Source organism: Alistipes intestinihominis (genome assembly GCF_040095975.1).
Lineage (GTDB): Bacteria > Bacteroidota > Bacteroidia > Bacteroidales > Rikenellaceae > Alistipes > Alistipes senegalensis.
Window position 1 is genome coordinate 57,672 of record NZ_JBBMFL010000010.1, and the last position, 57,671, is coordinate 115,342.

The following is a 57,671-nucleotide window of genomic DNA, read 5'->3' on the forward strand; positions in this document are numbered from 1 at the left end:
AAATCAACTGCATACTCCTTTGCCTCGCGGCCTGCGCCGGGCTGTCCGGCTGCGGCGACCTGATGGAGACCGCTCCGTCGAACGAGGTGGACAAAAGTTTGATCCTCAAGGATGTCAACGCCGTCAAGGTGGCCATGAACGGGGTCTATTCGACGATGTATAACCGCATCGACTTCGTGACGGCCAACGCCCATCAGTGCTTCGGCAACATGGCCGTGACGCTGTGCGCCGAGGTGATGGGCGACGATATGATCCAGACGGCCCAGGGCCCCGGATGGTTCTGGAAGGACTACAACTACGAGGCCCGTGTGCGCTACACCAGCAAGATCTGGCGCAGCTATTTCACGTGGAAATATTTTTACGAGATCATCAGCAACGTCAACTATATTCTATCGGTCGAGCACACCGCCGCGGGCGACGAGAACGAACTGAAGTGCGTCATGGCGCAGGCTTATGCCGCCCGGGCGTTCGCCTACTTCATGCTGATCCAGTCGTTCCAGCAGACCTACAAGAAACATGAGACGTGGCCCGGGGTGCCGGTGTACACCGAACCCACGACCAGCGCTTCGAAAGGCAAGGGGCGCGGAACGGTGGAGCAGGTCTACACGCAGATCAACGACGACCTGACGGCGGCCCTGACGCGCTTCGAGGAGTGCGGCATCGCGCAGGAGCACATTTCCAACCTCGACTACTACGCCACGAGCCTGCTCAAGGCCCGCGTCGCGCTGGTGCAGAACGACTGGGCGACGGCTGCCGAAGCCGCTGCCGAGGCGATGAAGAAACCGGGGCGTTCGCTGCTCAGCATGACCGACGCCACGGTCGTGAAGGGTACGTTCGACGATGCGACGAAGAACTGGACCACGGGCAAGACGCCGTTCAACTCCGTGGCGTCGAGTTCGGTGCTGTGGGGCGCGGAGATGCTCTCGGAGCAGTCCACCGTCTATGCGTCGTTCTTCTCCAACATGGACGCCTGTACCGATGTCTACTATGCGGCCGAGACGCCCAAGTGCATCAGCAACTGGCTCTATGCCCAGATTCCCGACACCGATGTTCGCAAAGGGTGGTGGAACGGCAATATCGGCATTCCGGCCGAGGATTGGAGCTACGGCGCCAACATCAACTACAACCAGCACAAGTTCCAGTGGGCCGACCAGAAGGCGCACAAGGGCGACTATATCTTCATGCGGCTGGAAGAGGCTTACCTCATCCGCGCCGAGGCGCTGTGCCGCATGGGCGCCGAATACGAGGACGAGGCCCGCAGCACGCTGCTCGAACTGGGCTCGCGCCGCGATACGGAGTACGCCAAGCGCATCGAATCGCTGACGGGCAGCACCCAGACCTTCGCCACGACGGGCGTCGTGAAGACCCTGCTCGACGAGATCATCCTCCAGCGCCGCATCGAGCTTTGGGGCGAGGCCGGGCGCATCTTCGACATCCTGCGTCTGGCGAAAGGGTGGACGCGCTACTGGGAGGTGAACGGCGAGAAGAGCAACCACACCAACTACCTGAGCAAGTACTCCGAGTACCTCAATTTCCCGGCCGACTACCTCGAATGTATCATGATGATCCCGCAGGCCGAGATCGACAACAATCCCAACATCACGGCCGCCGACCAGAATCCCTATGTTCAATCCTAAATGCGTACAAGCGATGAAATCATTCCATATAGTCGCACTGGCCGCCGTCGCGGCGCTTGCCGCGGCGTCCGGATGCAGTGACGACGTGCAGAAAACCACCTATTCGGGCAGCTCGGGCTTCGGGTTCGCGGCTTCGGTGCTCAACGTGGAGGTCGGGTCGGCGAATGCCAACCAGATTCTCGTGCCGATCTACCGCGGCAGCGAGGACGCCCAGATCGCCGAATTGAAATTCGAGTACGACATCTCCAAGGCGGGGGCCTCCGAACCCTATTGGTCCGACGCCGATCCCGCGGGCATCTTCTCGCTGACCACTCAGCGGGTGATCTTCGCCGACGGGGCGAAGGTGGCCTATGCGCAGGTGCGTTTCACGAACCTCGACCTGCTGGGCATCACCACCAAATATAAGATGCGCCTGACGATCAAGGACTCTCTGAGCCCTTCGAAACGCAGTCAGGTGACGATGTCCGTGAGCCGCCAGCTGACGTTCGACTACCTGGGCAAGTGCGATTACCGCGACGCCTGCGTCTTCGACGGCACCTACAAGGCCGACATCTACCGGGCGCAGGAGGCGGAGATCTACCGGGTGATGGACCCCTATACCGAGGGGCTTATCAAGGAGGAGTACGCTGAGAACGGCTGGATGGGAACTCCGGCGCCCTACGTGCAGTTCGCCGTCGATGCCAACGGGCAGATCACCTACGAACCGTTCTGTACGGGTATGATGGTCAATGCGAAATATACGGCCTATGCCTATTATCCGGGCGAGTATATCTGGGGAAAGGATTTCTCGGAGTATAACAAGGAGAATAAGAAGCTGTCCGATAAGGTGTTGCAGCTTTATCCCGTTTACTGTCTGCCCGAATACCAGTACGGATTTCTCAACGACGGAGCTTATCCGCTGACCGTCACATTGCCATAAAAGAGCGCTAAATAAGAGATTTAGGCTATTATTTAAGAAATTTTATTTATATTTGCGAAAACAGGTTTTCGCTTGGATAGGCGGCGCCCGACAGAGCCGGTGAGATCGGCTTTGTCTGTGGCCCGCACTGTCTTTGTCTGAGTTCACAGGTTAAAAACAGGTTAGTTATGAGTGAGAGATTGTACATTTTCGACACCACGCTCCGCGATGGTGAGCAGGTCCCCGGCTGTCAGCTGAACACCACCGAAAAGATCGAGGTCGCCAAACTGCTCGAAAATCTCGGCGTGGACGTGATCGAAGCGGGCTTCCCGATCTCCAGCCCCGGAGATTTCAATTCCGTGCTGGAGATTTCCAAGGCCGTTTCCGAGCCGACGATCTGTGCGCTGACGCGCGCCGTAGAGAAGGACATCGACGTTGCGGCCGACGCCCTGCGCCTTGCCAGGCACAAGCGTATCCATACGGGTATCGGCGTGTCGCCGCAGCACATCTACGACAAACTGCGCTCCACGCCCGAGAAGATTCTCGAACGGGCCGTCGCGGCGGTGAAATATGCTAAACGCTATGTCGAGGACGTGGAGTTCTACGCCGAGGACGCCGGTCGCGCCGATGTCGAGTACCTGGCGCGCGTCGTCGAGGCGGCCATCGCCGCCGGTGCCACCGTGGTCAACATCCCCGACACGACGGGCTACTGCCTTCCGAACGAATACGGCGCGAAGATCAAATACCTCGTCGATCACGTCTCGAACATCGACCGGGCGATCATCTCCACCCATTGCCACAACGACCTCGGCATGGCTACGGCCAATACGCTGAGCGGCGTCCTGAACGGCGCCCGGCAGGCCGAGGTGACGATCAACGGCATCGGCGAGCGCGCCGGCAACACCTCGCTCGAAGAGGTGGTGATGACCCTGCGCTGCCACAAGGATGTCCATATCGACACGAATATCAACTCGCAGCTGATCACCAAGGCTTCGCATCTGGTGTCGAGCCTGATGAACATGCCCGTGCAGCCCAACAAGGCCATCGTGGGCCGCAATGCCTTCGCACACTCGTCGGGCATCCATCAGGACGGGGTGCTGAAACAGCGTCAGACCTACGAGATCATCGACCCGCAGGACATCGGTCTGAACGAGTCGGTCATCGCCCTCACGGCCCGCAGCGGCCGTGCAGCCCTTGTGCACCGGCTCGAACTGCTGGGCTACGATCTCACGCAGGAAGAGCTGGACGCCACCTACGAGAAGTTCCTCGTGCTGGCCGACAAGAAGAAGGAGATTCACGATTACGACCTGATCTATCTCGTGGGCGACATCGACCGCATGAAACAGCAGTCCGTGGCGCTGAAATTCCTGCAAGTGACCACCGGAACGCTGGTTCCGACGGCTACCGTGGTGCTGAAATTCGGCGACCACGAGCGTATGGCCATCGCCACGGGCAACGGTCCGGTCGATGCCGCGGTCTCGGCCATCAAGAAGCTCATCAACGAGAAGGTCGTGTTGTCGGAGTTCCTGATGCAGGCCATCACGCGGGGATCGAACGACGTGGGCCGCGTACACGTGCAGGTCGAGTGCGGCAGCCGCACGGTTCACGGATTCGCTGCACACACCGACACTACGCGGGCTTCGATCGAGGCGTTCCTCGACGCCCTGCGGGCACTCAACGTAACTGAAAAGATCGAGGAGGAAAATTGATATGGGACGAACGCTTTTGGACAAGATTTGGGACGCACACACCGTGCGCGTCGAGGACGGCGGCCGCTGTGTGCTCTACATCGACCGGCAGTATATTCACGAGGTGACTTCGCCCGTGGCCTTCGGGGGCATCGAGCGCCGGGGTTTCGGCGTGGCGCGGCCGTCGCAGATCACTGCCACGGCCGACCATAACATCCCGACCGTCGACCAGCACCTCCCGATCGAGGAGCCCGAGTCGCGGCGGCAGGTCGAGGCCCTGGCCGAGAACTGCGCCCGGCACGGCATCGAGCATTTCGGGGTGGGGCACCCCAAGCAGGGCATCGTGCATATCATCGGCCCCGAGCTGGGCTTCACGCAGCCGGGCATGACAATCGTCTGCGGAGACAGCCACACCTCGACGCACGGAGCGCTGGGCGCCGTGGCGTTCGGCGTGGGCACCTCGGAGGTCGAGATGGTCTTCGCCAGCCAGTGCATTCTCCAGACCAAACCCCGGACCATGCGCATCACCGTCGACGGCGACCTGCGCCCGGGCGTGGAGGCCAAGGATGTCATTCTCTATATCATTTCGCAGATCACCGCTTCGGGCGGCACGGGTTATTTCATCGAATTCGCAGGCAGCACCATCCGGTCGCTTTCGATGGAGGGCCGCATGACGGTCTGCAACATGAGCATCGAGTGCGGTGCCCGCGGCGGCATGATCGCCCCCGACGAAAAGACTTTCGAGTACCTCCGGGGCCGTGAACGGGCTCCGCAGGGGGCCGATTTCGACCGGGCCGTGGCCCGCTGGCGGGAGCTTTACAGCGATGCGGACGCGGTTTTCGACAAGGAGTACCGCTTCGATGCCGCCGACATCGCCCCGATGATTACTTACGGCACCAATCCCGGGATGGGCATGGCCGTCGATGCGTCGATTCCCGCCGATGCCGATCCCAAGGCGTTGGAGTACATGGGTTTCAAAGCCGGCGAGAAACTGCTGGGCAAGCCGGTCGACTACGTTTTCGTCGGCAGCTGCACCAACGGACGTATCGAGGACCTGCGGCGCTTCGCCCGTCTGGTCGAAGGACGCCGCAAGGCCGACAATATCACGGCGTGGATCGTCCCCGGTTCGAAGGGCGTCGAGGCTGCCGCCAAGGCCGAGGGGCTGGATAAGATACTCGCCGCCGCGGGTTTCGAACTCCGGCAGCCGGGCTGTTCGGCATGCCTTGCGATGAACGCCGACAAAATCCCTGCGGGCAAATACAGCGTTTCGACTTCGAACCGCAATTTCGAGGGGCGTCAGGGGCCCGGCGCCCGCACGATGCTCTCGGGCGTGGCCGTAGCGGCCGCCGCTGCGGTGACAGGACGAATCACGGACCCGCGCGAAGTGTTTGATTTGTAAAAACGGAATACGATGTCAATACCCAAATTCGTAACCTTCACCTCGGGGGCGGTGCCCGTCGAGGTGGAAAACATAGATACCGACCAGATTATCCCGGCGCGCTTCCTGAAAGCCACCGAGCGCAAGGGATTCGGCGACAACCTTTTCCGCGACTGGCGTTACGACGCTTCGGGCGCGAAGATCGCGTCGTTCCCGCTGAACGACGCCCGTTACGGGGGGCAGATTCTCGTCGCCGGGCGCAACTTCGGGTGCGGCAGTTCGCGCGAGCACGCCGCCTGGGCCATTGCCGACTACGGTTTCCGGGTCGTGGTGTCGAGCTTCTTCGCCGACATTTTCCGCAACAACGCCCTGAACAACGGGCTGCTGCCGATCCGCGTCAGCGAAGAGTTTCTGAAAGCCGTGTTCGACGAGCTCCGCCGCGACCCCGCGGCGCAGTTCACGGTCGATTTGGACAACCAGACCCTGACCGTCGTGTCGAGCGGCCGCAGCGAGGGTTTCGAGATCGACGCCTACAAGAAACGCTGCCTTCAGAACGGCTACGACGACGTGGACTACCTGCACAGTATCGCCGACCGGATCGCGGCCTTTGAAGCCGCCCGCAAATAGGACCGGGCCGATGGTGCGTTCGGTCGAAATAATGGACACCACGCTGCGCGACGGCGAGCAGACGTCGGGCGTTTCGTTCAACGCCCGCGAAAAGCTCACCATCGCCCGGCTCCTGCTGGAGGAACTGCGCGTGAGCCGCATCGAGATCGCCTCGGCGCGGGTTTCGCAGGGCGAGCAGCAGGCCGTGCGCGCCGTCGCCGAGTGGGCCGCCGCCAAAGGGTATGCCGACCGTGTCGAGGCCCTCGGGTTCATCGACGGCGGGCTGTCGCTCGACTGGCTGGGCGCGGCCGGATGCCGCGTGGTGAACCTGCTGGCCAAAGGCTCCCGCAGGCATTGCGAGGGACAGTTGCGCCGCACGCCCGAACAGCACTTGGCGGATGTCCGCGCCGAGATTCTCGCCGCCGTCGATCGGGACATGCGCGTGAACCTCTACCTCGAAGACTGGTCCAACGGCATGCGCCATTCGCCCGACTACGTGTATGCCATGCTCGACGGACTGGCCGACGCCCCCGTGCAGCGTTTCCTGTGCCCCGACACGCTGGGCGTGCTCGATCCCTACGACACGGAGCGTTTCTGCCGCGATCTGGTGGCGCGCTACCCGCATCTGCGCTTCGATTTCCACGCCCATAACGACTACGACCTGGCCGTGGCCAATACCGCCGCCGCTGTGCGGGCGGGTTTCCACGGGGTTCATGTCACCGTCAACGGGCTGGGCGAACGCGCCGGCAATGCGCCGCTGTCGAGCACCGTGGCGGTGCTCCACGACCGGCTGGGCTGTAAGACCGGCATCGACGAGACGAAGATCAACCGCGTCAGCCGCACGGTCGAGTCGCACACGGGCATCCGCATTCCCGCCAACCGTCCGATCGTGGGCGAAAGCGTCTTTACGCAGTGCGCGGGCATCCATGCCGACGGCGACAACAAGAACAACCTCTATTTCAACGAACTGCTGCCCGAACGCTTCGGCCGCGTCCGCGAATACGCGCTGGGCAAGACCTCGGGCAAGGCCAATATCCTCAAAAACCTCGAAGTGCTGGGCATCGACCTCGACGAGGCCGCGATGCGCAAGGTGACCGAGCGGGTGGTGGAGCTGAGCGACAAGAAGGAGCTGGTGACGGTCGAGGACCTGCCCTATATCGTCGCCGACGTGCTGCGCTACGACCTTGCGGACAATCCGGTGAGGATACTCAATTACAGCCTTTCGCTGGCGCAGGGGCTTCGTCCCGTGGCGACGCTCAAGATCGAGATTCACGACCGTCCCTACGAGCAGACTTCGGCCGGCGACGGTCAGTACGACGCCTTCATGCGGGCCCTGCGGCAGATCTACCGCGAACAGCTCGGCCGCGAGTTCCCGATGCTGCGCGACTACGCCGTGTCGATCCCGCCCGGCGGCCGCACCGACGCTTTCGTGCAGACGATCATCACGTGGGAGATGGACGGCCGCGTGTTCAAGACCCGCGGGCTGGATGCCGACCAGACCGAAGCCGCCATCAAGGCGACGATCAAAATGCTGAATATCATCGAAATAAATTATAACGACAATGGATGTTAACATCGCTCTTTTAGCCGGCGACGGCATCGGTCCCGAGATCGTCGCCGAAGCCGCGAAGGCTCTGGACCGCGTGGCGGAGAAGTTCGGACACAAGATCACCTATACCCCCGCGCTGGTGGGCGCCGCGGCCATCGACGCCACGGGCGACCCCTATCCCGACGAGACGCACGCCGTCTGCCTCGCCGCCGACGCCGTGCTGTTCGGAGCCATCGGCGACCCGAAGTACGACAACGACCCCACGGCCAAGGTGCGCCCCGAGCAGGGGCTCCTGCGGATGCGCAAGTCGCTGGGGCTGTTCGCCAACCTGCGTCCCGTGGCGCTGTTCGACGCGCTGGCCGACCGTTCGCCGCTCCGGGCCGAGGTTGTGCGCGGAACGGATTTCATCTGCGTGCGCGAACTCACGGGCGGCATCTATTTCGGCCGTCCGCAGGGCCGCGACGACGACGGAAAACGCGCCTTCGACACCTGCACCTATACCGTCGGGGAGATCGAACGGGTTCTGCACGTGGCGTTCCGGCTGGCCGCTTCGCGCCGCCGCAAGCTCACGGTCGTGGACAAGGCCAACGTGCTCGAAACCTCGCGTCTGTGGCGTGAGACGGCCCAGCGCATTGCCAAGGAGTACCCCGAGGTGGCGGTGGACTATATGTTCGTGGACAACGCCGCCATGCAGATCATCCGCCAGCCGGCCTGGTTCGATGTCATCGTGACGGAGAACATGTTCGGCGACATCCTCACTGACGAGGCCAGCGTCATCAGCGGTTCGCTGGGCATGCTCTCTTCGGCGAGCGTCGGTGCCGAGGTGGCTCTTTTCGAGCCCATCCACGGCTCCTATCCGCAGGCTGCGGGCAAGAACATCGCCAACCCGATGGCCACGATCCTCTCGGCCGCCATGCTCCTGGAGCACCTGGGGCTCGACGCCGAGGGCAAAGCCGTGCGCCGTGCCGTGGACAAGGCCCTTGCCGACGGCATCGTCACCGAGGATCTTGCGGTCGCCGGCGGACGGGCGTATTCGACCTCCGAGGTGGGGGATTACGTTGCGAAGAACGTATGAACGGTCCTCTGAAATAACGGGTTGTTTGCAGACTGCGTTTCGCAGTCTGCTTTTTTTGTAGTATCTTTGCAATCCTAATCAGAGTGCTGCATTCCGGTCGCATGCGATAAGCCCCTCCCGAGGGCCGTTTAAGAAACGGCTCTTAAAATGTGGAGCGGAGTGTTGGATCCGATGTTTAACATCCGGGGATCGCCCCTAAAGCCCGGCTTTTAGCCGGGGTGGGGCAGACTTGTAAACGAATGTCGGAGGCGGCGACAAGGACGATTGACAGCACAAAAACGATGAACAAATATGGCAGGATCGAACTTCGTAGATTACGTAAAGATATTCGCCCGTTCGGGACACGGCGGCGGCGGCTCGACGCATTTCCGGCGCGAGAAATTCGTGGCTTTCGGCGGCCCTGACGGCGGCGACGGCGGCAAGGGCGGGAGCATCATCCTGCAAGGCGACAAGCAGTACTGGACGCTCATCCACCTCAAATATCAGCGTCACCAGTTCGCCGAAGACGGCGAGCACGGCTCCGGAGCCCGTTCGTCGGGCAAGGATGCCAAGGACATCATCATCCCCGTGCCGCTGGGCACGGTCGCCAACCGCATCTATGAGAACGAGGACGGTACGACCACGACCGAGACGGTGGGGGAGGTGACGGCCGACGGCGAACGCCTCGTGCTGCTCAAAGGCGGCCGGGGAGGTCTGGGCAACTGGCATTTCAAGAGCGCCACGAACCAGACGCCGCGTTACGCCCAGCCGGGCGAAGAGGGCGAGGAGGGCACGTTCATCCTCGAACTGAAGGTGCTGGCCGACGTGGGGCTGGTGGGCTTCCCCAATGCGGGCAAATCGACACTGCTGTCGGTGGTTTCGGCCGCGAAGCCCAAGATCGCCAACTACGCTTTCACGACGCTGGAACCCAACCTGGGCATCGTCGAGGTCCGCGACCACAAATCGTTCGTCATGGCCGACATCCCGGGCATCATCGAGGGCGCCCACGAGGGCCGCGGTCTCGGAACCCGCTTCCTGCGCCATATCGAGCGCAATTCGGTGCTGCTGTTTATGATCCCCGCCGACAGCGACGACATCCGCCGCGACTACGAGGTCCTGCTGGGTGAACTGACGCAGTACAATCCCGAATTGCTGGACAAAGAGCGCCTGCTGGCCGTCACCAAATGCGACATGCTCGACGACGACCTGATCGCCGAGATGCGCGGCCATCTGCCCGAAGGCATTCCGTCGGTCTTCATCTCGTCGGTTTCGGGGCTGAATATCCAGCAGCTGAAAGACATGCTTTGGGAGGCGTTGCAGCGGTAGCGTGCGGTTCCCGGACGCCGGGATCGGGCGTTTGCTACTCAGGATGTGCCGCGTACGGCGTTGCGGTCCTGGAAAAGACGATCTCGCGGTTGGTGACGCGGAGCGTGTATTTTCCCGCGAAATAGTCGATGATTCCGTACAGGGAGCCCGTGCCGGAAGGCAGGGGCTCCTTTGCGTATGCGCACGTCGCGGCGCTCCGCACGGTGAATTCGTTGCCTTCGGCGTCGAGGATCGTCCGCTCGGTGGCGACGGTGCGCCCCGTTTCGGGGTCGGTGTCGCACCAGGGCTTTCCCGCATCGGCGAACCGCACGCCGTTGAACCGGACCCGGGTGTCGATATGCCGGGGCCCGACCTCCCCGAAGGTGAGCGGGGCGGCCCGGTGGCTTTCGCCCTCTTCCGGCAGCGAGATGCGGATATGGCGGGAGAGCTCCTCGCGCGGAATGGCTCCGGCGCCGTAATCCCCGGGTTCGGCGCCCAATTCGATCTTTCCGCCGTAGTTGCAGAGCGTCAGTCCGTTGCACCGCACGGTGGCGATAGCCCCGAACGGATAGTCGTCGGCCAGCGAGGGATGATCGGCGGCGATGGAGATGCCGCCGCTGGCATCCTCGACGACGATCGTCCTGTCGAATTCCCCGAAAAGGTCGTTGGCGGTGATGAATTCCCGGATGGTGACATCCTGCGTGACGGCGACGCTGGCGCGGCCGTCGCAGAGCGATTTCAGGTAGGCGACGGTGTGCTGCGACGCTTCGGGCGTCTCAGCGAATCCGGGTTCCGTGGCTTTGTCGCACCCGGCCAGCAGCAGTAAACTAAGGCCGGCAATCGCTTTCATCGCGCGGTTTGAGGATGTAGCGCCCGTCGCCCGCGGCGTCGTATTGGAGAATCCCCGTGAGCGATACCGTCCCGGCGGGAACGTCGGCATCGGCGAACCGGGCGTAGGGGCGGACGTAGGTGTAGACGGTGTTGTCGTCGCTGTCGGCGAAGCGTTTGTATCCGGACCACGTTGACGCCGAGAGGTCTTCAGGCGTGTAGCGAAGGCCTTCGATGCGGATCAGCGTGCCGCAGAGGGCCGGGGTGAGTTCGGGAATCCGGCGCAGGGCGGGTGCGGGGGTATTCAGGCTCTCGCCGCTGCGGACGAGCACCGCGGCCAGCGCCGGCTGGGAGCCGATGTAATCGGTCGCATAGCCGCTTCCTGCGGCGGGAGGGCGTCCGACCTGCAATACGCCGCGGCTTTCGGCCACGGTCAGCCCCTTCAGCCGCAATGTCACGCGGCATCCGGTCGGAAAGTCGTTGTGCAGATGGTCGATACCCGCCATTACTTCAAGTCCCGCTTCATTGTCCTCGATGCAGAGCGTGCGGTAGAAGTTCTCCGCCCGGTCGCTGGTCGTGACCCTCCCTGCGACCACGATGTCTCCCGTGACTGTGAACGGCGTCCCGGCGTAGAGCGCCCGCAGGGCGGCGATGGTCTCCGTCGCAGGTTCCCCCGATGCGCCGCCGTCCGGCTCTCCGAACCGGGAGTCGTAGCACCCGGCCGTCAGAAGTGCGGCAAAGGCGACGGCGATGCAGCGGAAAGGGAGCATACCGGGTCAGGCTTCGATGCGGGAATCTTTCAGGCCGAGGAAATAGAGGATGCCGTCCAGTCCGATCGTCGAGATCGACTGCCGGGCCGTGGCCTTCACCTTGGGTTTGGCGTGGAAGGCGATGCCCAGACCCGCGAGGTTGAGCATCGGCAGGTCGTTGGCGCCGTCGCCGACAGCCACCGACTGCGCGATGTTGATCTCCTCGAACTGGCACAGCAACCGCAGCAGTTCGGCTTTGCGGCGTCCGTCAACCACCTCGCCGACATAGCGGCCCGTGAGGTGTCCGTTTTCGATCTCCAGCTCGTTGGCATAAACGTAATCGAAGCCGTATTTCTGGCGCAGGTAGTTGCCGAAATAGGTGAATCCGCCGGAGAGGATCGCCGTCTTGTAGCCCACCCGTTTGAGAATGGTCATCATGCGCTCCAACCCCTCGGTGATGGGCAGGTTGCGGGCTATTTCGTCCATGACCGAAACGTCGAGCCCCTTGAGCAGGGCCACGCGCCGCGAGAAACTTTCGCGGAAGTCGATCTCGCCGCGCATGGCGCTGGCCGTGATCGCGCGCACCTCGTCGCCCACGCCGGCCCGTTCGGCCAGTTCGTCGATCACTTCGGTCTCGATCAGCGTCGAATCCATGTCGAAGCAGATCAGACGGCGGCTGCGGCGGTAGATGTCGTCCTTCTGGAACGAAACGTCCAGTCCGATGTCCGAGAGGTTCATGAACCCCGCCTGCATGGTGCTGCGCTCCTCGTCGGAGAGCGACCCGCGCACCGAGAGTTCGATGCACGATTTGGCCGCGCGGTCGTCCTCGCAGAGCGGCATGCGTCCCGTGAGGCGCTTGATGGCGTCGATGTTGAGTCCGTGTTCGGCCACTACTTTCGTCACCTCGGCGATGTGGCGCGCCGTGACGGTGCGGCCCAGCAGCGTGATGATGTAGCGGTTTTTGCCCTGACGGCCCACCCAGTCTTCGTAACGCTCCTCGGTGATGGGCGTGAAGCGGATCATGACGCCCAGCTCCGAGGCTTTGAAGAGCAGCTCCTTCATAATGCTTCCCGACTTGTCGGAAGTGGTCTTTATCAGGATGCCCAGCGTCAGCGACTGGTGGATGTTGGCCTGGCCGATGTCGAGGATGAAGGCGTCGTAGCGCGAGAGAATCTCGGTGAGCGACGAGGTCATGCCCGGCTTGTCCTCGCCCGAAATGTTTATCTGGATGATTTCAACGTTGTTCTGCATCGTGTCGTGTATGGTGTTTTCCGTTGCTTTCTGCAAAAAGCGTAGACAAAGTTAATAAAGTTCTCCTTTTTTTGGCTATTTTTGCGTGACAAACCTAAAATAATGGAATTATGTGGACATTTTTAGCGGCTGAAGACCCTGCGTCGCTGATCGTGCCGGACAGCGTGCAGAAGGCTAATTTTGCGAAAGCGGTCGAGAAGATCGCCAACATCGATTATCACGCCCTGCTGCAATCGCTGCTGTCGGAATCGGTCTGGATACTGATAAAGATCCTCATCGCGCTGGCCATCTATTTCGTCGGGCGGTGGATCGTGCGGCGCATTCTGAAACTCGTGGACGTTGCCATGCAGCACCGCAACGTCGATATTTCGCTGCGGTCGTTCACGCGCAATACGATCAGCACCGTGTTCACGCTCCTGCTGGTGCTGATCGTCGTTTCGACGCTGGGCGTCAACGTCACGTCGCTTATCGCCGTCGCTTCGGCCGCTACGCTGGCCATCGGTATGGCCCTGAGCGGTACGGCGCAGAACTTCGCCGGCGGAGTGATGATCCTGCTGATGAAGCCCTACCGCGTCGGCGACTACATTTCGGCCCAGGGACAGTCGGGTACCGTGCGCGACATCAAACTTTTTTCGACGGTGATCACCACGGCCGACAACCAGACGATCTACATCCCCAACAACTCGATCGCCACGGCCATCATCGACAACTATTCGACGGCCGACCTGCGCCGTGTGGACTGGAGCGTCGGCATCTCCTACGGCGACGACGTGGACGTGGCCCGCAAGGCCGTGCTGGCGATGCTGGCCGCCGATTCCCGCATTCTGAAAGACCCCGAACCGGTGGTGTGGGTCGCCGCGCTGGCCGACAGTTCGGTGAACCTCACGATCCGCGCATGGGTGAAGAACAGCGATTACTGGAACGTCTTTTTCGAGCATAACGAGGAGTTCTACAAGGAGCTGCCCAAGCACGGGCTCAGCTTTCCGTTCCCGCAAATGGACGTTCACGTGAAAAAGGAGTAGACCGATGAAACGGACGTTGTTCGCCGCTGTTGCCGCGCTGTGTCTCGCGGCCTGCAATTCCGATTCCGGGCCGGAGAGGACGACCCCTGCGGAGTTCGGCGAAGTGACGTTTTCTCCGGCCGAGGTCGCGTCCGATACGGAGGTCGCGGTGGAGGCGTTCATTACGAGCGAATACGGATTCCGCCGCGTGGACATCGTCTATTTCTTCGACGACGACGAATCCTACGTGCTGTTCGCGTCGCCGATGCGTTCGTTCGATGCCGAAACCAGGGCGCTGACCTACAAAGGGATCATTCCCGGGCAGAAGGCGGGCCGGAAGGTGACTTTCCGGGTGCGCGCCATCACGGCTTACGACGTGGTCACCTACTCCGATCCCCGGTCGTACACGATTCCCGACGGAGAGGGGGATGAAAAAAACGAACAACCCAATTAACAACAAGAAATAACGCAATCACTATGGAACTGAAAGAGATTCTGGCCATCTCGGGCCAGCCCGGACTTTATAAATACGTGGCGCAGTCGAAGAACGGCGTGATCGTCGAGTCGCTGCTCGACGGCCGGCGCATGAACGCCGCGGCGAATGCCAAGGTGAGCGCCCTGACCGAGATTTCGATGTTCACCGAGGGCGACGACATCGCGCTGGCCGATGTCTTCACCCGGATTTACGCCCACACCGGGGGCAAGGAGGCGATCAGTCACAAGGAGGCTCCCGAGAAGCTGAAAGCTGCATTCGCCGAGGTGCTTCCCGAGTACGACCGCGACCGGGTGCACGTTTCGGACATGAAGAAGTGCTTCGCGTGGTACAACACGCTCGTGCAGGCCGGATTCACGGAGTTCAAGCTCCCCGTTGAAGAGGAGGCGAAATAACCCTGACGCATCGGAATCATGGACAAGAAGACGAAGGTGCTGGCCCTGGTGGCCCACGACAACATGAAGCGCGACCTGGCGGAGTGGGTCGATTGGAACAGCCGCAAACTGAGCCGTCATCACCTGGTGTGCACAGGAACGACTGGCAAGATGGTCGAAAAGACGCTGCGCGATCACAAGGAGGAGCACGAGGACGACGAGCCGAAGCCCGAATTGCGGATCACGCTGCTGAAATCGGGCCCGCTGGGCGGCGACCAGCAGTTGGGATCGCTGATCGCCGACGGCAAGATCAACGCGCTGATCTTCTTCTGGGACCCGATGTCGGCCCAGCCGCACGATGTCGATGTGAAGGCGCTGCTGCGTCTGGCGACGCTCTACAACGTGCCGACGGCCGTCAACCGTTCTTCGGCGGATTTCCTGATCTCTTCGCCGCTGTTCGAGGACGACGAGTACGAACCCGTCGTGAAAGACTACAAAGCCTACGTCGAGCGGGTGCTGAAATAGACGGAGAGGTATCGGTAGAATGAAAACGGGCGTGAATTTCACGCCCGTTTTCGTCGTTTGTCATTTGGGTTGCCCCGGGAAGCTCACGTCCATTGCGGCGCCTTTGTCTCCCTGCTGTTCCATCCATTTTTCCAGTTCCTTCTTCATCTTTTTGATCCGGTTCCGGTATTCGGGTTTGTCGGCCAGGTTGTTCATCTCCCACGGGTCGTTCTCTACGTCGTAGAATTCGAATTCGGGACGGTGCACGAATCTGTCGATCAGCCGTTTGGCCTCGGGGTCCGTATTCTCCGACGATTTCCACGCCTCCCAGACGCCCGTGTTGCTGGGGGGATCTTTCATCAGATGCTTTTCGTGGTACTCCTTTTCGGGCGTCAGGTTCCAGATCAGGGCGTATTTCTCGTCGCGGATGCTGCGGATCGGGTAGGGACGGCCTTCCGGAATGTTGTTGTGGATGCCGTAGGCATACTTGCGGGCTTTCTGCGATTCGCCGAACAGCGCTTTCTTGAAACTGATGCCGTCGAGTTCCTTCCGCGGTTTGCCGCCCGCGATGTCGAGGAACGTGGGCAGCAGGTCTTCGTATTGCACGATGGCGTGGGACAGGCTTCCCGGTTCGATTTTCGAGGGGTAACGGGCCACGAGCGCGCTGTTCACGCCCGGATACCAGCAGGTCCATTTGCCGCCGGGGAACTGCGGCCCCTGCTCGCCGAGGAACATGACGATCGTATTGTCGAGCTTGCCTGTCTCTTCCAGCACTTCGAGCACCGAGCCGACCTCGTTGTCGAGCGCGCGGACTTCGGCCAGATAGTGGGTGAAGATCTCGCGCATTTTGGGATTGTCCACGCAGTTTTCGGGCATCACGAGTTTGTCCTTGTCGAACTCCGTCGGATCGCCCCATGTCCACGGCGCGTGCGGGTGGATGCTGCACACGTAGAGCAGGAACGGATTGTCGTCGCGGGTCACGAATTCGCGGATGCCGTCCACGTTGTAGGGGGCCCTCTTCGCCGTGCAGCCTACGGTGAATCCGGGGACCTTTTCGAATTTGTAGACCGACGGAGTGATCGGGTGGTTCTTGCCGGCGCGGCCTACGCGGTAACCCTCTTCGGGCATGTATTCGTTGACGGTCTTGGTTCCCCCGAAGGTCGCCTTGTGGTTCTGGTAGGAGCCGTGGCGGACGGGGTAGAGACCCGTGTACATCGAGGCGCGGATGGGTACGCTCATGGCGATCGAGGCGTAGTTGTGGGTGAACCGCACCCCTTCGTTGGCCAGTCTGTCGATGTTGGGGGTTACGATGTTCTTTCCTCCGTAGCAGCTCAGTTCGGACGACAGCAGGTCGTCGGCCACGATCACCACGATGTTGGGCCGGTCGCTCTGGGGTTTGCTTTTTTCGGCTGCCATGCCCGTTGCGGGCAGTGCCGCCGCGGAGAGTGCGGAGGCTTTGAGCAGCGTGGAATTCAGATTCAGTTTGTTCATGGCGGTAAAATTAGTGAATTTGTCGTTAACGCGGATCTTTCATCACGTTCATGGCTTCGAGCAGCGTTGCGCCGCTGACCTGCCATCCCAGTTTCGGCTTCTGATAGTCGCCGCCCTTGCGGGCCGCCTGTTCCTGCGTGAGCTTCCAGTCCGGTGAGAACAGACCTTTGGGGTTTCCGGCCTCGTCGCGTCCCAGACCTTCGGTCCAGAGGGTTTCGGCCTGATGGCGGATGAAGTCGTAGAGCAGGATGCGGGCCTTGCGCTTGATGCGGCGGTCGTTCACCAGCTCGACGGCGTAACGGATGAAGATTCCCTTGAAGAAGGAGTTGTCGCCTCCGGCCCCTTCGTCGCGGAGAATGCCGCCTTTGGTGATGCCCGGATGGGTGATGGTGTAGAGGGCGGCTTTCAGGGCGTCGTTGCGGTAGAGCTTCTTGCCGGTGTAGCGGTAGAGCAGGTGGGCGGCCCCGAGGAACGTTCCCTGATCGTAAGTGAGCGAGTAGGCCGTCATTTTGCCCTTCTTCTGCGAGAACGAGCCGTAGACCTGTCCCGTTTCACGGTTGAAAAGTTCGCGGGCTATCCATTCGTAGACCGTTTCGGCATTTTTCAGATAGTCGAAATCGGCGTAGTCGGGATGCGAGTCGGCGCGGTAGCGCGCGGCCGGAGTCCGTCGCTTCACTTCGTGCAGGCGGATGGCCGCAAGACAGCCGGGGGCATTCGAACAGGCGTTCTTCGCCAATCCCTGAGCGGTGTTCTCTTTCCCGTAGCACCAGATGAATCCGCCGTTGCCGCCTACGTCGCGGGCTGCGGGCAGGTCCCAGGCTTTCCATATCTGGGCGTAGAGTTTCTGCGCCTCGCGCAGATAAACGGCTTCGCCGGTGGCCTCGTAGAGCCGGATCAGCGTCAGCGCGTGCCACTCCATGTCATCGACGAACTGGTTTCCGAAGCATGCCGAGATGTCCGCGTATTTCTTCATGCCGTAGCTGGTCCAGAGGATGCCGGTCTGTTTTTTGACTTCGCCCGTGCCGATCGGGTCGCGGTAACCCTTGTCGAAGCACTCTTTGTAGAAAGCTTCGGCTTTGCTGTCGCCTTCGCGCTGCGCCCGGAGGTAGGCGTCGATGAAAACGTCCATGCCGTGAGCCTGCGGCCAGTAGTTGTTCGGGAAGTCCTCGGCGCCTTTCACGCCGTTGGTGAAGTGGTACGGCGGCTGTTTGCCGACGAACCCGTTGTCGGGTACGCGCCAGAAGTTGTCGGCCAGTGTCCCGGTGGCGTAGTCCGCCGCCGCGCTCCACGATACGGAGGCTTTCCGGTCGTCGTTTTTCCGGCTGCTGCGGGCCTGCGCGGAAATTCCGGGGCCGAGCAGCAGCGCCAGGGCGAGGGCTGCGAGTGTATGGTTCATCGTAGGTCGTTATTTGTTGTTCGTATATTTGCCTTCGAGCATTTTGATCCAGTAGCCGCCGACCACCGCGCGGGCCTTGAAAATCACATGGGCCGGCACGTCGGTCTTGTACCAGTCGGACATCGGCACGCGCAGTACGGTTTCGTCCATGAAGTTCCAGAGCGGTTCGATGAACGCTTCGAAGATCTCCCGGTCGTCGGCCAGCGTGGCGCTCCAAACGATCCAGTCGGCCTTGGTCCACTGCCGGCGGCTGTCGAGCGGGAGTCCGTAGCGGTTCTGCTTGCCGAGGTAGTAGGCGATCTCCTTCTGCGTCACCTCCTTGGGGAAGATGTCGAAGCCCAGCAGTTTGTCCCATACGAGGTTGTATTTCTGGCTCCACGTTCCGCTCTTGTCGAAGGTCAGACGGTAGTGGTCGCCGTCGTCGGCCATCTTCACCCATTCCGAGGCCATCTCCCTGGCTTTGGCGGCGTATTTGGCGGCGGTCTCCTCCATGCCGAGCAGCCGCGCGCAGTAGCCGTAGGAGGCTATGCCCATGATGGCCTTGATCGAGAGATTGGCGTTGTGGGCGAAGTGTCCCGCGAAGTCGTCGGTGCAGAGCTGGTTGTCGGGGTCGAGTCCGTTTTCGACGAGGTAGTCGGCCCATCGGGTCAGCTCGGTCCAGTGTTTGCGGGCATATTCGGCATTGCCTTCCGATGCCGCGACGGCGGCGGTCAGCACGAGCATGTTGCCCGATTCCTCGACCGGCATGTCGTGTTTGTAGGTCTGTCCGTTGGCCTGGGGATAGGTGCCCACGTCGTGCGCAGGGAAGGGTTTCTTCCATTTGCCGCTTTCGCTGTAATAGAAGATGTGGTTGAGCAGCGCCTTGCACAGTTCGGGGTTGTAGTAGAGCAGCAGCGGGGCCGAGGGGTAGGTTATGTCCACGGTTCCTATCGAGCCATTGCTGGCATTTTCCTTCGAGAGCAGCATCAGGTCGCCGTTGGGGGCCTCCACGAGCTTGTGGGCGGCGATGGCCTGCCGATAGGCCAGCGCGCAGAGTTCGGCGTATTTCCGGCCTCCCTTGCGGGTCGCCGATTCCATCAGTTCCCGGTCGAATTCCCCACATTTCCGCTTCAGGGCCGTGTAGTCCCGGGCCGCCAGCGCGAACTGGCGTTCGATCGAGCTGTCGCCTTTGCGGTTCCAGTAGGGACGCAGGTCGGTCTTGAAATACTGGATCGAGTAGATGTCGTCGAATCCGGCCATGACCATGCCTTCGGCTTCGACCGAGTGTCCCAGGTTGCGGGCGACCGCGATGTTGGCATTGTCCGCGGAGGCGGTTTTGCCGTCGAGTTTTCCGTTCGCTGCGAAAGCCTTCCGCAGCGTCATGGCGCCGCCCACCGATTGCGTCGTGCCGTTGTCGGCGGCCGAGAGGTAGAAATAGCCCCAGTCGATCTTGATCTGGTCGCCTTTGCGGTGGAGTATTTTTTGCTCCTTGCTTCCCGTGCTGACGAACGTCAGGCCCTCTTTGCGATAGCTTTTGCTTACGCTTTCCTGCTCGGCGTTGTTGACGGCGCAGGCGGGCGACGCCTCGAAATAGATCTGTGCGTCGTGTGCGGCTCCGTCGAGCGAACGGGTCTTATACGAGATGTAGTTCACCGGGCGGGAGATCAGGTCGAGGTCGTCGAGGAACAGAGGCGCCGTGAAGGTCAGCGTCAGCGCCACCGGGCCGCAGACGAATTCGTAGACGGTCTGCATGGCCTGCACGTCGGCCGATCGCTGCACGGCCGGGACCGAGAAATGGCGTTCGCCTCCGAAGTTGGCATCGAAGGCTCCCGTCGGGGCGTCGATGCCCATGAAACGGTAGACCTTGCCATCGACGCGCAGCGCGCCCACCAGCGGGAACGGCTGGCCGGTCCAGTGGGTCGTGTGGCTGTCGTAGAGGTAATCGCCCGCGGACCAGCAGCTGGTGTAGGGGTCGATGGTGATCAGGGGATAGGCCGGAGCGCGCAGTGCGTTCCGTTGCGCGGGCTCCGCGGCCCGTGCGGTCGCAAGAAGCGATGCGGCCGCCAGAATCGTTATGAACAGGTTTTTCTTCATTCGTACAGAAATCAAAGATAGTTTATCGTTTTGTATTTTGGGTTTTCTTGCGGTTGCTCAGCAGGTGCTGCGTCGCGTCCAGTTCGGTCTGCGCACCCAGGTCGCCCTGGCTTTTCATCCACGCATCGAGCTTCGGGCGCATCCGGGCCATCACTTTTGCGCAGGCGGGGTCTGCGGCGAGGTCGTGCATCTGGCAGGGGTCTTTCACGATGTCGTACAGCTCCTCGGCAGGCCGTTTCTGGTACAGCCCGGCGCGTTCCCGGGCGAATGCGTCCCCCGAGGCGCCCCGTCGCTGCCACTCCTTGAAGTACTCCTGCTTCGTTATGACGCATTGGAACGTCGCTTCGGGTGTCAGGTTGCGGATGTAGAGGTAGCGTTCGTCGCGGACCGAGCGGATGCCGTAGTGGTCGGGGCCGTTGAGAATGCCCCGGGAGGTCTGGATGCCGAAGACATACTGCTTGTGTCTCGATTTTCTGCCTTCGATCACCTTCTTGAAGCTCTTGCCGTCGAGGCCCTTCGGCACCGCGCCCGAAGCGATCTCCACGAGCGTGGGGGTCACATCGACATATTCGCACAGTGCGTCGGTGGTCGTGCCGGGCCGCGTGACGCCTTTCCAGCGCACGATGAAGGCTGTTTGGAGGCCGGCGTCGTAGCAGGTCCACTTGGCGAACGGGAACTGGTGCCCCTGCTCGCTGGTGAAGATGAAGATCGTGTCGTCGTCCAGTCCGTATTTTTTCAGCAGGGCGTCGATGCGGCCGACATCGGTGTCGAGCTGGTTGATTTCGGCCAGGTACTGCACGTACAGGTCGCGGACCTCGGGCGTATCGACCAGCGTCGGGGGCAGGGTCAGCGTGGCCAGATCGAAGAGCGAGCGATCGCCGCGCGTCCACGGAACATGGGCGTCGTGCGAGGCCACGTAGAGGAAGAACGGCTCGCCGCTTTCGGCGACTTCGCGCAGGAACGGTTCGATCCGTGCGGGATTCACGTCGGCGTTCGGCTTGGCCAGCTCCTCGAAAGGAAATGCGCTCATCGGCGCGATGTGCCGTTTGCCCTGCATGGCCACCCGGTAGCCGCACTCTTTCAGATATTGGGGCAGGGTCGCTACGCCGTCGTCGATGTAGGTGTGGTTGGGATAGGCGCCCGACCGCACGGGGTAGAGGCCCGTGAGCAGGCAGTGGCGCGTGGGCGAGCTCATCGCCGTCGCCTGGAAGAACCGCGTGAAGCGCAGACCCTCCGCTGCCAGCCGGTCGATGTTGGGCGTCACGGCGTCGGGACTGCCGTAACAGCCGAAGTCGAGCATGCGCGTGTCGTCCGAGATGACGAGCACGATGTTGGGCCGTTTGGCGGCCGCGACCGCCGGGAGTGCCGCGAGGGCGGCGGCCGTCACGACGATGCGGGTTGCTTTCATCTCCATCTTATTCGGCGCAGAACAGGTAGTTGTGGGGATTGCGCTTGAAGCGGTAGCGCTGACGGGGCAGCGGCAGCGGATCGTCGGTGGCGATCTCCCATTTGAGCAGTTCGGCCAGCAGCTCCTGCTGTCTGGCGGCGTATTTTCTGTTGCCGTAGAGGTTTTTCATCTCCGAGGGGTCCTTTCTGACGTTGTACATCCGGCCGTTGCCCAGCATGTCGAATTCCAGTTTCCAGTCTCCCATGCGCACGCAGCGGCTCGAACCGCTCTGCGTCCAGGTGTTCAGTTCGTCGAAGAATCCGGGCTTCTTCCGGGTGGCTCCCTCCCGGGCATAGTCGGTTCCGTCCTCCTTGGTGTAGTACTGGCCGCCGTAGCCGTCTTCGCTCATCACGCTGCGGAACTCCTCCTCGGGGTAGTCGCCGCCGCCGATGACGTTTGCGAGACTGCGGCCCTGCACGCCTTCGGGAATCTCGCCCCCGGCCATCTCGCAGAAGGTGGGGAACACGTCCACCAGCGAGACGTGTGCATGGCTCAATCCCTGCGCCGGGACCGGGCCGCCGAACCAGACGAACGGCACGCGCGCGACGATGTCCGAGAGCCCTACGCCCTTCTTCATCAGCCCGTATTCTCCGGCGAAGTCGCCGTGGTCGGACATCACGACGAAGACCGTGTTTTCGTACAGGCCCTCTTTGCGGAGCTGTTCCACGAAACGGGCTATCTGGTCGTCGATCAGGCGGATCATCCCGTGGTAGTTGCTGCGCAGGCGTCCGAGGTGTTCGTAGTAACCCGCATGCCCCAGCGACATCATCTCGTGGAGAAGTTCGTATTCCGGGCCTTTCACCGCAAGGTCCCGGATGTCGGTCCGCATCGGCGGCAGTTTCTCGGGCGGGAACATCGAGTAGTAGGGTTCGCTGACCTGATAGGGATTGTGCGGTTCGGGGAACGAGAGCCACATCATGAAGGGTTTGTCATCACCGTTGCCGATCCATGCCAGCGCGTCGTCCACCATGCGCCAGGGGTGCTGCATCTCGGGACCGAACGGCGCCGGATTGTAGTCGGCGTACATATCGGTCGTGCCGAGGTAGCGGTTGAAGGCTTTGGCCTTTTCATCCACCCGGCCCTGCTGGGCGAAATGGTTGTAGGGCCGCCAGCAGTCGGCGTCCTGCGGTTTGAGGTGGGCGTGGTTCTTGCCGACGAGGGCCGTGCGGTATCCGTTGCGGCGGGCGAAGGAGAACAGGTCGTCCTCGTAGACCGCATCCTCGATATTGTGGTTCGACTTCACGCGCGTGGCTTTCGGAAAACGCCCGGTCAGGAACGCCACGCGGGCGGGGCCGCTGATCGGTGCCGGGGTGTAGGCCCGGTCGAACCAGACGCCCTCGCCGGCCATACGGTCCACGAAGGGGGTGACATCCAGCGGATAGCCCTCCCGGCCGCAGAGGTCGGCGCGCTGCTGGTCCGTCATGATGAAGACGAAATTGGGTTTGGAGGAAGCTCCCGTCTCCTGGCCCGTTGCGGTCGATACTGCCAGTGGCAGCAGCGCGGTCGCACCCAGCGGGATTTTAACAGGATTCATCGGATATTTGATTTTAGATTGAAATTTTAGTCGGTCGCCGGAGCGGATGACACAAAATTAGGCGGATCGGGACAGACCGGGGGCTCTATTTTGTCCAAATATGGCCAAAAAATGACCAAACCCCCGTTCGGGTGCGGCGGGGCGTTGACCGGGCCGATTTTTTCCTTTACCTTTCCTGAAATTACGAACCTAATTCCGACGTATATGATGAAATTCGACAAGCGTGCAGCGTTCGTTTCGGCTGCCGCCCTGACCTCTTCGCTGGCCTGTGCCGCGCAGCCCAACGTCGTCTTTATCCTGGCCGACGACATGGGCTACGGCGACGTGTCGGCCCTGAATGAAAAATCGCGGATTCGAACTCCTGCCATCGACGCGCTCTGCCGGGAAGGGGTGACCTTCACCGACGCCCATTCGGGCTCTTCGGTCAGCACGCCTTCGCGCTACGGCATTCTGACGGGGCGCTACGCTTTCCGCACGACGCTCAAGAGCGGCGTTACCAACAGCTACTCCCCGCCGCTGATCGCCCCCGACCGCCGCACCATCGCCACTTTCCTCTCGGAGCAGGGCTATTCGACGGCCTGCATCGGCAAGTGGCATCTGGGGTGGAACTGGGCGATGCGCGACGGCGAGGTGGATTTCTCCGGTCCGATCGACGGCGGTCCCGTGACCCGGGGGTTCGACTATTTCTTCGGCATCCCGGCGTCGCTGGACATGCCACCTTATGTATATATAGAGAACGACCGGGTGACGGCGCTGCCGGACCGGACCGCCGCTGACAGCAAAGGGCTCCTGTTGCAGCGCAGCGGTCCGCAGGGCGCCGACTTCGAACATGGGGAGTGTCTGCAACGGATTACGCGCAAATCGCTCGAATACATCGCCCGGCAGCGCAAGGACAGGCCCTTTTTCCTCTATATGCCGCTGACGGCCCCGCATACGCCGATCCTGCCTTCCGAGGAGTTCCGCGGCAAGTCGGGACTTTCGCCCTACGGCGATTTCGTGATGATGGTCGATGACGTGGTGGCGCAGGTGGTCGCCCGGCTCAAAGAGCAGGGGCTTTACGAGAACACCGTCATCGTCTTCGCCGCCGACAACGGCTGTTTCCACGGGGCGGGGGTGAGACAGATGGAGGCCGACGGACATTATCCCAGCTATATTTACCGGGGGTATAAGTCCGACCTTTTCGACGGCGGACACCGCGTGCCGCTCATCGTGTCGCGGGGCGGAAAGAACGGCGGGCGCGTCGAGCAGGGGCTCGTTTCGCTCACGGACTTCTACGCCACGTTCGCCGAGATGACGGGTTACCGGCTCACGCCCGGCGAAGGCGAGGACAGTTACAGCCTCTGGGGCGTGCTGACGGGCGAGGGCCGGAACGTGCGTCCCGATGCCGTGCACCATTCGAACACCGGTTGCTTCTCGTTGCGCGAGGGCCGCTGGAAGATTCTCTTTACGGCCGGTTCCGGCGGTTGGAGTTTCCCGACCCTGCCCAAGGACAGGGAGTATATGGCCACGCTTCCCGCCATGCAGCTCTACGATTTGGAGAGCGATCCCGGAGAGACGCGGAACGTGATCGGCGAACATCCCGATGTCGTGCGGCGCCTGACCGCCCGGATGAGGGAGCATATCGAGCGCGGACGTTCGACTCCGGGCCCCGCTCAGACGAACGAAACGCGCGGCGAGTGGAAGCAGACGGCCTTGTTTATGAATGATGCGAAATAGCCCAGAACGGGCTGCAAGGCCGCTTTCGCCTGATTTGACCAAAAAATGACGTTTTTTGGATAAGAGTTCAAGGCTGTTTTCTCGGAAACAGCCTTTCTTTGTTATCGAGTAAAACTTACTAAACCTAAAACCAATTTGTATGAAGGTATTTCGACTATGGTCGCTGATGCTTTCGGCGGCAGTGCTCTTCCTCGCCGCCTGTGAATCGACGGATGAGAAGGACGGCGGGAGATATTCGCTCGGAACGACTTGCCGGATTCTCGAAAGCAGAGGCAATTTCACCAGCTTCATTAAGGCGCTCGACCGCAGCGGTTACCGCAGGCTTGTGGACGGCGGCGGACTCGTGACGGTTTTTGCACCCGACGACGATGCTTTCGACAGTTATCTCGAAGGCAGGTACGGAACGTCGGACGTAGATCAGGTTCCCGTTGAGGAGCTCACGCTGCTCGTAGGCTGCCACATGATCCAGTTCGCCTACACGACGGAGGATTTCCTCTCTTTCTCGATGACCTCTTCGGAGGACGGGACGGATGCGGGCGACGGCTCCTGTTACAAGTACAAGACGTACGGGCGTGCCGCCATCGAGGATTATACCGACCCGGTGACCCGGCGGAAGGTGAAGCTCTTCTCCCGGGAGAAGTACATGCCCGTCTTCTCGACCCGGATGTTCGCCAAGCGGGGGATTTCCGATGCGGAGGGCGACTACCGCAAATTCTTTCCCGACGTGAACTGGCAGGGGTCGGACGACCGCCTTTATGCGGGCAACGCCGCCGTGATCGAAAGCGGCATCCCTACCGACAACGGTTATCTCTACATCGTCGATAAGGTGATGGAGCCTTCGCGCACCATATATAAGGAGCTGTCGGACAATTCGGGGACCGGAGCCGATTATTCGCTCTGCAAGAGTCTTTTCGACCGGATCAGCCTTTACAAGTACGACGCGTCCGTGTCGAAGAACTACGCTGCGTCGTCGGGCGACTCGCTTTTCTATTTCTACCACTGGAAAGAGCCCAGCCGTACGGCCGAGATTCCGGAAATCGCCAGCGAATGGACCTATCACGACGAGAGCGGCGTGGTCTTCGACCGTCCGCTGCGTTATTCGGTCAACTGTTTCCTGCCGGACGACGAGGTGCTGGAAGAGTATATGAAGGAGTATTTCAGCGAGTACGGCACGCAGACCTCGGACGATTTCCTGAGCCTGATTCCCAAAAACGCCATATACCATTTCCTGCGGGCCCATGTCTACGGGAGCCAGGACCTGATCCTGCCTTCGGAGCTCGACCGGCGTCCGGTGGCCGGCGTGAACGGCGAGCAGTTCCGCGTTTCGTCGTCGGAGCTGCGCAGCGTGACCTACTGCTCGAACGGCGTCATTTACGGGATGAACAAAGTGTTCGAACCGGCTGTCTTCACCTATCTGACGGCCCCGCTGTTCCGTTATCCTCAGTTTTCGTTCTACGCGCGGGCTTTCAACACGAAGAACATGTACAATCAGACGGTCGATCCCAACAACCGCTTCACGCTCTTCATCCAGAACGATCAGGACCTGGCCACGGCCGGTTATTCGTCGAGCGAGGGAACCGGGACGAACGGCGACTATGCGTTCCGCAGCAGGTCCGGTGCGATGAACGCCAACCAGGTGTCGAATCTGGTGATGTCCCAGTTCGTCTACGGAACTCTTCCCGAGCTGGCGGAAACCGACGACCTGCGTTATTTCATCGCCAAGGACGAGAAGACCTATTTTTATATAAAGGATAAGGCGCTTTACGACTATTCGGGCCGGGAGCTGGTCGTCAAGGCGACGTTCGATACCGAAAACGGAACGGTCTACCAGATCGACCGGGTGATTCCCGCCCGCGTCGGAGCCTACTCCGAGACCGGTATGCTGCCGGAATACGAGCAGTTCAAGGCCCTGATGATCACGGCGGGCCTGGGCAACAACAGCGGCGGTCTGGTCACCCCGATCGCCGACGGACTGGTCTTCTTCCCGACCAACGAGGCGGTTATCGCCGCCAAAGCGGCGGGAATGATCCCCGAGGTGGTTGATGGCGACGTGACGGAGCTGCGGAAATATCTCCAGTACTATTTCGTGCCGCTGAAGAAGAACAAGCTCAACTATTACCTGCTGCCGGGTCTCGGTCCCGAGGGAGCGACGGAGGAGCCCTATTCGGGAACCTACGTCACGCTGTCGGAGTACCAGAACGAGGTCGATGCCAAGACGATGGCTATCGCGTGGAATCCCGAGAATCCCGAGTCGCTGACGATTACCGACATGGCCGGCAACTCCATCACGACGGAACCCGGGGTGATCAATCTGCGCACCAACTGTGCGACCTATTCCATCACCACCTGCTTCGATTATCGCACGATGTACGGAAACTAAGTCAGAACCAAAATCAAAACTACATACCAGCGGATGATGAAAAACTTTTCACTTCTACTAATAATGGCCGCCATGTGCCTGCTGCCGTATTTCTCTCCGGCACAGGCGCAGCAATCCTCCAAAAGCGCCAAAAGCCAGAAGAAGGAGAGCTATACGATGCGCGGTGTCGTGTCGGACAGCCAGGGCGTGCTGCCGGGCGCCACGGTCTACTTGCAGAACAAGGATCAGCGAATTATCGTCGGAGCCGTAACGGGTATTCAGGGCGAATACATTCTGAGCGTGCCCGCCGACGCGAAGGAGCTGACCATCGTTACGGGTTTCGTGGGCTATATCACCCAGAAGGTCCCCTATACCGGGCAGCGGGTCTACGACGTGCGTCTGAAAGAGGATGCCAAGTCGATCCAGTCCATCGTCGTCGAGGGCAAGATCGTGCGTAAGAACGACCAGGGCGTCAAGCGCGAGAACCTCGGTACGGCTACCGAATTTCTCGACGTGACGCAGTTCGAGGATATGAGCGTAACCTCCATCGACCAGATGATTCAGGGCCGAATGGCCAATCTCGACATCGTGGCGGCATCGGGCGATCCCGGTACGGTCTCCACGATCCGCATCCGCGGTTCGGCGTCGCTGAACTCCAGCAACGAACCTCTGATCGTGATCGACGGCATTCCGCAGGACAACGACATCGACGAGGATTTCAACTTCGGCGATGCCAACGTGGAGGATTTCGGCTCCCTGCTCAATATCTCGCCGAACGACATCCAGTCGATCGAGATCCTCAAAGATGCGGCGGCCACCGCGCTCTGGGGCCCCCGTGCGGCCAACGGCGTGCTGCTGATCACCACCAAGCAGGGCGGCGTGCATAAGCCCGTCTTCTCCTTCAATCAGAAATTCGACTTTGCGTTCGATCCCAAGCCGATTCCGCTGCTCAACGGTCCGGAGTACGTGACGCTGATGCAGGACGCCATGTGGAACTGGATCAAGGACGGCGACTACGACCAGCAGCGCGTGAGGACGCTGACCAACCAGAAGGACATCCTCTACGACCGTTCCTACGAATATTTCAACGAGTTCAACTGCAATACCGACTGGCTGGATCTCATTTCCCGGAATGCGTTTACCTCCACGACCGACTTTGCGATGGACGGCGGCGGCGAGGTGGCCAATTACCGCTTTTCGCTGAACTACCTCGATCAGGACGGTACGACCAAGGCGACCGACTTCGCGCGCATCACCTCGCGCTTGAACCTGACGATCAAGTTCTCGCGGAAGTTCCGCGTCTCCTCCAAATTCGACTACACCGAATCGACGCGCAACCAGCCTTATGGCTCCACGTCCAAGGACCTGGCCATCGGCGCGACGGAGAATGCGACGAACGAGGCCAATTCGGTCTATGCCATCAACGATCAGCTGAAAAAGCCGGTGCGCAACACGGCCATGATCAAGATGCCCAACGTGAGCCCCTGGGTGCTGGACCAGTATGGAAATCCGACCAGCGAGTATTTCAGCACGCCCGAAGGCTCCATCCAGAAGACGTTCCCCAATCCGCTCGCCCACGTGCTCGAATCGACCCAGCGGACCAAGGCGCGCACCGTGGGTGCCAATTTCGGCATCGACTATGCGCCGGTTCAGGGTCTGAACATCAAGGCCAATATCTCTTACCGTCTCACGGCCGTCCGTACCAACGGTTTCCTGCCCTCGTCGGTGATGAACGTGAAGTGGTCCAATCAGAATTACAACCAGGGTCTCGAAGCGCAGTCCAACAAGGCCGTAACCTATGCCGATGTCAATATCAACTACGGAGTGAACATCAACCGGCACAGCATTCAGGCGACGCTTCAGGAGCAGATCGAAGCCACCAACAACAACAGTTACAGCATCACGACCACCGGCAGCGGCGCCGAAGCGGTCAGCTCGCCTTCGTCCGAAGGTAAGATCATCAAGATGAATTCAGCCTGGGCCAAGCGGCGTACGCTCGGATTCGCGGGCAGTCTGAACTACGTGTACGACGAACGCTATGCCCTGAACATCGCCGGCCGTCTGAACGCCAATTCCAACACCGGCCGCAACAACCGCTGGTCGGCCATCCGTCCTTCGCTCTCCGCCGTTTGGCGAATCAACAACGAAAAATTCATGAAGGAGGCGAAATGGATCGACGAACTGCGCCTGAAAGCCAGCTGGGGACAGAGCGAGCGCGTTCCGGCCGCAAGTTTCGTTACGGGTACGTTCGCATACGAGGACGCCTATATGGACCGTCCTTCGATCAAGCCCAACCAGATGCAGCTCGACAACCTCAGGCCCGAGATCGTCTCCTCGTACAACCTGGGTTTGGAGGGTGCCTTCAAGCGGAATATGATCCGGTTCAGTTTCGACTACTACGACAAGAAAACCTCGGACCTGATCATGGAGAACATGAGCATCCAATCGACGACCGGTTACAGCTCCGTGCGCCGGTATAACGGCGGTGACATCCGCAACCGCGGCTGGGAGTTCTCGGTGAGCCTGAACGACATCGTGAAAATAGGCGCTTTCCGGCTGGGACTCTCCAATATCAACCTCTCGCGCAATGTCAACGAGATCACCTCGCTGCCCGAAAGCATGATCGCCGAGAAATACACGATCGGAAACGGCAATTACCCCCGGAAGATCATGGAGGGCAACCCGATCGGCTCCATCTACGGTTATATTTTCGACGGCGTTTATCAGAATTACGACGAGACGTTGGCCCGCGACGCCCAGGGCGAGCTTATCCGCGATGTCAACGGCAATACGGTTCCCATCCGCGTGGGCGGCACCACCCGCATGCGCCCCGGAGACGCCAAGTACCGGGATCTGAACCACGACGGCGTGATCGACGAGCAGGACATCGTATACCTCGGTTCTTCGTTCCCGACGCTCACCGGAGGCGGAAGTCTCGTGCTGAAGTACAAGGGCTGGCAGTTGCGCACCTCGCTGCATTTCCGTCTCGGACACAGCATTGTCAATATGGTGCGTCACGACCTTGAAAATATGAACACCGGTAACAACCAGTCGAAGGCCGTGCTTCACCGCTGGCGCTACGAAGGCGACCAGACCGACGTGCCCCGTGCCTTGTGGGGCGTGAACTACAACTCGATGGGTTCCAGCAAATACGTCGAGGACGGGTCGTTCCTGAAGGTCAAGGACATTACGCTGACTTATCGCGTTCCCCAGAATTTTTGCCGGAAACTGGGGCTGATGAATATGGTGCTTTCCGCCACGGCCTACAACCTGTTCACCCTGACGGACTATTCGGGACAGGACCCCGAGGTGGGCGTCGGAGCGGGTGCCTACGGTCTGGCGATAGACACCAGCCGTACGCCGCCTGCCCGAAAAATCGCGTTCAACATTTCGTTTAGCTTCTAAATTGTGCGAGTTATGAATAAGAGATACTTTTTTAATCTTCTGAAAACACTCCTGCTGCTTCTGACGGTTTCCGGGGCCTCGGGATGCAACGACTGGCTCGATGTACGACCCGAGAACGAACAGCCGATCGACGAGTTCTGGAACAACAAGGAGGAGGTCGATGCCGTTATGATGGGCGCTTACCAGCAGCTCCGCAGCAGCCTCGAATATCTGGTTCGCTGGGGCGAGCTGCGCGGGGACGTGGTGGAGCTGGGGCCCGGCCTTACCTCCAACGAGAATATGCTGGCAGTCAAGGGGCTCGATATAAAGTCCGACAACCCGATCTGCAAATGGCAGCCGTTCTACAACGCCATCGGCCGCTGCAATGCGGTCATCCGGTATGCGGCCGACGTGCTGCCGCGCGACAAGACGTTTACCGACAGGGCTTGCGAAGCGTATATCGCCGAGGCGAAGTGGGTGCGGGCGCTCTGCTATTTCTACCTGGTCCGCACCTTCCGGGACGTGCCCTATATCACCGAACCCTATCTGAACGACCGGCAGGAGTTCCGGATTCCGAAGAGCGACGGCATGGATATTCTGAGAACCGTCGTCGCAGACCTTCGCGCATGTGCGCAGCTGATCCCGGTGGCTTACGATCCCGGTTCGTGGGAGAACAAGGGACGGGCTACGGTGTGGGCGCTCTATGCCCTCGCCGCCGACATCTACCTTTGGCTCGGGGAGTACGACGAGGCGATCGGCATGTGTGAAAATATCGAGAAATCGGGCCTTTATACGTTGCTCTCCACGGACGACTGGTACGGTCTCTATTACCCGGGAAACTCCTCCGAAAGCATCATCGAATTGCAGTGGGACGGCATGCAGCTCCAAACCAATTCGCTTTTCGCGTGGTTTTACAATGAGAGCGCCAATGCGAACAACTATGCCGTTTCGGACGCCGCCGTCGCCAAGTTCAACGAGTTTCCCGATGAATCCGATCAGCGCGGAGACGGGGGCAGTTATATCGAGTCCAGCGGCAAAATCTGGAAATATGCCGGAACGGCGCGCGGCGTCAGTAACCTGCGGGAATCCGGACGCCGCGACGCCAACTGGATTTTCTACCGTCTGGCTGACGTGCTTCTGATGCGCGCCGAGGCGCTGGTCATGCGCGAGGGCGAGGGCGACATGGCCGCAGCCTATGCGATTGTCCGGCAGATCCGGGAGCGTGCCGGATACACGATGCACCCGGATATGCCCTCCAGTCAGTCCGAAATGATCGACCTGGTGCTGGACGAGCGCCTGCGGGAGCTCTGTTTTGAGGGCAAGCGCTGGTTCGACCTGGTGCGGGTGGCCATCCGCGACGACGGAAAATACAAGAGCAAGCTGGTCAAACTGCTGCTTCAAAACGTGGCCGCCAAGGACCGTCCGCTCTACGAAGCCAAATTGCAGAATACCTACGGCTATTTCCTGCCGATCAACGAGAGCGACATGGTCGCCAGCGGTGGGGTGCTCGTGCAAAACCCTTATTACCTCTAACCTAACCGACCAAACAAAAGGACCTTATGCGTAAAATCATAGCAATCATAGCGGGTTCGCTGCTGCTGGGCAGCTGCAACGACCCGTTCAAGGATCAGGTGTTCCGTGCTTACGACGAGAAACCTGTCGGCGAATGGCTTTCCGGCCAGCCCGAATTTTCGATGTGGGTCGAGATGCTCCGCAAAGTCGATCTCTACAACGCCATGAACCTCGGTGCCAGCCGGTTTACCTGCTTCGTCGCCGACAACGACGCCGTGCGGACCTATCTGCGGGAGAAGACCGATTACGAGTCGATCGCCGAGATGCCGGACGACGAGGTCGATTTCCTGCTGCGCTACCACATCATCAACGGTGCGAAGATGGCCAGCGCGAACCTGATGCTGAAACTTTCGCTGCCGACCCTTACCGGCGATTACCTGACGGCCGGGGTCGATGTCGTGACGCAGCAGCGTTATATCGACAACGGCGAGGGCAAGGAGCCCTCTTTCCTCGTCCGCAAGGACATCGAGACTACCAACGGCGTGATACACACGCTGGACAAATTGCTGGAGCCTCTGACCGTGAGCGTCTGGGGGATTATCTCCGGAAATTCCGATTATTCGATCTTCACCGGGGCGCTCCGGGCCAGCGGGTTCGATGAATGGCTCGACAACACCTACCGGACGATCAACGAGACCACCATCCGGGAGAACAAGACCGTGCTGGTCGTTTCCGACGAGGTGTTCCGCCACCGGGGCATCAACAGCCTGGACGATCTGATAGCCTATTTCGGCGGCGGCGATCCCGCCGATCCCGAGTCGGATTTCTATCAGTATGTGCGTTATCACCTGATGGATAAACTGAACGGATATGCCGAGCTGACCACCTTCCCCTCGGGCTATAAGTCCATGACGATCTACTCCTGTTCCGAGATCAAGGGCATTTCGGTGCTCGACACGGGCAGCGCCATCGACTTCAACCCCCAGGCCGGCGAGGAGAGTTTCCGCATCGTCGATGGACGGCGCGACATTCCGGCCAAGAACGGTTATGTCCATGAAATCGACAATCTGGGGCTGCTCCCGGAAACCATGGCCCATTACGTCGTGGTGTGGGAGCCGACCGACAAGGTCGAATTCCAGGCGATTCCCTTCTACCGCGCCGAGAAGAGCGAGGGCAGCGAAGTGCAGAAATTCGACCTGATTCAAAACGACCTCTCGATTCCCGGCATCCGTTGGGAGTCGATTCCCTCGACCAGTGCGCAGGTGTGGTATTACAGCGCCTACGTGGATAACGGCCGCTATCTCAACAACGACGCTCTCTACTGGGACATGGGCGACATCGGCTGGCTCGAAGTGGACATTCCCGTGCTTCCTGCCGGAACCTACACCTTCACGATCGAGAAGTCGAACGATGCCGACTACGGCGGCAAATGCAACATCCTGTGGGACGACGTGTCGATGGGCAGCGACCGCAACTTCGTCAACGGCGACAAAGTGGGATCGTGGGGCAATCGTACGCTGACCAGCGAGGAGGCCCATACGGTGCGGTTTACGGTCGGTTCCGTCGGCGGGACCTGCGGATTCGACCGCATCGTGTTCGTTCCCGTGGAATAACCTCATTTGTGGCAGAATCAAAAAATGAAACTTATGTATATTTCTGAAAATAAGATTGTAAAAGCGTTGTGCTGCCTGGCGTTCCTGACCGCTTCGGCCTGCATCGACGCCGTGGACGACTACTATACGGGCGGCGAAACGGCTACCAGGGAGGGGAGCGTCCTCGAATATCTGGAGAAGACGCCCGACTATTCCGACTTCGTGAACCTCGTCGCCGAGACCGGCATGACGGAAACTCTGTCGGGCACGGACCTCGTGACGGTCTGGGCTCCGGTCAACCCGATGCCAGCCGGGGTCGCTTCGATGAGCCCGTCGGAGAAAATTCGCCTGGTGCGCAACCATATTTCGATCACGACGGTTTTCAGCCGTAATCTCGACCGCCTTTCGACCGTGGGGACTCTGGCGGGCAAATATCTCACCGTGGGAAAAGGCTCGGAGGGGTACACCGTCGATGGCGTCGCGCTTTCGGAGCTCGACCGGGTCTTCGAAAACGGGGTCGTCCACCGGGCTGCCAACTGGCTTACGCCCCGGAAGAACCTTTACCAGTGGCTCGAAGAGGTCGGCGACGACTATTCGCGCTTCCGCGACACGCTTTTCGCGCATAACCTGCGGGTTTTCGACAAGGAGAACAGCCCGATCACAGGCGTTGACGAGAACGGCCGGATCATTTACGATTCGGTGTGGATCGTGAAGAACGACCTGCTGAACGATCTCGACCTGAACGACGAAAGCGTGCGCTATACGATTCTCGCACCGGACAATGCGGCTTTCGAGGCGATGTTCCGGGAGAAGACGGAGTATCTGGAAAGCGTCGAGCGTGAAGTGACGAAGGAGGACACCGTCAAGTGGGTGAACTGGATGATGCAGGCGTCGCTCCACAGCGGGGTGGTCGATTTCCAGCCGAACAGTTCCTTGAGATCGGTGCTCGGGAAGGATGTCCGCACCGATTACCAGACGGTGCTCGATCCCGTTGAGATGAGCAACGGCCGCGTCTATCCCATGAGCCGGTGCTACGTTCCGCGCAGCGTCTATTTCGAGAGCTTCTGGTTCAATCCCTACTTCTTGCGCAAGGAGATCATCGACGGCGGAGGCTCCATCACCAAGAATCCCGGAACCTACGACTCCTACAAAAGCACGATCAACAATGCGAACAGCCGGTTGGTTCCCGACAAATTGGCGGTTTTCCTCCAATACACGACCAATTTCCAGGACAACTACTACCAGTTCAAGAGCTGCACCTACGATCAAGAATCGCTGACGAATATCCCGCTCAGCGTCATGCCGGGCAAGTACAAGATTCAGTGCCATCTGGTCAGCTACAAGTTCAACAATGCCAACCAGACCGACATTCTGGACATTTACCAGGTCCACGGCGAAAACGACATGACCTTGATCGGACGTGCCGAAGGAATCGTCGCCAATGCGTTCGACAACGGTCTGGCCACCGGGAACGATGTGATCGGGCTGCTTTCCGCCGAATACGAGGTCACCGGCACATACCAGCCGCTCGAACTGCGGATTGTCATTCCCGGCAAGTTCACCGCGGGCGAGAAGCGCCGGATCTGCGTGGGACGGATCGTTCTCACCCCGACCGATAATTATTAACCCCAAAAAAGAGTGAAAAATGCGTAACTCCATCAAATACATTTTGCTACTGTCCGTACTCTTTGCCGGGGGACGAGCAGCGGCGCAGCAATACCGGGATCGGGAGACGGCCCGTCAGATCGTGGGTCTCGTGCTGGATGCCGACACCCGGAAGCCGCTCGGCGCGGCGCAGGTCAGCTCCGACGAACTGGCGCGTTCGGTCGTCAGCGGTCCGAAAGGTGTTTTCCGGGCCAAGGTCTTCTCCGACCGGGCGACTCTCAACGTGGTGAAAGAGGGCTATTTTTCGGCCCGCGTCAACCTGCTCGGCCGGGACAGCGTGGTGATCTACCTCCAACAGTCGGCCAACACGCTGGCGACCGACCATTACTCCTCGCCCGACGGCGAAGTCCCGATGTCCGACCGCATCGGTTCGGCCGGAGCGGTGGGCATCAAGGACATCAACCGCGGTTATTTTACGGCGAGCGACGCTCTCACGGGCCGCTTCGCGGGTCTTCGCGTGAGCAACAAGAGCGGCATGGTGGGGGAGGGCTCCTTCTTCAACCTGCGCGGCAACCGCACGCTGCTGGGCCAGAATACGCCGCTGCTGGTCGTTGACGGGGTTCCTTTCCTGTCGGACCAGAATTCGTCGAATATCATCAACGGTTTTTCGGGCGACCTGCTCGAACCGGTCAGCCTGGGCAACGTCGAGCAGATTACCTTCCTGAAGGGCGCCGACGCAATGCCGTACGGCTCGCTCGGCAGCAACGGCGTGCTGATGATCAAGACCGAGCGCGGTAAGGTCAGCCGGACGCTGGTCGAATTGCAGAGCGTCGAGGGCGTGGGGTTCATTAACAAGACGCTACCCCTGCTTTCGGGACTCGACTTCAGCCGTTACATCGCCGATATCGCCGGCAGCTACTATGCGGATTCCGGGGAGATCGGCAAGGCGTTCCCATTCCTGAGCGGCGACATGACCGCCGGACAGAAGGTGCGCTACGGTTTCGACACCGACTGGCAGAAAGAGATCTATTCGCCCGCGTTCGTATCGGACAACATGCTCAAAGTGCGCGGCGGCGACGCTGTGGTTCAGTATTTGGTTACTGCCGGTTACCAGAAGGGCAACGGCGTGGTCGATGGAACCACGCGGGACAAGTTCTACACCAACGGCAATACCAATATCAATTTCAGCGAGAAACTCAGCGCTTTCGCTTCGATCTCCTTCGATTTCCTGGAGATGAAGCTCCAGGAGCAGGGCCTTTCGCCCGAGACCAACCCGCTGCTGGCGGCCTATTCCCACTCCCCGCTGACCGGAATCTACGAGGTTGACGACCGCGGGGCCATCCTGACCGAATATGCGCGGATCGACCCCGTGATGAACGTCTCCAACCCCGTGGCCATGCTGACGGGCATCGAGGGCAAGAACAAGATCTATGATTTCCTCGTCAACACGGGTCTGAACTACAATATCCTGAAGAACCTGAAAGCCGACATGACGTTCGGTATTTACTACCGTTATGTCAAGGACGACATTTTCATCGGCGGTCTGAGCTCGGGGACCATCGCCCCGCTGATGGGCGGTCTCGCGCTCAATACGGTCCGCAGCGGCTCGTCCGAATCGAGGGACTATTTCGGCAAGGTCGGCGTGACCTACAATTTCTCGACCGGCAGTCACAACCTCGACCTGAGAGCGGGGTGGCAGATGATCTCGTCGCGCACGCAGGCCAGCAGCGGATCGGGCATCAACACCACGACCGACCGTTACCGCACGCTCTCCAACGTCTCCTCCGTGGGCCGCTCTTCGGGCGGTTACGCCGAGCTCCTGAACTGGATGAACGTCTATCTGAAAGCCGATTATAATTTCCGGAACCAGCTCTACCTTTCGGCTATCGGGGTCGTGGACGCCTCCTCGACCTACGGCAAATACAGCGACCGCTGGTATCTCTTCCCCGGTGTCAAGGCGGGCTGGAAGATCAGCAACGCGCCGTTTCTGCGCGACAGCCGGAGCGTTTCCAACCTGATGGTGCGCGGCGAATACAGCGTCAACCCCAACAGCCGTTACAGCAGCGCCTACGGCAGCTATTACTACATGCTGCAACTGCTGCGCGACGTGAGCGGCCTGGTCCGCGCCGGGGTTCCCAACCAGAAGATCGGTCCCGAGCGCGTGACCAACATCGACTTGGGCGTGGACTTCTCGCTGCTGGGCGACAAGTTCTCGGTGAGCGCCGACATTTTCCAGGAATATACCCGCAACATGATCGTCGATACCAAGGCTTCGCCCGTTTACGGTTCCGGCGTCATCTACAAGAACAGCGGTTCGATGCGGTCGCGCGGCGTGGAGCTCAGCGCCAGCGTCCTGCTGACCGGAGGCAAATTCCGCTGGCGCGTCGGCGGCAACATCGCCTATTACAAGACCCGTATCATGAGCCTCGGCGGTCAGGATCAGCAGACCATCGACCTCGGCGACGGCGTGACGCTCATCAACAAGGTCGGCGAAGCTCCCTTCTCCTATTACGGACACCGCGCCGACGGCGTTTACGCCACCTCGGAGCAGGCCGCAGCCGAGGGCTTGACGACCCTGAGCGGCTATCCCTACACCGGCGGCGACGTGCGTTTCCGCAGCCTCGACGGCGACAAGCTCATTACGGACAGCGACCGGGAGATTCTCGGCTGCGCCGACCCCAATTTCTTCGGCGGCTTCCATACCCGGATGAGCTGGAAGGGTTTCTCGCTGTTCGCCAATTTCTCGTACAGCTGCGGCGGCAAGGTCTACAACGGAACCCGCCGTTACAACGAACTGGGCAAGGGCTTTACCAACCAGGCGGCCAGCATGGGTCGCCGCTGGATGGCCGAGGGGCAGCAGACCGACATTCCGCGCGTCGTCTACGGCGATCCGGCCGGCAACAACCGCTTCTCTTCGCGCTGGATCGAGGACGGTTCCTATCTGAAACTCAAGGAGCTGACGATTTCGTGGGAGACCCGGAAGAAACTGCTCTTCATGACCGGGTTCAAGGTCTTCATCACGGGTGAAAACCTCCTTTGCTTCACGGATTACACGGGCTCCGACCCTGAATTCGCCTACTCCTATGACATGGCTATGGCAGGTATGGACGTTGCGAAGGTCCCCGTGCCGAAATATGTGAAAATCGGTCTTATCCTGAATTTTTAACGGTGAAAACGATACGAGTTATGAAACTTTTCAAAAAGATAACGCTTGTCCTGTGCGCCGCTTCGCTGGCGTCGTGTTCGGATTTTTTCGAGCAGACGCCGGACAACATGCTCGACGCGGACGATAACTATACCGAACGTTCGAATATCTACGCCTCCTTCATGGGTCTGTACGGGACCTTGCAGGACGTGGCGCCCAAACTCGTGGTGACGAGCGAACTGTGGGGCGATCTGTTGACCCCTACGGATCAGGCGCCCGACAGCTACTGGGAGGTGTTCCGCTACGACGTTCAGCCGGACAATTCGGTGGCCGATCCTGCGCCGTTGTACCGCATCGTGATGAACTGCAACGACTTCATGCGCAATACCATCGAATATAACAAGAGCTATCCGGGCGTTATTCCGACCACTACCTACCGGCAGATGATCGCCGGGGCGGTCGCGCTGCGCACCTGGGCTTATCTCAATATCGGCAAACTCTACGGCAAGGCCGTCTATTACGACTATGCGATGACCGGCGAGACGGATCTGAGCAAACTTCCCGTGCTGACGTTCGACGAGCTGATTCCCGAGCTGATTCATTTCATGAACACCGGCGTGGACAACATCAACGGACTCCGCCGCGTGGACATCAACACGATGTTCGGCACGACGGGTATCTGGAACAGCATCGCCATTTCGCCCGACGCCCTGCTGTGCGAGCTCTATCTCTGGAACAAGGATTACGAATCCGCGGCCAAAAGGGGCATCAACCTGATCACGGGACAGGCTCTGACGCCTGCCGGGGACAACAACAAATTCACCCTTTCGGAGCAGTTCGGCAAGACGAAACAGTGGGGCTCGCTCTTCTCCGATACGCCGGCCAACCCCCAGACCAACGAGGGCCTCACGATGGTGCTCTACGATTATTCGCAGCGCCAGATCAATCCGCTCTATTCGCTCTTTTCGAGCGAAACCGTCTGCGAGTACTACATGAAGCCGACTGCGGTGCTGACATCCCGTTTTTCGCTCCGTGCCGATTATCAGATGACGGGGTCCCAGGTAGCCAAAGATCCGCGCACTGATCCGGTCACCTTTACGACGAGCATGGGGGAGAGCGTGTTCAACAAATACAACTATATCCGCTCCATCCAGAGCCAGGACGCTCCGATCTACCTATACCGGGCGGCGGAAATCCATCTGATGATCGCCGAGGCGCTCTCCGCGATGGGCAACTACGATGCCGCCGATGCCATTCTCAACGACGGTTTCCAGCCTTACTGGGTTTCGGGCAACCGTTACAATCCGCCGTTCGACGCGCCGATCTACGCTTATGAGAAACTGAAGGCGGGGCGCGGTGTCCGCGGAAGGCTCAGCCTCCCGGCCGTGCGTTCCACCGACGAACGGTTCATGGGGGCGCTCGATCCCGGAAGTCCGGAGTACGCCGGGCGCAGGCGCCAGGTGCTCGACAGCCTGATCATTGAGGAGACGGGCCGCGAACTGGCCGGCGAAGGAAAACGCTGGTTTACCATAATGCGCATGGCCCGTAACAGCAACAATCCGTCGATGCTTGCCCGAATGATTATGCGCAAGTTCCCGGTTGCAGAACGCCCCGCTTATTATGCGAAACTGAAAGACCCCGCCAACTGGTTTATCGACTACGACTTGAAGTTGGACAAATAAGAGAATTGGAATCATTACGAAGATAAAGCTATGAAAAAGTCATTGATTATATTGCTGGCGGCAGTCATCGGCGCAGGAGCTTTTTCGTGTTCGAAAGACCTGACCGAGGAGGCCCCGCTGATCGACATGGGCGGTTCCGACCAGGGCGGTTCCTCGGGCAATCCCTACTGGGACTGGGCCGACAAATTCCCGGGTATCGTCTCCTCGGGCATCGAGCGTGTGTTCGGTGTGCAGGTTCCGGTGAAGGGCGGTTACGAACCGCTCGCCTTCGCCCCCGATTCGGCCGTGCTTCAGCGCACGGGCCTCTACGTCGCTTCGGGCGATCAGGTCGAAATCGTGGTTCCCGAGGGGACCGACGACCTGCAATACCAGATCGGCATCGGCCATCAGCTGCTCTCCGGACAGCTTCGCCAGCGTTACGGGAATGTCGTCACGCGGGGATCGCTCCATTCCGGAACGAATGTCGTTTCGAGTTATTTCGGCGGTTTCCTCTATTTCTGCTATCCGGCCGACAAGGTTCCGGCCGGGGATATAACCGTTACGGTCGGCAACGCGGTTCCCTCCGACGACTATGTTCAGGGCGAAACCCGCTTCGGCGACTGGATCAACACCATGCTCGAACGGGCTGCGCTGCTGGCCGCACCCAGCGAGGACCCCGATTCAATGGCGTTCCTCAACTGGACGGAGCTCGTTTCCGACAAGGTGATCCTTACGGCCGGCGTTTCGGAGATGAGCGCGATGACCGATCCCGACGGCGTTCTGGACTACTACGGGAAGATCGCCGACGCCTATTACCGTTTCGGCGGCTACGATCCCGCCAACCAGCCTCCCATGCGTGTCTATTCCGACATCCAGCTGCCGGATGCCGGGCAGACGGCGCTTTTCCCGGCGGCCAACGTCCAGCAGTACGGCGGTTATCCCATCGGGTTCCTGCGCGGCGAGTCCTCCACGACGTTCGTGGACGAAAAGAAGCTGATCAACACGACCCTGTTGCAGGCGCAGACCGACGGTTCGACCAACTGGTTCAATGTCTTCTTCGGTTTCGGCGAGGCGGTGAAAAGCCCGTGGCAGGAGAGCGACAAACTGTTGCAGCCCTCGCTGAATATCGGTTACTACCACTATGCGCGCACGCTCGGCATGTGGCCCGGTCAGGTGATCAATTTCGCGGACAACGTGGACAAGCTCAACAAGGAGTTCGCCCGGACGGTCAGCAACCGCGACAACGGCATCATGTACGGTCACGCCAACGACAACGTTCGCACGACGATGCTCAAACAGCTGGCCGATTATCTGGGCTGGGGGCTTTTCCCCTACGTTTCCCAGCGCGCCCGCGAGCTGGGTTTCGAGTATGAGCCCGACGAGCTGCTCGAGGGGCAGGCCGCCTGCGATTTCTTTGCGATGAGCGCCTGCGAGTACGCCGACCGCAATCTGCTGCCGTTCTTCCGCCGCTGGCATTTCCCCTGTTCGACCGTCGCCATCCGCTACATGATGCAGTTCCGGGAGCTGGGCGAGAACGAACGCTTCTGGACCAGCTACGACAGTTCGACGGAGCCTTCGTTCGAGTCCCGGACGCCGAATAAGAGCATCGCGCGGCCGGCTCCCGGCCTGACGTTCAGCATGGCTTCCGCCGACGACAAGATGAACTGGTATCTGCGCGGTGTGGCGTGGGATTACAACGCCTATAACGATCCGGTCAATCCCCGCTGCGACACGGTCGTCAGGGCCAACGGAACGAAGTTCACCGGAAACTCGATCGACAACCCGCTCTGGAAAAACGTTTTCGACGGCAACACCAGCAACATGAACGGACTTCTCGGCCATATGCAGCCGGCTACCGGTTCGATGTGGGCCCATATCCCGTTCTACATTCTGAGCTTCACCGGCCCCGGCGAGGATACTCCCGAGGACGACGACTTCGAGTATTCGCAGGAACCCGTTACGTTCAACACGTTCGCGCTCTGGAATGTCGCCAACTACTACTACACGAGCTACATTTACGACATCGAATACCTCGACGATGCGTCCGGCGAGTGGAAACCCACCGCTCCCAGCGAATTCAAGCTGCTGTACAATTCCAATTGGGAGTTCTACTATTTCGAGCGGGAGTACACGACGACTCATATCCGCTTCAAGTTGCAGCCCATCACGCCGGGTACTTCGGGCTACTCCATTACGCAGATGTGCGAGATGGGATTCGGACTGGTGGAAGAGAAGACCGAATAGAGAGATAACAGAACAATCGAAAATCGAATATCGTGAATAAAACCGTTTTTGCATTGGGAGCTTCGGCCGCGGCGCTCGCCGGAGGCGCTGCGACGGCGGCGAAGCAGCCCAACATCATTTTGATCATGGTTGACGACATGGGCTATTCCGATGTCGGCTGCTACGGCGGCGAGATTCCCACGCCCAATATCGACCGTCTTGCCAAGAGCGGAGTGCGCTATACGCAGTTTTACTCCACGGCGCGTTCATGTCCCACGCGGGCCAGCCTGATGACGGGTCTGTATGCCCACCAGGCCGGCATCGGCGGCATGTCCGAGGACCCCGTTCCCGGACGCAAACCGGGCGATCCGTCTCCCCGGAAGCCTGCCGCTTATCAGGGCTATCTCAACCGGAACTGCGTAACGATCGCCGAGGTGCTGAAGAGCGCGGGCTATCATACCTACATGGCCGGCAAGTGGCATCTGGGTATGCACGGACAGGAGAAATGGCCTCTTCAGCGCGGCTTCGACCGTTTCTACGGCATCCTGGCCGGGGCCAGCAGCTATCTGCGGCCCCACGGCGGCCGCGGGCTCACGCTCGACAACACCAAACTGCCGCCTCCGGAGGCGCCGTATTATACGACGGATGCTTTCACCGACTATGCCATCGAGTTCCTCGACAGCAACAAGGGCGACGGCAAGCCCTATTTCCTCTACCTGGCCTATAACGCTCCCCACTGGCCGCTCCACGCCAAACAGGAGGACATCGACAAGTTTCTCGGCAAGTACGACGCGGGTTGGGAGGCGATCCGTGAGGCTCGTTTCCGCCGTCAGGCCGAACTGGGCCTCGTGGACGATTCGTGGGAGCTCGCCGAGTGGGAGTCGCGCCGCTGGGAGGATCTGACGGATACCGAGCGGAAGCACTCCGCGATGCGTATGTCGGTCTATGCCGCGCAGGTGCACTGCATGGACTACAACGTGGGCCGTGTGCTCGACTGGGTGGAAAAGAGCGGCGAGAAGGACAATACGCTGATCATCTTCCTTTCGGACAACGGAGCCTGCGCCGAGCCCCATACCGAAACGGGCTTCGGCACGGTGGCCGACATCAACGATCCCCAAAGCTGGGTGGCTCCCTCCTACGGTCTGCCGTGGGCGCAGGTGAGCAATACGCCGCTGCGCAAGTACAAGGTGCGCGCCTACGAGGGCGGCCTCGCCGTTCCGCTGATCGTTTCATGGCCCGGACGCTTCTCCCGTTTCGACGGACAGATCCGCGACAACGTGAGCTTCCTGCCCGACCTGATGGCTACGTTCGTCGATGTCTCGGGGGCGACCTATCCGGCGACCTACGGCGGCAACGACATTCATCCGCTGGAGGGCAAGAGCCTCGTGCCGACGATCCGCAAGCCGAAGACCGTGCTCCACGACTATCTTTTCGGCGAGCATTTCGACAACTGCTACGTGCGCCACGGCGACTGGAAAGCTGTCAAGGACGAGAAATCGAAGGAATGGGAGCTGTTCAACATTCCGACCGACCGCACCGAACGCCGCAATCTCGCCGCCCGGTATCCCGAGCTCCTCGATGAACTCGTGGCCAAATGGAAGGCGTGGGCCGATACGCACGAAGTGTACCCGAAGAGGTTGCAGAAATAGGGTTCGCGGCCCCGTCGTCCGGGACCGTCGAACGTCTGCTTCCGAACGGCGGATGCGGGCCGCGGTGATTCTGCGGCCCGTGTCCGCGAATGGCTGCACCGGACATATTCGATCTGTCTGGTATACGAAAACGGCCGGGTTGCGCGTTTGGAAACTGTTTTCTACCTTTATCGTATGGATTCATATATGAAAAGATTCATCATATCGCTCTTTCTGCTGATCGGGTGCTCCGGAGCCGTTTCGGCCCGGAATTACGCGCTGGTCAGTTATAACGCGGACAACGGTCTGTCGCACAATACGGTCCGGTGCATCGCACAGGATCAGCGCGGGTTCATGTGGTTCGGCACGGCCGACGGCCTGAATCGCTTCGACGGGGTTGCGTTCCGCGTCTATGATTCGGAAGACCTCCGGCACGGACTGCTGAACACGTCGGTCCATGCGCTGTGCGCCGACCGTAAAAACCGGTTGTGGGTGGGGACCGAGCAGGGCGTTTACCTGTACGACGAGCGTAAGGATCTGTTTTCCTCTTTCAGCGTGCGCACGCAGTACGGCGTGGTCATCACCGGGCGTATCACCCGCATCTTCGAGAACGGCGACGGCAAAATCTGGATCGGCACGGAGGCCCAGGGTTTTTTCATCTATTATCCCGAGGACGGCACGCTCGAACAGAACAGCCGTCTGTCCGACGCCGTGACCGACATGGTCGGCGGCCCGGACTGGAACGTCTTCGTGAGCGCCCGGAACGGCACGGTCGCGGAGTTCGACAGCGAGGGGAAACAGCGGCTGGCGGTCTATGCGAAGGAGCGGAGCGGACATGTGCCCTCCGTGGTCAGATCGCTCTGTTACAGCAACGACGAACTGTGGGGGTGTTTCGAAACCGACGGACTTGCGAAAATGGTCTGGTCGGGGGAGAGCGCCGCGGACTGGACGATGCGCCGGGAGATGTCGGCCCGTGCGCTGCTGCCGCTTTCGCGCGGCGAGCTGATGGTCGGTTCGGACGACGGACTGTTCGTCTTTTATACGGGTTCGGAAGAGATCGACCCCGTGACGGACATGACCGTCCGCCGCGAGAGCTACACCCATACGGTCAATGCGCTTTTCCGCGACCACGAGGGCGGAATCTGGGTCGCCACGCAGTACAACGGCATTACCTACCTTCCCCGCCGGCTCAAACCGATCGAACATATGCCGTTGAAGATCGGGGAGCGGGGCAAGACGCTCGCCACCTGTTTCGCCGAGGACGGCGGCGGCAGTCTGTGGGTTGCCATTGACAAACGGGGCGTGCTGAAGGTGAGTGCCGACGGGCGCACCGTCTCGGAACCTTTCCGCGGCGGTCCGGACTCTTTCCTGCGGGAGGTGAAAAACGTGCGGACGATGCTCGTCGCCGGGGGACGCCTGTGGATGGGAACCTTCGCCGGGGGTGTTTATACCCGCGACATGAAGACAGGGGCGGTGCGCAACTACCGGAACAACCCCGGGGTGGGGACCTCGCTCTGCGACGACGACGTGGAGGCGCTTTTCCGCGACGACACCGGGACGATCTACGCCGGAACGCCGTGGGGATTCGCCCGCTACGATCGCAAACTCGACGATTTCGTGCGGGTGAACAAAGGGGGCAACGACCTTTCCGTCTGCGATTTCGCACAGGCGGGGCCCGGCATGATCTGGGTGCTGGCCCGCAACAAGGGCGCTTTTCTGTTCGATGTCGCTTCCGGAGATTTCCGGCACTATATGTTCGCCCGGAGCAGCACTCCCAACAGCGTCTGCATCCTGACCGACAGCCGCGACGACGTGTGGCTGGGTACGGAGACGGGGTTGTTCCGGCTGAACCGCGAAACCCGGCACTTCGTTCCGTTCAATGCCGGCGGCGACAGGCTGAAAGGAGTGCCGATCGCCTCGCTGGAAGAAGGCGACGACGGAATGCTCTGGATTGCGAGCAACAACGGGCTTTTCAGCCTCGACACCGAGACGCAGGAGGTGCGCTACCACCTGACCGTCCGCGACGGCCTCACCGGCAACCAGTTCAACGACCGCGCTTCGCTGCGCATGCGCGACGGACGGCTCTGTTTCAGCGGCATCAACGGTTATTCGGTCTTCCGGCCCGGGGATCTGCAACGCAACGGGTTCGTCCCTTCGGTCTGCATGACCGGGCTCCTCATCAACGACCGCGGGATGGAGATCGACCGCGGGGGCCGGAATCCTTCGCCGCTCAAATATCCGCTGCATCTGAACAAGGAGCTCAGACTGAAATACAACCAGAACTCCGTCGGGTTTACCTTTGCGGCCCTGAGCTACCAGTCCTCGTCCAAGAATGGCTATACCTACCGGCTCGTCGGGCAGGATAAGGAGTGGAGCTTCACCGACCGCAACGAGGTCCATTTCACCAATCTCTCGCCGGGGCGCTACACCTTCGAGGTGCGCGGCTCGAACGATGACGGCGTGTGGAGCGAGAATACGGCCCGCGTCGCCTTCGTGATTCAGCCGCCGTTCTACCGTTCGGCGCCGGCTGTCGTGTGCTACCTGCTTCTGCTGGGCCTGCTGGCCGGGTGCGGGACCTGGTACGTCCGCCGGAAGCACCGTCTGAAACTCGCCGAGTTCGCCTCGCAGCAGGAGAAGATCAACTATCAGTCGAAGATTGATTTCTTCACCAACGTGGCCCACGAAATCCGGACGCCCCTTTCGCTGATCAAGGTTCCCCTCGAATCGATTCTGAGGGAGGATGCGCATTTCCCGCCCAAGGTCCGGGATTACCTCCGCGTCATGGAAAAGAACACGAGCAATCTGCTGGAGATGGTCAACCAGCTGCTCGATCTGCGCAAGACCGAAGAGACGGATTACACGCCGACGATGAAGCCGTGCGACGTTTCGGAACTGGTGAACGAACTGTGCGTGCGTTTCGGTCCGGCCGCGGAGGTCGGCGGCATCCGCCTCGAACGGCACGTCGAGCCCGGCGTGGTGGCGCAGGTTGACTGCGACGCCATCTCGAAGATCGTGAACAATCTGTTGTCCAATGCGCTGAAATACGCTCGAAGCAAATGCTGCGTGGCTCTCGCCGCCGGGGATAATTGTTTCCGCATCACGGTTTCCGACGACGGGCAGGGCATCGTTCCCGAAGATATGGAGCGTATTTTCAACACCTTCTACCAGTCGGGCAACAGCAAGGGCGGAACCGGTATCGGGCTGCCGCTGGCTCGCCTGCTTGCGATCAAGCACGGCGGAAGCGTCGTGTGCGCCAACGACGAGCGGGGCGGAGCTGTGTTCACCGTGGAGATTCCGCTCGATCCCGCGGCTGTCGCGTCCGGCGCGTCGGACGGCCCGGATTCCGGGGCGGACGGCGGCGGGGATGCGCAAATCCCCCCCCCTCCCTTCGCCGCCGAAGAGACGGGAACCTGCAAGATACTGATCGTGGAGGATAACGACGATCTGAGGGCGGTCATCGCCGAGATCATCGGTGCCCGCTACGAGGTGCTGACGGCCGCCAACGGCAAAATAGCGCTCGGCGTCCTCGCCGACAACAACTGCGATCTGATCGTGAGCGACATCATGATGCCCGAGATGGACGGCTATGAATTGTGCGAATACGTCAAGTCGGAATTGCGTTACAGCCACATTCCCATCATCCAGCTCACGGCGAAGACCTCGGTCGAGGACAAGGTCCGCGGATTGGAGTACGGCGCCGACGCCTACATCGAAAAACCTTTCTCCGCCGAGCATCTGATGGCTCAGATCGACAGCCTGATCAAGAACCGGGAGCGCATCCGCCGTGCGCTGCTCTCCGGAACGGGGCACGCCGACACGGTGTCGCTCGGTCTCAGCAAGCGCGATGCGGAGTTCGTCGAGAAACTGAACTTCCACATCGAGGAGCACCTCTGCGAAGAGACGTTCTACATCGAACAGCTGGCCGAAAAGATGTTCATGAGCCGTTCGAACTTCTATCGCAAGGTCAAGAGCCTGTTCGGCATATCGCCCAACGACTACATGAAAACCTACCGCCTGCGCAAGGCTGCGGAGATGATCCGCAGCGGCGATTTCCTGATCAAGGAGATCTACGAGCAGGTGGGCTTCAAGACTTCGAGCTACTTCTCGGCCTGCTTCCGCGAGGAGTTCGGGATGACGCCCAAGCAATATAAGGATCAAAACTCAAAACCCAAAGAATGAAAGACAAACGATTGCTGTACCTGCTCGGAGCAGGTATGTTGACAGGACTTGCGGGGACTGCCGGGGCGCAGCAGCAGCGTCCCAACATTATCTACATGATGGCCGACCAGCTGCGGGCCGACGTGCTGGGATATGCCGGCGACGGGCTGGCCGTGACGCCCAACATCGACCGGTTCGCGCGCCAGTCGCTTGATTTCACCAATGCCGTGTCGGTCAGCCCGGTCAGCGCCGCCTACCGGGCGAGCCTGATAACGGGCAAATACACCTCATCGACGGGCATGGTGATCAACGAACTGAACCTGAATCCCAACCACCGGACTCTGGCCCATGTGCTCACGGATGCCGGCTACCAGACCGGCTACGTGGGCAAAGTCCATTGGAACGACGCCCACCGCCGTCCCTACAAGCCGGGGCCCGAGCGCATGGGATTCGACGGCTATTGGGCGGCCTATTCGTTCAACCACATCAATTACAGCGCATTTTACGATACGGACGGTCCCGACGGCGAGCCCGTGCATGTCGATCTCAAAGGGCAGTACGGTCCGGAGGTCTTCACGGGGCTCGCGCTCGACTACATTCGTGAACATGCCGGCGACGAACAGCCCTTCACGCTGATGCTCTCCTGGAGCCCCACGCACGACCCCTGGGTCCGCAGGAACGTTCCGGCGCATTGTTACGAGAGATTCAAAGACGTGAAATTCGAGCTTCCGGAGAATTTCAACGAGAATCCCGATCCCTATATGGACCGCTTTTTCTCCGAGTATTTCAACGGCCGGACCAGCTGGCGCGACGATTTCGTCAAAGGGGAGGGGTATCAGGAGGCCATGCGCTGCTATTATGCGATGGTGAACTCCATCGACGAGCAGTTCGGTCGCGTGGTGGAGCTGCTCGACAGCCTGGGCATCGCCGACAACACGATTGTCGTCTTTACGTCGGATCACGGCGAGATGATGACCTCGCAGGGCCGCATGTTCAAGATGATCTTCTACGACGAGGCGTGCCGCATTCCCTTTCTTATCCGTTGCCCCGGGGCGAAGAGGGGACGGACGGATGTCTGCCTCAATACGCCGGACATCGCGCCCACGCTGCTCGGTCTGGTCGGGCTCTCCGACAGCATCCCGGCCGAGATGGAGGGCGACGACCTCAGTTTCGCGGTGCGCGGCGGCAAGGGCCTCGAACCGGATTTCGCCTTCATGCAGGGAATGGGACATACCCACCTTTGGCGCAACGGGTTCGAATGGCGCGCCGTGCGGGACAAGCGCTACACCTATGCCCGTTATCTGCGCGACGGTTCCGAACTGCTTTTCGACCGGCAGAAGGACCCGCACATGACCCGCAATGTCGCTGAAGACAAGAAATATGCGAAGGTCCTCGCCTCGCTCCGCAGCGGAATGGCTGCCAAAATGGAGGAGCTGAACGACGAATTCAAGCCCTGTACGTGGTATCGTGACCATTGGATGTACAAGGATTTCAGCATCAAGGCCGCTGCGCACGGCGAATTCGGGCCGCTGCCTCCGATCGAACCGGTCCGCGTCCGGAAATAGTTTCGGCGAAGTGCAAAAAAATACATCCTCCCGCACGGGAGGATGTATTTTTTTAGGAACTCTATCCGGGTTACTCCATCTCCAGCGACATGGATCGGATCACCGCTTCGTTGGCTGCCTTGATGCGTTCGGGTATGACCTTCATCACTTTCCGGTCGTAGGTGAACAGGCCGTTCACTTCGCCTTCCACGTCGGTCGTCTGGGTGTAGACGGCGCCCGAGAAGCCGAGGCGTACGAATTTGGCCAGGTTCCTGGCGTATTTCTCGTATTCGGCCGTCACCTGCTCTGCGTTCTTGAACTGTACGTAGCCCCAGTTGCGTTTGTTCCACCAGAGGTGTCCCTCCAAGGCCAGTCCGATGCCGCCGTATTCGCCCAGCACATTGACGCGCTGCGGGTCGAACAGCTTCATGGCGGGACCCGGGTAGTGGTGCAGGTCGAGCATGTGGCCGCAGGGACGGTGGTTGCCGCCGCTGGCGGGGTTCACCAGACGCGAAGGATCGTATTCCATAGTCCAGTTCACGATACGCTCGGTGTCGAACTGTCCCCACGCCTCGTTGAAGGGAACCCATACCACGACGCTCGGCGAGGAGATGCAGAAGTCCATGATCTCTTTCCACTCCTTGCTGAAATTGTCCTTCGACTCCTGCGTGCGGAGTTTGTCCGTACCGCCGTTGTAGATGTACATTTCCCACTTGTTGCCCATGTCGCCCGAGGGCATGTCCTGCCATACGAGGATGCCTTCGCGGTCGCAGTGGTAGTACCAGCGTGCCGGTTCCACCTTCACGTGCTTCCGGATCATGTTGTAGCCCAGCTCCTTGGCCTTTACGATGTCGAACAGCAGCGCTTCGTCGGTCGGTGCGGTGAAGAGCCCGTCGGGCCACCAGCCCTGATCGAGGGGGCCGTAGTGGAACAGCGGTTCGTCGTTGAGCGTCATGCGGAGGATTCCGGCCTTGTCGCGGGCGGTGCCGATCTTGCGCATGGCCGTGTACGAATCCACCTTGTCCACGGTTTTTCCTCCTCGTTTGAGCTCCGCCGTCATGTCGTAGAGGAACGGTGAGTCGGGGCTCCAAAGTTTCGGCTCGGCGATGGCCAGGCGCAGCGGACTGCCGGGGAATCCCGTGGCCGAAGCCACGACCTTGCCTTTGTCGAGAATGTTGACCTCCACCAGATCGCCCGTCGTGCAGTTATCGGCCGTCACGGTTACGGCGATGTTCTTCTGGTCGAGGTTGGGAATGGCCTTGATTCCCGAGATGTGGCTCTTCGCCACCGGTTCGATCCATACGGTCTGCCAGATTCCGCTGACCGGCGTGTACCAGATGCCGTTGGGGTTGAGCGCCTGTTTGCCGCGGGGCTGGTAGCCCTTGTCCGTGCCGTCGAACACGCGCACCACCAGTTTCTGATCGCCTTTGGCTTTCAGGTAGGGGGTGATGTCCAGCGAGAACGGCGTGAAGCCTCCCGTGTGCGATCCCACGAGGATGTCGTTCACGAATACGTCGGCTTTCCAGTCCACCGCGCCGAAATTCAGCATCACGTTGCTGCCTTTCCACGCTGCGGGTACGCTGAACGTGCGGCGGTACCACAGTTCGTCCTTTTCGGTAAGGCTTTTCTGCACGCCCGACAGCGACGATTCGACGGCGAAGGGAACGAGGATTTTTCCGTCCATCGTTTTCGGCTCCAAGGCGCCGGCCGGCTTGATGGCGTAGTCCCACAGGCCGTTGAGATTCATCCATTGCGAACGGACCAGCTGCGGACGCGGATACTCGGGGAGTACGTTGGCCGGATCTATCTTCTCGGCCCAGGGTGTTTTGAGTTTGTCGCCCGCGGGTTTCCACTGGGCAAAGGTGCACAGCACGCTCAGTGCTGCCACGGTTGTCAGAATTGTTTTTCTCATTACTGATTGTTAAGGTGATATGCGGTTTACTTCTTGTTTTTCTTGAATTGGCCGGGATAAGGCTCCACCATGCAGCGTTTCGCCCACTCCTCGTATGCTTTCGTCAGCTCTTCGACCTTCGCGGGATTCTGCTTGGCGAGGTCGTGCTGCTCCGAACGGTCGTTGTTGAGATCGTAGAGCTCCCAGGGGTGTTTGTTGCCCTGACGGACGATCTTCCAGCCCTCCTTCGAGAGGAACGCGCGTTCGTTGAAGTGTTCGAAACCCAGGTAGTCGTGTCCCTCGCGCTCGCCTTTGCGCAGCACGGGTACGAGGCTCTTGCCTTCGAGCGGGATGATCCGGTTGCCGTCGTAGGTCGCGGGGTATTCGGCGCCCGAGAGGTCGAGACAGGTGGCCATGATGTCCATGACGTGTCCCATCTGGCCGGTCACCTTGCCGCGGAGGCTCTTTTTGAGTCCCTTGGGCCAGTGGGCGATCACCGGGGTGCAGATGCCTCCGCTGAACGACTTGGCTTTCCAGAACCGGAACGGGGTGTTGGCCACGTTCGCCCATTTCGCGCCGAGCGATGCGTAGGAGGTCTCGGGACCGGGCATCACCTCTTTCTTTTTCGGATAGACGATGGGGCGTCCGTCGCGTGTCATGTCGGGACGGTCGTTCTCGCCGGGCGAATAGTTCTGACAGCTTTCGCTGCTGCATCCGTTGTCGGAGAGGAAGATGATCAGCGTGTTGTCCATTTGTCCGTTCTTTTCCAGAGCGTCCAGCACCTGACCGATTCCCTGATCCATCCGGTCGATCATGGCTGCGTGCACGGCCATTGCGCGCGCGTCCCATTCGGCATTGGGGTTATCCTCCCATTTGTCGTTGAACTGGCGCTGCGAAAGGAAATCCTCCTGTCCGGGGAAGATGCCCAGCTGCTTGATGCGTTCGTAACGCCGGTTGCGAATGACTTCCCAGCCCTCTTTATAGGTGTCCTTGTATTTCTCGATGTCCTCGGGCAGGGCGTGCAGGGGCCAGTGGGGCGCCGTGTAGGAGAGGTAGAGGAAAAAGGGTTTGTCGTCTTTGGCGTATTTGTTCACGTAGCTGACGGCCTTCTGCGAGAGGTCGTCGGTAATGTAATATCCCTCGGGAACCTCGCGCACGGGCTCCTCGCCATCGACGAGGCTGAACGGGTCGAAGTAGTTCACCACGCCGTAGATCGTGCCGTAGAAATCCTCGAAGCCGCGGCGGGTGGGGTAGTTGATCTTGTCGGCGAACTCCTCGTGGTAGACATGGTGGGCCAGCCATTCGCGCTGGTCGGGGCGCAGGGGCGTTTCGGCGATGTGCCATTTCCCGACCATGCCCGTGTGGTATCCCGAACCGCGGAGCGCCTCGGCGATCGTCACGGCGTTCTTCGACAGCGTGCCGCGGTATCCCGGCAGGTGGTCGTCGAAAGTCATCCGGCCGATGCCCGCCTGGTGCTGGTAGAGGCCCGTGAGCAGCGACGCCCGGGTGGGGCAGCTGCGGCTCGTGTTGTAGAAGTTGTTGAAGCGGAGCCCGTTCGCTGCCAGCCGGTCGAGGTTGGGGGTATGGATTTCACCCCCGTAGCATCCGATGTCGGAGAAGCCCAGGTCGTCGGCCAGAATGACGATTACGTTCGGCCGGGCGTCTTTCTTCGGCTTGGCCGTGCAATGTTCGCTCTCGGCGGCCGCTGCGGTCAGAAGAGAAACGGGAAGAATTAATTTACTTGGATTCATCGTTATGTTGATTTTGAGATTCGGTTTTTATGCCGGACGGTTTTTTAAGCGCTTTGCCGATCGGTTCCGGGGAGCCCAGTTCGGGGGTTCCCTCCGTCGAGAATCCGATTTTCTGCATGCGTACGGTGCGCGAATAGGGCCGGTAGGGGTCTCCTACGATGTTCCGGGCCATGTAAACCAGAAAATATTCGGTTCCGTCGGGCGAGGGGATGATGAACGGGTATCCCGGGGCGTAGACGCCCGGCGCCGAGGCGGTCCGTGCGTCCGGAGTCTTTTTCCACGACGGATCGGTCATCGTGAAGACCGGTTTGCTCTTTTTCTTCCACGACGCGGCGTTGAGCAGATCGCAGCCTTTGGCTGCCGACAGCTCGCCGATCGCATAATAGGGGGTCCACATGGCGCTGGCCGAGTAGTAGATGTAGAGCCGGTCCGTGCGGTCGTTTCCGAAGAAGAAGGGAGCCTCGTTGACGTAGACCGGATAGGCGGTTTTATAGCCGTCGGGGTTTACCCACTGCCGCTCCCATTCGTGTTCGGGCGCGGAGATCCGGACACGCGGGGTGCATTGGGTCCAGGGGTTTTCCAGCCGGGCGATATAGATGCCCTGCGTTTCGGCGTAGACTCTGCGGGATTCCCATCCCGACCAGATCAGATAGAGTTCGCCGTCGTACTCGAAGGCGTAGGGATGGATGGCCCAGTTATCCTCCGGGTCGGTCCTGATGCGTCCCCGCATCGTGAACGCTCCGTCGCGCGGGTCTTGTTCTGCGTTTTCGAGCACGTAGATCCGGTGGTTGTCCGTATTGCCGTCGTCGGCGCTCAGGTAGATGTACCATTTTCCCCGTATGTTCACGATCTGGGGGTGCCAGATATGGAGCAGCCCGTATTCCGCCCTGACGCGGCATACGGTGCTGGGGGTGCTCTGTTCCAGCCGCGTCGGGTCCGCACCGGCGTACAGTTCCAGATTGCCGTTCGAATTCGTGACGTAATAATAGGTTCCCTCGTGGAAATAGATCGAGGTGTTCTCGTATTTGAGGACGACGGGGTTTTCGAAGGTATCGTCTCCCGCCGTCTCTTTCCCCGCGCACGCGGTGCACAGCAACAGCAGGGTGGAGATGATCCGGCCCGCGGTCCGGCGCAGCGATGCGGTATGTACGGGAGTTTTCATGGTCGGGTTGGTTTTAAGGTCTCGTTTTCTGATTACAAATTTCGGAAATAATAATTTTTTGTCCGCAACATTTTGATCAGGAAAAAACAGTATTTAGCCAAAATCGCCCCGGCGGCGTTCGGTTGGCGGGAATATTATGTTTATTGGTCAAAAATTAGTGGTTCGTAGCGGTTGTTATATCTATATTTGTATGCAAATAAATCGTGATGTTTTTTATGTTGTTTCCCAAACGCCCGGTTTTCGCCCTCTTTTTCTGCGCCGTCCTGGTTTCAGGTTCCGCTGCTGCGCAGCGGGGCGAATATGCCGCACGCGCCACGGCGATGCTCGATTCGCTCTATACCTATTATTCCGTCCCCGGGACCCGGCTCCTTCGGGAGAACTATCCCGACGACGGCGCCTATAAGGCGACCTACCTCGCCGGCGAATCCGCAGCCAACGAATTTTCCTACCTCTGGCCGTTTTCGGGAACGCTGTCGGCCGTTGCGGCCCTCGTCGAAACGGAGGGCTGGGAGCGTTTCGGGCCTTTGCTCGACTCGGTGGTCCTGCCCGGGCTGCGGGAGTATGCCGACGACCGGCGACGACCTTTCGCCTATGCCTCCTATATCCGTTCCGCTCCGGCCTCGGACCGTTTCTACGACGACAATATCTGGCTCGGGATCGACTTCGCCGATCTCTACGCCGCAACCCGCCAGCGGCGTTTCCTCGACGAGGCGGAGCGCATCTGGCTCTTCGTTGCCAGCGGGACCGACGACCGGCTGGGCGGCGGCATCTATTGGTGCGAGCAGAAAAAAGGGTCGAAAAATACCTGTTCGAACGCTCCCGGGGCCGTTTTGGCCCTGAAACTCTATCTGGCGACGGGCCGGGAGGAGTATCTCGAACAGGGGCGGGCGCTCTACGAATGGACGCGCAAGAGGCTTCTCGACCGTTCCGACGACCTCTATTTCGACAACATCTCGCTGAAAGGGGCGGTCAACAAGGCCAAATTCTCCTACAACAGCGGTCAGATGATCCAGGCGGGCGCCCTGCTTCACCGCATCACCGGCAAAAAACGTTATCTCGCCGAAGCGCAGCAGACCGCCGCGGCCTGCCTGACCCATTTTTTCCGGCCCGTTCACAAACCGGGCGGCGGTTCCGTCCGGATTCTGCGGCGCGATAAAATCTGGTTCGATGCGGTGATGCTGCGCGGATTCATCGAACTCAGCCGTGAAGACGGCCGTCAGACCGGCCTGGATGCCTTTCGTCAGACGCTGGACCATGCGTGGACCTGCTCCCGCGACTGCCGGGGCCTTCTGGCCGATTGGAGCGGCCGCGGCCGCGAGGGGCGCAAGTGGCTTCTGTCGCAGGCTGCGCTGGCCGAGATGTTCGCCCGGATGGCGGATGTCGCCGAATAACCGACTTGTCGAATCTTAGAATCATACCGAAAAAGATGAAGAAAAACTCAAAACTGCTGATTTTGACTGCCGTATCGGTGTTTTGCATCGGGGCGCAGTCGCATGCTTCCGCTGAGCTGCTCATTCCCGCCGACGCTACCCGGTTGTCGGCCCGGACAGCCTGCTATTCGAAGACGAACCGGCCCCCGGAGTCGGAGCGCCTGTTCAAATCCGCCGCCGTCGAAGCGGAAATCGCGCGCGTGAAAAGCGTCCTGACCAACTCGAAGCTGGCTTGGATGTTCGAGAACTGTTTCCCGAATACGTTGGACACGACGGTTCGCTACCGCAAGGACGACGACGGCAAAGACGACACGGTGGTCTATACGGGCGACATCCACGCCATGTGGCTCCGGGACTCGGGGGCGCAGGTGTGGCCCTATCTCCAGCTTGCGAACCGCGATGAACATCTGCGCGGCATGCTCGCGGGCGTCATTCGCCGTCAAATGAAATGTATCGAGCTCGATCCCTACGCCAATGCTTTTCTGGACCCCTACGACCCTAATCCGGACCACCAGTGGATGAAGGACAAGACGCAAATGCGTCCCGAGCTTCACGAACGGAAGTGGGAGATCGACTCGCTGTGCTACCCGCTTCGCCTGGCGTATGAGTATTGGAAAGTGACGGGCGACACTTCGGTTTTCGACGAGCATTGGCTCGCCGCCGTGCGGAATATCCTGCGCACGTTCCGCGAACAGCAGCGCAAGGAGGGCGTGGGGCCCTATACGTTCCGGCGCCGTACGGAGCGGCAGTTGGATACGGTCTGCAACGACGGCAAGGGCAATCCGGTGAAGCCGGTGGGGCTGATCGCTTCGGTTTTCCGCCCTTCGGACGACGCTACGACGTTTCTGTTCCTGGTTCCCTCGAACTTTTTCGCCGTAACGTCGCTGCGCAAGGCGTCCGAAATCCTGACGAAGGTGAACGGGGAGAAGAAACTGGCCGCCGAATGTACGGCTCTTGCCTCGGAGGTCGAGACGGCGCTTCGGAAGTATGCCGTCTGCGACCATCCGGATTTCGGTAAAATCTATGCTTTCGAGGTTGACGGCTACGGCAACCGCTTCCTGATGGACGACGCGAACGTTCCGAGTCTGCTGGCCATGCCTTATCTGGGCGATATGGACGTGAAGGACCCGATTTATCAGAACACCCGCCGCTTCGTGTGGAGCACGTCGAATCCCTATTTCTTCCGCGGTACGGCGGGCGAGGGCATCGGAGGACCGCATGTCGGTTACGACATGGCCTGGCCGATGAGTATCATGATGAAGGCTTTCACCTCGACGGACGACGCGGAGATCAAACGCTGTGTCGAAATGCTGATGACGACCGACGCCGGGACGGGCTTCATGCACGAATCGTTCGATGTGAACGACCCGAACAAGTTCACGCGCTCGTGGTTCGCATGGCAGAACACGCTGTTCGGGGAGCTGATCCTCAAACTGGTGAATGAAGGCAAAACCGACCTGCTGAACAGCATCATGGTGCAATAGGACCGTCGGGGCGAACGAAAACCGGGGCTGATCGTCAGCCCCGGTTTTTTTCAGAGATCGTGCGACAGCGGGGCGGGGACCGCGCCGCTCAGGTCGTAGCCGCCCCAGCGGACGGCGATTTCGTCGAGCGTCGAGAACAGGCAGTCGATGTCGAGCGACGTGACGAGTTT

The 57,671-nt window shown here is 60.2% G+C and carries 38 protein-coding genes (2 of these 38 cut by a window edge); 26 read left to right on the forward strand and 12 right to left on the reverse strand.

The window, feature by feature from the left end; translation table 11 throughout:
• The 8 genes from WMO46_RS09535 to obgE form a co-directional block, all read left to right on the forward strand.
• A protein-coding gene (locus WMO46_RS09535) for a RagB/SusD family nutrient uptake outer membrane protein (protein WP_129650121.1) crosses the window boundary here: on the forward strand, positions 1 to 1,637 show its 3' portion. 7 nt of this gene lie to the left of the window's left edge; only the last 1,637 of its 1,644 coding nucleotides appear in the window; its start codon lies beyond the left edge, outside the window; its stop codon occupies positions 1,635 to 1,637.
• 13 nt (positions 1,638 to 1,650) lie between these two features.
• A complete protein-coding gene (locus WMO46_RS09540) occupies positions 1,651 to 2,556 on the forward strand; it encodes a hypothetical protein (RefSeq protein WP_129650119.1) in 906 nt (301 codons plus the stop codon).
• Between the two features lie 167 nt (positions 2,557 to 2,723).
• Positions 2,724 to 4,244, forward strand: a complete 1,521-nt coding sequence (locus WMO46_RS09545) for a 2-isopropylmalate synthase (RefSeq protein WP_349094252.1) — start codon at positions 2,724 to 2,726, stop codon at positions 4,242 to 4,244.
• Between the two features lies 1 nt (position 4,245).
• Positions 4,246 to 5,622 (forward strand): 3-isopropylmalate dehydratase large subunit, encoded by a 1,377-nt coding sequence (leuC, locus tag WMO46_RS09550; RefSeq protein ID WP_349094253.1) that lies wholly within the window; start codon positions 4,246 to 4,248, stop codon positions 5,620 to 5,622.
• Positions 5,623 to 5,634: 12 nt separating this feature from the next.
• On the forward strand, positions 5,635 to 6,228 hold the full coding sequence (gene leuD, locus WMO46_RS09555; RefSeq protein ID WP_349094254.1) for a 3-isopropylmalate dehydratase small subunit: 594 nt from the start codon (positions 5,635 to 5,637) through the stop codon (positions 6,226 to 6,228).
• A gap of 10 nt (positions 6,229 to 6,238) precedes the next feature.
• A complete protein-coding gene (locus tag WMO46_RS09560) occupies positions 6,239 to 7,780 on the forward strand; it encodes an alpha-isopropylmalate synthase regulatory domain-containing protein (RefSeq protein ID WP_019150075.1) in 1,542 nt (513 codons plus the stop codon).
• Positions 7,770 to 8,831, forward strand: coding sequence for a 3-isopropylmalate dehydrogenase (gene leuB, locus WMO46_RS09565; protein WP_349094255.1), 1,062 nt, complete (start codon positions 7,770 to 7,772; stop codon positions 8,829 to 8,831). The genes WMO46_RS09560 and leuB overlap by 11 nt, the downstream gene beginning before the upstream one ends.
• Before the next feature lie 291 nt (positions 8,832 to 9,122).
• Entirely contained in the window at positions 9,123 to 10,136 is a 1,014-nt protein-coding gene (gene obgE / locus WMO46_RS09570; protein WP_019150077.1) for a GTPase ObgE, read from the forward strand.
• Positions 10,137 to 10,170: 34 nt separating this feature from the next.
• Here the strand turns inward: obgE and WMO46_RS09575 are convergent, their stop codons facing one another.
• The 3 genes from WMO46_RS09575 to serB are packed head-to-tail and all read right to left on the reverse strand — an operon-like array spanning position 10,171 to position 12,943.
• Positions 10,171 to 10,965, reverse strand: a complete 795-nt coding sequence (locus WMO46_RS09575; protein ID WP_349094256.1) for a DUF5689 domain-containing protein — start codon at positions 10,963 to 10,965, stop codon at positions 10,171 to 10,173.
• Entirely contained in the window at positions 10,943 to 11,713 is a 771-nt protein-coding gene (locus WMO46_RS09580) for a DUF5689 domain-containing protein (RefSeq protein ID WP_276714492.1), read from the reverse strand. Before WMO46_RS09580 ends, WMO46_RS09575 begins: the two co-directional genes overlap by 23 nt.
• 6 nt (positions 11,714 to 11,719) lie before the next feature.
• Positions 11,720 to 12,943, reverse strand: a complete 1,224-nt coding sequence (gene serB, locus WMO46_RS09585) for a phosphoserine phosphatase SerB (protein WP_288660844.1) — start codon at positions 12,941 to 12,943, stop codon at positions 11,720 to 11,722.
• A 110-nt stretch (positions 12,944 to 13,053) separates the two neighbouring features.
• Between serB and WMO46_RS09590 the strand changes: the two genes are divergently transcribed.
• From WMO46_RS09590 to WMO46_RS09605, 4 genes are read left to right on the forward strand one after another with little or no spacing between them, the layout of a single operon-like run.
• Positions 13,054 to 13,965 (forward strand): mechanosensitive ion channel family protein, encoded by a 912-nt coding sequence (locus WMO46_RS09590; protein WP_019150081.1) that lies wholly within the window; start codon positions 13,054 to 13,056, stop codon positions 13,963 to 13,965.
• Between the two features lie 4 nt (positions 13,966 to 13,969).
• Positions 13,970 to 14,398, forward strand: coding sequence for a lipoprotein (locus tag WMO46_RS09595; RefSeq protein ID WP_276759732.1), 429 nt, complete (start codon positions 13,970 to 13,972; stop codon positions 14,396 to 14,398).
• A 23-nt stretch (positions 14,399 to 14,421) separates the two neighbouring features.
• Positions 14,422 to 14,832: a DUF5606 family protein gene (locus WMO46_RS09600; RefSeq protein WP_019150083.1), complete on the forward strand. Its 411-nt coding sequence runs from the start codon at positions 14,422 to 14,424 to the stop codon at positions 14,830 to 14,832.
• 18 nt (positions 14,833 to 14,850) lie between these two features.
• Positions 14,851 to 15,336: a methylglyoxal synthase gene (locus WMO46_RS09605; protein ID WP_019150084.1), complete on the forward strand. Its 486-nt coding sequence runs from the start codon at positions 14,851 to 14,853 to the stop codon at positions 15,334 to 15,336.
• Positions 15,337 to 15,396: 60 nt separating this feature from the next.
• On the opposite strand, the gene WMO46_RS09610 is transcribed toward WMO46_RS09605, so the two are convergent.
• Genes WMO46_RS09610 through WMO46_RS09630 form a run of 5 tightly spaced genes read right to left on the reverse strand, consistent with a single transcriptional unit; the run spans position 15,397 to position 23,256 of the window.
• The gene (locus WMO46_RS09610; protein WP_349094257.1) at positions 15,397 to 16,806 is read right to left on the reverse strand and encodes a sulfatase family protein; all 1,410 of its coding nucleotides are present in this window, start codon (positions 16,804 to 16,806) and stop codon (positions 15,397 to 15,399) included.
• Positions 16,807 to 16,831: 25 nt separating this feature from the next.
• Positions 16,832 to 18,202 carry a glycoside hydrolase family 76 protein gene (locus tag WMO46_RS09615; protein ID WP_349094258.1) on the reverse strand — a complete coding sequence of 457 codons (1,371 nt, stop codon included), beginning with the start codon at positions 18,200 to 18,202 and terminating at the stop codon, positions 16,832 to 16,834.
• Between the two features lie 9 nt (positions 18,203 to 18,211).
• Positions 18,212 to 20,275, reverse strand: a complete 2,064-nt coding sequence (locus WMO46_RS09620; protein WP_349094259.1) for a glutaminase family protein — start codon at positions 20,273 to 20,275, stop codon at positions 18,212 to 18,214.
• Between the two features lie 22 nt (positions 20,276 to 20,297).
• Positions 20,298 to 21,689, reverse strand: a complete 1,392-nt coding sequence (locus tag WMO46_RS09625; RefSeq protein ID WP_349094260.1) for a sulfatase family protein — start codon at positions 21,687 to 21,689, stop codon at positions 20,298 to 20,300.
• 1 nt (position 21,690) lies between these two features.
• A complete protein-coding gene (locus tag WMO46_RS09630; protein WP_349094261.1) occupies positions 21,691 to 23,256 on the reverse strand; it encodes a sulfatase family protein in 1,566 nt (521 codons plus the stop codon).
• Positions 23,257 to 23,460: 204 nt separating this feature from the next.
• Here WMO46_RS09630 and WMO46_RS09635 point away from each other — a divergent pair, with 204 nt between their 5' ends.
• The 12 genes from WMO46_RS09635 to WMO46_RS09690 all read left to right on the forward strand — a co-directional run bounded on the left by WMO46_RS09635 (position 23,461) and on the right by WMO46_RS09690 (position 49,804).
• Entirely contained in the window at positions 23,461 to 24,972 is a 1,512-nt protein-coding gene (locus WMO46_RS09635; protein ID WP_349094262.1) for a sulfatase-like hydrolase/transferase, read from the forward strand.
• Positions 24,973 to 25,111: 139 nt separating this feature from the next.
• On the forward strand, positions 25,112 to 27,352 hold the full coding sequence (locus WMO46_RS09640) for a fasciclin domain-containing protein (RefSeq protein WP_349094263.1): 2,241 nt from the start codon (positions 25,112 to 25,114) through the stop codon (positions 27,350 to 27,352).
• Positions 27,353 to 27,388: 36 nt separating this feature from the next.
• A complete protein-coding gene (locus WMO46_RS09645) occupies positions 27,389 to 30,736 on the forward strand; it encodes a SusC/RagA family TonB-linked outer membrane protein (protein ID WP_349094264.1) in 3,348 nt (1,115 codons plus the stop codon).
• 12 nt (positions 30,737 to 30,748) lie between these two features.
• Positions 30,749 to 32,248, forward strand: a complete 1,500-nt coding sequence (locus WMO46_RS09650) for a RagB/SusD family nutrient uptake outer membrane protein (protein WP_129650097.1) — start codon at positions 30,749 to 30,751, stop codon at positions 32,246 to 32,248.
• Positions 32,249 to 32,274: 26 nt separating this feature from the next.
• Positions 32,275 to 33,840: a fasciclin domain-containing protein gene (locus WMO46_RS09655; RefSeq protein ID WP_349094265.1), complete on the forward strand. Its 1,566-nt coding sequence runs from the start codon at positions 32,275 to 32,277 to the stop codon at positions 33,838 to 33,840.
• Between the two features lie 33 nt (positions 33,841 to 33,873).
• On the forward strand, positions 33,874 to 35,445 hold the full coding sequence (locus WMO46_RS09660; protein WP_349094266.1) for a fasciclin domain-containing protein: 1,572 nt from the start codon (positions 33,874 to 33,876) through the stop codon (positions 35,443 to 35,445).
• Between the two features lie 19 nt (positions 35,446 to 35,464).
• A complete protein-coding gene (locus WMO46_RS09665) occupies positions 35,465 to 38,590 on the forward strand; it encodes a SusC/RagA family TonB-linked outer membrane protein (RefSeq protein ID WP_349094268.1) in 3,126 nt (1,041 codons plus the stop codon).
• A gap of 20 nt (positions 38,591 to 38,610) precedes the next feature.
• On the forward strand, positions 38,611 to 40,251 hold the full coding sequence (locus WMO46_RS09670; protein ID WP_349094269.1) for a RagB/SusD family nutrient uptake outer membrane protein: 1,641 nt from the start codon (positions 38,611 to 38,613) through the stop codon (positions 40,249 to 40,251).
• Positions 40,252 to 40,281: 30 nt separating this feature from the next.
• Positions 40,282 to 42,474 carry a M60 family peptidase N-terminal accessory domain-containing protein gene (locus WMO46_RS09675; protein WP_195496497.1) on the forward strand — a complete coding sequence of 731 codons (2,193 nt, stop codon included), beginning with the start codon at positions 40,282 to 40,284 and terminating at the stop codon, positions 42,472 to 42,474.
• Between the two features lie 29 nt (positions 42,475 to 42,503).
• Positions 42,504 to 44,102 carry an arylsulfatase gene (locus WMO46_RS09680; protein WP_394368779.1) on the forward strand — a complete coding sequence of 533 codons (1,599 nt, stop codon included), beginning with the start codon at positions 42,504 to 42,506 and terminating at the stop codon, positions 44,100 to 44,102.
• Positions 44,103 to 44,288: 186 nt separating this feature from the next.
• The gene (locus tag WMO46_RS09685; protein ID WP_349094270.1) at positions 44,289 to 48,260 is read left to right on the forward strand and encodes a hybrid sensor histidine kinase/response regulator transcription factor; all 3,972 of its coding nucleotides are present in this window, start codon (positions 44,289 to 44,291) and stop codon (positions 48,258 to 48,260) included.
• Positions 48,257 to 49,804 (forward strand): sulfatase family protein, encoded by a 1,548-nt coding sequence (locus WMO46_RS09690; protein ID WP_349094271.1) that lies wholly within the window; start codon positions 48,257 to 48,259, stop codon positions 49,802 to 49,804. The genes WMO46_RS09685 and WMO46_RS09690 overlap by 4 nt, the downstream gene beginning before the upstream one ends.
• Positions 49,805 to 49,874: 70 nt before the next feature.
• Here the strand turns inward: WMO46_RS09690 and WMO46_RS09695 are convergent, their stop codons facing one another.
• Genes WMO46_RS09695 through WMO46_RS09705 form a run of 3 tightly spaced genes read right to left on the reverse strand, consistent with a single transcriptional unit; the run spans position 49,875 to position 54,587 of the window.
• Positions 49,875 to 51,695 carry a glycoside hydrolase family 2 protein gene (locus WMO46_RS09695; protein ID WP_276714481.1) on the reverse strand — a complete coding sequence of 607 codons (1,821 nt, stop codon included), beginning with the start codon at positions 51,693 to 51,695 and terminating at the stop codon, positions 49,875 to 49,877.
• Positions 51,696 to 51,721: 26 nt separating this feature from the next.
• Positions 51,722 to 53,425: an arylsulfatase gene (locus WMO46_RS09700; protein WP_195496493.1), complete on the reverse strand. Its 1,704-nt coding sequence runs from the start codon at positions 53,423 to 53,425 to the stop codon at positions 51,722 to 51,724.
• A complete protein-coding gene (locus WMO46_RS09705) occupies positions 53,412 to 54,587 on the reverse strand; it encodes a glycoside hydrolase family 43 protein (RefSeq protein ID WP_019150105.1) in 1,176 nt (391 codons plus the stop codon). Before WMO46_RS09705 ends, WMO46_RS09700 begins: the two co-directional genes overlap by 14 nt.
• Before the next feature lie 215 nt (positions 54,588 to 54,802).
• Between WMO46_RS09705 and WMO46_RS09710 the strand changes: the two genes are divergently transcribed.
• Together WMO46_RS09710 and WMO46_RS09715 are read left to right on the forward strand one after the other, a co-directional pair.
• Positions 54,803 to 55,978, forward strand: coding sequence for a glycoside hydrolase family 76 protein (locus WMO46_RS09710; protein ID WP_349094272.1), 1,176 nt, complete (start codon positions 54,803 to 54,805; stop codon positions 55,976 to 55,978).
• 35 nt (positions 55,979 to 56,013) lie between these two features.
• Positions 56,014 to 57,501 carry a glycoside hydrolase family 125 protein gene (locus tag WMO46_RS09715; RefSeq protein ID WP_349094273.1) on the forward strand — a complete coding sequence of 496 codons (1,488 nt, stop codon included), beginning with the start codon at positions 56,014 to 56,016 and terminating at the stop codon, positions 57,499 to 57,501.
• A 50-nt stretch (positions 57,502 to 57,551) separates the two neighbouring features.
• Here WMO46_RS09715 and dusB read toward each other — a convergent pair whose 3' ends face one another.
• Positions 57,552 to 57,671 carry the final stretch of a tRNA dihydrouridine synthase DusB gene (gene dusB, locus WMO46_RS09720; RefSeq protein WP_019150108.1) on the reverse strand. It continues 903 nt past the right edge of the window, so 120 of the gene's 1,023 nt are visible here — the last part of the coding sequence; the start codon falls outside the window, past its right edge — the gene reads right to left on this strand; the stop codon is at positions 57,552 to 57,554.

What these genes read in the sequence shown, in the direction of transcription:
- WMO46_RS09650 (WP_129650097.1), top strand. Translation starts at nt 30,749, where the DNA reads ATGAATAAGAGATACTTTTTTAATCTTCTGAAAACACTCCTGCTGCTT.
- WMO46_RS09660 (WP_349094266.1), top strand. Translation starts at nt 33,874, where the DNA reads ATGTATATTTCTGAAAATAAGATTGTAAAAGCGTTGTGCTGCCTGGCG.
- WMO46_RS09640 (WP_349094263.1), top strand. Translation starts at nt 25,112, where the DNA reads ATGAAGGTATTTCGACTATGGTCGCTGATGCTTTCGGCGGCAGTGCTC.
- WMO46_RS09625 (WP_349094260.1), bottom strand. Translation starts at nt 21,689, where the DNA reads ATGGAGATGAAAGCAACCCGCATCGTCGTGACGGCCGCCGCCCTCGCG.
- WMO46_RS09630 (WP_349094261.1), bottom strand. Translation starts at nt 23,256, where the DNA reads ATGAATCCTGTTAAAATCCCGCTGGGTGCGACCGCGCTGCTGCCACTG.
- leuC (WP_349094253.1), top strand. Translation starts at nt 4,246, where the DNA reads ATGGGACGAACGCTTTTGGACAAGATTTGGGACGCACACACCGTGCGC.
- WMO46_RS09705 (WP_019150105.1), bottom strand. Translation starts at nt 54,587, where the DNA reads ATGAAAACTCCCGTACATACCGCATCGCTGCGCCGGACCGCGGGCCGG.
- obgE (WP_019150077.1), top strand. Translation starts at nt 9,123, where the DNA reads ATGGCAGGATCGAACTTCGTAGATTACGTAAAGATATTCGCCCGTTCG.
- WMO46_RS09605 (WP_019150084.1), top strand. Translation starts at nt 14,851, where the DNA reads ATGGACAAGAAGACGAAGGTGCTGGCCCTGGTGGCCCACGACAACATG.
- WMO46_RS09590 (WP_019150081.1), top strand. Translation starts at nt 13,054, where the DNA reads ATGTGGACATTTTTAGCGGCTGAAGACCCTGCGTCGCTGATCGTGCCG.
- leuB (WP_349094255.1), top strand. Translation starts at nt 7,770, where the DNA reads ATGGATGTTAACATCGCTCTTTTAGCCGGCGACGGCATCGGTCCCGAG.
- WMO46_RS09615 (WP_349094258.1), bottom strand. Translation starts at nt 18,202, where the DNA reads ATGAACCATACACTCGCAGCCCTCGCCCTGGCGCTGCTGCTCGGCCCC.
- WMO46_RS09600 (WP_019150083.1), top strand. Translation starts at nt 14,422, where the DNA reads ATGGAACTGAAAGAGATTCTGGCCATCTCGGGCCAGCCCGGACTTTAT.
- WMO46_RS09595 (WP_276759732.1), top strand. Translation starts at nt 13,970, where the DNA reads ATGAAACGGACGTTGTTCGCCGCTGTTGCCGCGCTGTGTCTCGCGGCC.
- WMO46_RS09665 (WP_349094268.1), top strand. Translation starts at nt 35,465, where the DNA reads ATGCGTAACTCCATCAAATACATTTTGCTACTGTCCGTACTCTTTGCC.
- WMO46_RS09715 (WP_349094273.1), top strand. Translation starts at nt 56,014, where the DNA reads ATGAAGAAAAACTCAAAACTGCTGATTTTGACTGCCGTATCGGTGTTT.
- WMO46_RS09635 (WP_349094262.1), top strand. Translation starts at nt 23,461, where the DNA reads ATGATGAAATTCGACAAGCGTGCAGCGTTCGTTTCGGCTGCCGCCCTG.
- WMO46_RS09575 (WP_349094256.1), bottom strand. Translation starts at nt 10,965, where the DNA reads ATGAAAGCGATTGCCGGCCTTAGTTTACTGCTGCTGGCCGGGTGCGAC.
- WMO46_RS09685 (WP_349094270.1), top strand. Translation starts at nt 44,289, where the DNA reads ATGAAAAGATTCATCATATCGCTCTTTCTGCTGATCGGGTGCTCCGGA.
- WMO46_RS09670 (WP_349094269.1), top strand. Translation starts at nt 38,611, where the DNA reads ATGAAACTTTTCAAAAAGATAACGCTTGTCCTGTGCGCCGCTTCGCTG.
- WMO46_RS09620 (WP_349094259.1), bottom strand. Translation starts at nt 20,275, where the DNA reads ATGAAGAAAAACCTGTTCATAACGATTCTGGCGGCCGCATCGCTTCTT.
- WMO46_RS09710 (WP_349094272.1), top strand. Translation starts at nt 54,803, where the DNA reads ATGTTGTTTCCCAAACGCCCGGTTTTCGCCCTCTTTTTCTGCGCCGTC.
- WMO46_RS09690 (WP_349094271.1), top strand. Translation starts at nt 48,257, where the DNA reads ATGAAAGACAAACGATTGCTGTACCTGCTCGGAGCAGGTATGTTGACA.
- WMO46_RS09695 (WP_276714481.1), bottom strand. Translation starts at nt 51,695, where the DNA reads ATGAGAAAAACAATTCTGACAACCGTGGCAGCACTGAGCGTGCTGTGC.
- WMO46_RS09560 (WP_019150075.1), top strand. Translation starts at nt 6,239, where the DNA reads ATGGTGCGTTCGGTCGAAATAATGGACACCACGCTGCGCGACGGCGAG.
- WMO46_RS09645 (WP_349094264.1), top strand. Translation starts at nt 27,389, where the DNA reads ATGAAAAACTTTTCACTTCTACTAATAATGGCCGCCATGTGCCTGCTG.
- WMO46_RS09540 (WP_129650119.1), top strand. Translation starts at nt 1,651, where the DNA reads ATGAAATCATTCCATATAGTCGCACTGGCCGCCGTCGCGGCGCTTGCC.
- WMO46_RS09655 (WP_349094265.1), top strand. Translation starts at nt 32,275, where the DNA reads ATGCGTAAAATCATAGCAATCATAGCGGGTTCGCTGCTGCTGGGCAGC.
- WMO46_RS09675 (WP_195496497.1), top strand. Translation starts at nt 40,282, where the DNA reads ATGAAAAAGTCATTGATTATATTGCTGGCGGCAGTCATCGGCGCAGGA.
- WMO46_RS09700 (WP_195496493.1), bottom strand. Translation starts at nt 53,425, where the DNA reads ATGAATCCAAGTAAATTAATTCTTCCCGTTTCTCTTCTGACCGCAGCG.
- WMO46_RS09580 (WP_276714492.1), bottom strand. Translation starts at nt 11,713, where the DNA reads ATGCTCCCTTTCCGCTGCATCGCCGTCGCCTTTGCCGCACTTCTGACG.
- leuD (WP_349094254.1), top strand. Translation starts at nt 5,635, where the DNA reads ATGTCAATACCCAAATTCGTAACCTTCACCTCGGGGGCGGTGCCCGTC.
- WMO46_RS09545 (WP_349094252.1), top strand. Translation starts at nt 2,724, where the DNA reads ATGAGTGAGAGATTGTACATTTTCGACACCACGCTCCGCGATGGTGAG.
- serB (WP_288660844.1), bottom strand. Translation starts at nt 12,943, where the DNA reads ATGCAGAACAACGTTGAAATCATCCAGATAAACATTTCGGGCGAGGAC.
- WMO46_RS09610 (WP_349094257.1), bottom strand. Translation starts at nt 16,806, where the DNA reads ATGAACAAACTGAATCTGAATTCCACGCTGCTCAAAGCCTCCGCACTC.